The sequence below is a fragment of the Pseudomonas sp. ES1 genome (assembly GCF_050586605.1).
Lineage (GTDB): Bacteria > Pseudomonadota > Gammaproteobacteria > Pseudomonadales > Pseudomonadaceae > Aquipseudomonas > Aquipseudomonas sichuanensis.
In genome coordinates, this window is sequence record NZ_JBOBDM010000007.1 from 55973 (window position 1) to 112335 (window position 56363).

The following is a 56363-nucleotide window of genomic DNA, read 5'->3' on the forward strand; positions in this document are numbered from 1 at the left end:
ATGCCACCCCTGCCAGCGATGCCTTGCAAGCGCTGATGGCCCAGGATTGGGTGTCCCGCAGCGTTTCGCTCAAGGACCTGGGCATCACCAACCCAGTGGTGCTCGACCAGGCCGACAACCGCCAGGCGTTCTTCCTGCCGGTGCCCAAGGGCGTGGCGATCAGCGATGCGCAGATCGAACTCAAGGGCCAGTTCATCAAGGGTGAAGAACAGCCCGCCACCCTGCGCCTGGCCGTCGATGGCCAGCCCCGCGTGGCCGAACGCGTCAACCGCGCCGAAGGCGACCTCAGCCGCACCCTGGCAGTGGACAGCGGCAAACACACCAGTGGCTTCGTCAATTTCAGCCTGGACTGGAGCTCACCGGTTTCGGAGGACTTCTGCGCCCCGCCACGGGCCACCGCCAACGTGCTGACCCTGTCGCCGCAGACGCGCCTGAGCTACCGCTATTCGATGTCGGCCCTGGGCAGCCTGGCTGAAGCCTGGAGCAGCCTGCCGGGTGAGCCGGTGATTCTGGTCGCGGCCGGCGCGCTCGAGCGCAACAGTTTCGACAGCGCCTGGCGTCTGGGCGTGGCCCTGGAACGCAGCGCCCGCCGCGCCCAGGTACGTGCCTTGCCGCAAGTCGGCGACAGCGTGTCGCTGGCCGGCATCGAAGTGCCGGCGGCCCTGGCTAAAGTCCCGGCCTTCGCCGCCCTGGCCGGCCAGGCCAGCCACACCCTGGCCAGCCCGGCCGAGCTGGGTGCCCTGCTGCTGCTCGATGCCCCGGCGATCCGCGCCGACCTGGCCATCGCCGACAGCGCGCTGGTGGCACAGCTCAACACTGCCCTGGACGCCCTGGCGCAACAGCTGCAGGACGACCAGGCCGCCCTCGCCGCCCTGGCGCAATGGCGCAAACAAAAGGCCAGCCTGGCCGCAGGCGCCCTGCCCAGCCAGCAACTGCAACTGCTTAGCCTCGGCCGCCAGGCACTGGTGGCCGTGGCTGCCGACGCCGGCGCCAAGGCCGCCGGCGTGTTCGACGCGAGCTGGCGCAATGTGCTGGTGTCGCGCGAGGCGCAGGTCAAGGAGGTGGGTGACGCGCTGCGCAACGATCACGGCCATCTGCGCCTGAGCGCCCTGGGTGGCAACTTCGGCACTTTCGATGTGGTCAGCCGTGGCGAGTGGACCGCCACCTTCCCGCTCAGCGCCGTGTCGAACAACGGCCGCATGCCGGGGGAACTCAACCTCGACCTCGCCGCCGCGCCGGGCGCCTCGCCTACCCCGCCGGTCGCCTCGGTGATCTGGAACAACGTGCTGCTCAACGCCGCGCAACTGGATGCCGATGGCAGCCCCGAGCGATTGAAGGCGCGCATCCCGGGCTACGCCCTGGGCGTCACCAATACCGTGCAGGTGCGCTTCCAGCGCCAGCCAAGCTCGCCAAACTGCGCCGAGATCCCTCAGGCCTACCCGGTCAACGTGCTGCCCAGCAGTTACCTGAGCTCGGCTGACGCCGAACCCGACGGGACCTTCATCGGCCTGCTGCCGCTGCTGGCCGGCAAACCCCAGGTGATCGTCGACCAGGCCGTCCTGCAAACGCCGGTGGCCAACCTGGGCAAACTGATCCGCCTGGCCAGCGCCGCCTCGCTGTCGCCGGTCAACGCCGAGCTGGTGCTGGCCGACGGCAAGGCAAACGTCGCGCCGTCGCGGCCGTTCCTGGCCGTGGATGTGCAGTTGCCCGGCGCCAAGCCGCTGCTGGGCGTCGCCGAGCTGCAGCGCCTGCAGGCCCAGGGCAACCAGCAACTGGCCCTCGACCTGCAGGGGCCGCAAGGCCTGGGCACTTTGTCGGTGGTCGATTCCAGCGGCCAGCACGGCGTGCTCTGGAACAGCCTGGGCAACCCGGCCATGGTGCCGCAGGTGCCGTTCCTGCTGACCCAGGGCAATGCCGTGGTGATTGGCGAGCAAGGCCCGTTGACCTGGGTCGACACCACCGACCCGGAACTCAACCTGGCCGGCACGCCGTTCCACCAGTGGCGCAAGCAACTGGTGTGGGCGTTGCCCACCCTGTCCGGCATTGTCCTGCTGCTGGTGCTGCTGGGTGTAGTCGCCCGCCGGCTGCGTCTGAAGCACAAAGGCAAGTAAGCCGGAGTAAGCGCGCATGTTCTCACTCTATTGGCCGTACCTGCTGGCGGAGTATTACCGGGGGCTGGAGATCGTCACCGCCGTCGTCGGTGTGCTGATCCTGCTGTCCAGCCTCGATGACCTGTTCATCGATGCCTGGTACTGGGTGCGCCAGACGTACCGCAAGCTGCTGATCCGCCGCAAGCGCTACCAGGCGCTGACGGTGGAGCAACTGCGCGCCAAGCCCGAGCAGCCGCTGGCGATCATGATCCCGGCGTGGCTGGAGTACGACGTGATCGCGCCGATGCTGGAGAACATGGTCGGCTCGCTGGACTACAAGAACTACTACATCTTCGTCGGCACCTACTGCAACGACCAGCGCACCATCGACGAGGTGGAGCGCATGCGCCGGCGCTACAAGCAGTTGATCCGCGTCGAAGTGCCCCATGACGGCCCGACCTGCAAGGCCGACTGCCTGAACTGGATCATCCAGGCGATCTTCGCCCAGGACGCGCGCATGCCCGAGCCCTTCGCCGGGATGATCCTGCACGACAGCGAAGACGTGCTGCACCGCCTGGAGCTGCACTACTTCAACTATCTGCTGCCACGCATCGACTTCATCCAGCTGCCGGTCACCTCCCTGGAGCGTGACTGGTACGAACTGGTGGCCGGCACCTACATGGATGAGTTCGCCGAATGGCACACCAAGGACCTGGTGGTGCGCGAGAGCATGTCGCGCATGGTGCCGTCGGCCGGTGTCGGCACCTGCTTCTCGCGCAAGGCACTGCTGGAGCTGTCGGCCGAGACCAACAACCAACCGTTCAACACCGACACCCTCACCGAGGACTACGATATCGGCGCACGCCTGGCGCGGCGCGGCATGAAGCAGATCTTCGGCAAGTTCCCGGTGGACTACGTGGCCAAGCGCACCACCTGGTTCGGCAACGGCAAGGAAAAGATGGTGGCCGTACACATGCCCCTGGGCGTGCGTGAGTACTTCCCCGACACCTTCCGCACCGCCTACCGGCAAAAGGCCCGCTGGACCCTGGGCATCGGCCTGCAAGGCTGGAGCCAGGTGGGCTGGGAAGGCTCGCTGGCGACCAAGTACCTGCTGTTCCGCGACCGCAAGGGCCTGATCACCTCGTTCGTCGCCATCCTCGCCTACGTGTTGCTGTTCCAGCACCTGATCTTCCTGGGGATCAGCGCCACCGGCCACTGGAAGGTGTTCTTCCCGTCGGTGTTCTCGCCCAACAGCCTGCTGCTCGACCTGATGTGGGCCAACACCCTGGCCCTGAGCCTGCGTATCCTGCAGCGCGCGTACTTCGTCGGCCGCCTGTATGGCTGGGAGCACGCCCTGCTGTCGGGGCCGCGGATGATCATCGGCAACTTCATCAATGCCATGGCCGCGGCACGCGCCTGGCGCCTGTACCTGGGCTACCTGTTCCTGGGCAAGAAGCTGGTCTGGGACAAGACCATGCATGACTTCCCCTCGGCCGACCAGTTGCACCAGCAGCGCCTGCGCCTTGGCGAACTGCTGCTGTCGTGGCGCGCCATCGACGACGACATCCTGGCCCAGGCCCTCAAGGCCCAGGCCGAAGAACACAAGCCACTGGGGCAGATCCTGCTCGAGCACGGCTACCTGGATGCGGACACGCTCAACGAAGCCATCCTGTTCCAGCAGGAAAACGGCGAGCCCGCAGCGTCCTTCCCCGAAACCAAGCCCGCTACGGCGGCGAACAAGACCCAGGCTGCCGCACTGACATGACCCCTGCTCGCCCCGCCATCCTGTTGTTCGGTGCCTGGCTTGCCTGCGCCAACCTGCCCACCACCCTGGCCGCCGAGGTGCCGCTTGAAGGCGTGGCCTGGGAACAGGCCGACCAGGCCTACCGTAGCTACCAGTCGGGGCGCTACCGCGATGCCCTGCAACAGGTGGATGCTGCCCTCAAGCTGCGCCCGGACGTGGCTCGGCTGAACCTGCTCAAGGTCTACACCCTGCAGAAGCTCGGCCGCCGTAACGAAGCCCGCCAGGCCGCGCAAAGCGCGCTCAAGCGCGGCGTGCGCGACCCCGGCCTGCAGGCGGCAGTGACCAACCTGCAACAAAATGCCCCGGCCGCCAGCGGCCCGGCCCCCTCGGCGGCTTACCAGCGTGGCTTCCCGCTGGCGACCAAGGCCTACGCGGCCTACAACGCCGGTGACATGGCCGCCGCCGAGCGCGATGGCGAGCGGGCGTTCCGCACCGACCCAAGCCAAGGTGCCTGGGCCCTGCTCTGGCTCGACAGCCTGGAGGCGCAGCAACGCTGGGCCGAGGCCGCCACCGCCGCCGGCACCGCGATCAGCCTGGGCGCCCCCAACACCAGCGACCTGGAAGCCCGCCGCCAGACCCTGAACCGGCGCATGGCCGTGCGCCCGGCCGAGCAGGCCTATCAGGCGCTGATCGCCAACCGCCCCGGCGATGCCGTGCCGCTGGCCCGCGAAGCCGTGCGCCTGGCGCCGGACATCGCCAGCCACCGCCTGCTGCTGGTGACCGTGCTGCTGCTGGACAACCAGCCCGCCGCCGCCGAGCAAGCCGCCAACCAAGCGCTCGAAGCCGATGACGAAAGCACCGTGATGCTGGTGATGCGCGGTTACCTGCGCCAGTACCAGGGCAACGCCCAGGCGGCCGGCAGCGACTTCGACAGCGCCCTGGCCCAGGACTGGCTCGACGAGGAACAACTGCGCAACGTGCGCCTGATCGCCATCGACGCGGCCTTGGCCGGCGGCGACAAAGCCCGCGCCACGGCCCTGCTTGCGCCCATGGACGCAAGCGACGAAGCCGTGGGCAAACGCCAGCAGGCCCTGGCCGACGCGCGCACCCCGGCCACCGCGCTGAACCTGAGCAACTACCCGGCGCCGCGCCAGTCGTGCCAGGACACCCCCTACGGCACCCAGTGCGAACTGCTGCCCGCCGATGCCGGCGGTGCCGCCGGCCCGGCCTCCGAGGCCTATGCCGCCTACGCCCGCCAGGATTACCAGGAAGCGATCGCCCAGGCGCGCAAGGCGGTCGAACAGGACCCGGACAACCTCGAGTTCCAGCGCCTGCTCACCACCGCCCTGGCCGCCGGCAACCCGCAGCAGGCCGCCGAAGCCGAGCAGCGCCTGAGCGACGCCATCGCCCGTACCCCAAGCGATGCCGATCTGCTGATGCAGCGCGGCTACCTGCGCATGCGTACCGCCCAGCCCGCCCGCGCCCGTGAGGACTTCCGCGCCGCCCGCGACACTGGCAAGGCACCGAAGACCGTGGTACTCGACGAGGCCTACGCGCTGTCGGCCATGGGCGAAAAACCGGCCGCCGTTCGCCAGCTCAAGCACGCCATCGACATGGATGATGCCGGCACCCTGCAGCTGGATGAACAGCAGCGCCACAACACCCGCAGCGCCATCACCGCCTATGACCGCGAATGGGGTGCCACCGTGACCGCCAGCTACCGCGGCGCGCGCCCGAGCACCACCATCGCCAACGCCGGGCAAAGCTCGGCCGGCGACTCGATCTTCAGCACCGCCGAGCTGTACTGGCGGCCCAGCCAGTTCAATGACCAGAACGGCGTGCTGGAGGTGTACGGGCGGTTGAGCAATACCCTGTGGGATGAAGGTGGCAAGTTCCGCTCCAACGGCGCGGTCGATCCCTGCACCAAGCAGGCTCTGGATGCCGGTGGAGTCAGCGATTCGCAGTCGGTGACCGGTTTCCCCAGCACCATCGGTGCCCTGGGCGTGCGCTACACCCTGTCCGACACCGGCTTCACCTTCGGCATCGAGCGGCGCTTCCTGCTGGGCAGCGCCACCCGTGAAGGCACTGCCAACCCGGGCAAGAACACCGATCGCTGCGATTTCCAGACAGCCAGCCAGGCCTCCGGCATGAACGGCGCGCTGCTGCGCTACAAACTCAAGGACAGCGCCGGCGGCTGGCTCACCTACGCCACCTATGGCTTCTACCGCGGCACCGAACTGCGTTTCGACGAGAGCAGCTGGTGGACCGTGGATGCCTATTCGCAACTGGGCTATTCGCTGGAGGACAACCCGGCCAAGTGGACGGTCTATGACGTCGATACCCGGGGCTCGCGTACCGAAGCACAGGCCCAGGCCGACGGCCGCCTGAAGCGCGAGCAGCTGTTCCTCAGCAACGAAATCCGCCTGGGCCGCAGCTACAAGCTGCTGCCAGACGTCGTGCTGTTCCCCCATGTGGTCGGGGCCGCCGACTGGATCTGGCAGAAAGACCAGGCCACCGGGCTACACGGTGCCACAGGCAGCAACGAGATCATGGCGGCGCAGCTGGAGGGCCAGAGTTTCTCCCTGACCCGCGACCAGGGCTCCTGGTCCATGGCCGCCGGCCCTGGCGTCGCCCTGCGCTACTACTTCCGCGAAGACCATTACCATACGCCCCGCTCCTACCTGGACTGGACGGCCCAATACCGCTTCGCCATTGGCGGCGGTGCCTCCGACCGGGCCGAGGGCCTGTTCATGAACCTGACTCTGTCGTATTGAGGACCCCCGCCATGCTGCCGTCTTCTGTGCTCACCCGCTCTTTCAAAGGCCTCGCCGCCAGCCTGCTGGCCGCAAGCATCGGCTTTGCCATGCCCGCCGCCCAGGCCGATGACTCGTCGATCGTGCTGCGTGGCAACGACGGCTGGCTGTTCCCTGGCTGGGGCAGCCTCACCGAGGTCGACAGCCGCGGCATCGAAGCCTCCACCGCGCTGATCAAGGACGCCCAGCAGGCCCTGGCCGCGCGCGGTGTGCAGTTGCAGGTGCTGGTGCTGCCCGACAAGACCCGCTTCTACCAGGACAAGCTGCCCGCCGGCAAAGCCCTGAGCCCTGCCGTGCAGCAGCGCTACCAGACCATCCTGGCCAGCCTGCGCAAGGCCGGCATCAGCGCCATCGACGACGAGGCCGTGCTGCGCCAGCTCAAGGACGGCGGCAAGGACGTGTTCTACCGCACCGACCAGCACTGGACCCAGGCCGCCGCCGATGCCACGGCGCAAGCCACCGCCGAGCAGGCCCGCCGCGATGTACCGGCGCTCAAGGGCAATGCCGGCAGTGGCATGCAGCTGGGCAGCGAGTTCAAGGAGCGCCGCTACGGCGACCTGGCCGAGCGCTTCCTCACCCCCGAGCAGCGCAAGCAGACCGGCCGCGAAACCTTCACCGTGCGCCGTCAGGCCGCGGCCAACGGCCTGCTCGACGACGCCCCGGCGCCGCTGCACGTGACCGGCCACAGCATGGTGCAGCCGTACTTCGGTTTCCCGCAAAAACTGTCCAACAGCATCGACCGCCCGGTGTCGGTGAACTGGAAGCCCGGCAACGTCGGCCAGTGGATCATGCTGCTGGAGTACCTGGAGTCGGCCGACTTCAAGCGCAACCCGCCGCAAGTGCTGGTGTGGCAGATGTTCGAGCCCACCTACGCCCAGGGCCCCCAGGCCAGCGGCCTGTGGGACAACGCCTCGATCATGAGCGCCGACAGCTGGCGCCAGCGCCTGCGCGCCGCTGCCGGAAAGTGAGCCATGGCTGAACAGGCGAGCCCCGTCACCCCTTCGCACCGTGGCTACACCGCCGCGGTGATCGGCCTGTTGCTGCTGGCCCAGGCCTGTGGCCTGTGGCTGCTGTTCAACAGCAAGCTCGATGCTGCGCAGCTGCAGCCGGCAGCCTGGTTCGACGGCGAGGCCGGCAAGGCCCTGGGTGATGCGTTGCAACCCGAACTGCAGAAGAACGCCGACACCCTGAGCGCGGCGGTGCGCTATCGCCTGCTCGGCGACTTGGGCGACCAGGTGGTACAGGGTTGCCCCGGCTGGCTGTTCTACCGCGACGGCCTGCGCGCCCAGGCCGGTGTAAAAGGCGCCTATGAAGCGCGCCTGCGGTTGATGCAGCACTGGGTCGGGCAACTGCGCAGCCAGGGCCTGCAGGTGCTGCTGGTGGCCGTGCCGGACAAATCCCGTATCGAAAGCCAGGCCCTCTGCGGCCTGCAGCAGTCGCCGCAACTGCAGGCGCGCCTGGGCCAGTGGCAAGCCAGCCTGGCCAGCCAGGGCGTGCCCTATGCCGACCTCGGTGCGGCCTTGGCCCACGGCCCGCAAACCCCGCCGCAGTTCTTCCGCACCGATGTGCACCTCAATGCCGACGGCGCCCAGCGCGCCGCCGATGCCGTGGCCGCCAGCGCCCTGACGCTGCTCGATGGCAAGCGCGACCAGCTGTTCACCAGCTCCCAGGTTGGCGCCGCGCAACCGCGCATGGGCGACCTGATCGTGCTGGCGGGCCTTGAGCACGCCGCCAGCGCCTGGCGCCCGGCCGTGGAAGACGAACACCCGCAGCAGATCCAGGTGCAGCGCGGTGGCGGCCTGCTCGACGACACCCCGCCGGTGCAGGTGCTGCTGGCGGGCAGTTCCAACGGCCGGCGCAGCGCCTTTGCCGAACGCCTGGGCCGCAACCTTGGCCAGCAGGTGTGGAACCAGAGCCTGGACGGCGGCCAGTTCAGCGGTGCGCTGCTGGCCGCGCTGGGCAAGCGTGAGCGCTGGCCGGCCAGCCTCAAGCTGGTGATCTGGGAATTCTCCGAAAGCGCCCTGTCGCTGCCATTGACCGCCGACGAGCGCGCCGTGCTGGCAACGCTACCTGAACCGCAGGCCGACCATGCTCTTTAACTCCTACCTGTTCCTGCTGCTGTTCCTGCCGCTGACCCTGGCCGCCCACTACCTGATCGCCGCCCGCAGCCTGCGCGGCGCCGCGCTGTGGCTGTGCGTGACCTCGATCGTGTTCTACGGCTGGTGGAACCCGCAGTTCGTGCTGCTGCTGATCGGCTCGATCGCCTTCAACTACCTGGTCAGCCTGGCCATCCTCGGCACGGCCGGGCGCTCGCGCCTGCAACTGCTGATCACCACGGCCGGGGTCGGCGCCGACATTGCGCTGCTGTTCCACTACAAGTACTTCGTCACCCTGGTGAACTTCGCCCAGGACTGGGGCCTGGCCGGCACCCGCCTGGACGACATCATCCTGCCCCTGGGCATTTCGTTCTTCACCTTCACCCAGATCGGCTTCCTGCTCGACTGCCGCGCCGGCATCGTCAAGGAACGCAGCCTGCTCAGCTATGTGCTGTTCGTGACCTTCTTCCCGCACCTGATCGCCGGGCCGATCCTGCACCACAAGGAAATGATGCCGCAGTTCGCCCAGCCGGATAACTACCGGTTCCGCGCCGAGAACCTGAGCGTTGGCGGCATGCTGTTCGTCATCGGCCTGGCCAAGAAGGTGCTGCTGGCCGACCCGATCGCGCCCTATGCCGACGCCGGCTTCGCCGACCCTGGCAGCCTCGGGTTCTGGGCGGCGTGGGGCACCGGCATCGCCTACGCACTGCAGCTGTACTTCGACTTCTCCGGCTATTCGGACATGGCCCTGGGCCTGGCCAAGATGTTCGGCATTCGCTTCCCGCTGAACTTCAACTCGCCGTACAAGGCCAGCAACATCATCGATTTCTGGGCCCGCTGGCACATGACCCTGACCCGCTACCTGACCGCCTACCTGTATTACCCGGTGGCCATGGCAGTGTCGGAATGGCGCGGCAAGCGCGGGCTGCCGGTCGGCACCCAGGGCGCGGCAACGCCGGGCGGCTTCGCCGCGGCGATCATCCTGCCGACCACCTTCACCATGGGCCTGGCGGGCATCTGGCACGGCGCCGGCCTGCAATTCTTGATCTTCGGCCTGCTGCATGCCGCCTATCTGTCGATCAACCATGCCTGGCGCATCTTCGTGGTCGGGCGCAACAGCAAGGCCACGCAGCACCCGCTGAAAGTGGCGGGCTACGTGCTGCTGACCTTCGCTGCGGTGATCATTGCCCAGGCTTTCTTCCGCGCCGAGTCCACCCATGATGCGGTGTTGCTGATCGAGGGCATGTTCGGCCTGCGTGGCCTGGGCAGCCTGCCCGAGGTACTGTACCCGGCCGGTATCGCCTGGGGTGACGCCTGGCGCCTGCTGGTGGGCCGCCACCTGGAGGCGCTGCACGTACTGGCAGTGCTGGCCGTGGCCTGGTTCCTGCCCAACTCGCAACAGATCATGGGCGGCTTCTCGCCGTCCCTGGCCCGCGCGCAGCTCGACGGCCCGGCCGCGCTGCGCTGGGCGCCGACCCTCAAATGGCTGCTGATCATGGCGCTGCTGCTGGCGCTGTGCCTGATGAACCTGCACAAGGAAGCACGCTTCCTGTACTTCCAATTCTGAATCCATGGAGTGATTGACATGAGCGAACAAGCCCTCAAGCAACAACTGGCCGAAATCATCGAAAACGTGGTCGGCACCCCGGTGGCCCACGACGACCTGCTGATCGAGTCCGGCCTGGTCGATTCGATGACCGCGGTGGACATCGTCATGGCGGTGAAGAATGCGTTCGGCGTCAAAGTGCCGGCCACCGAGATCGACGAGCACCTGGAGTCGCTCGACGCCCTCGCCGCCTTCGTTCAGAACAACCGCTGAGCCTGCACAGGCCACCGCCCAGGAGAGTGCCGGATGCACTTCGATTTCGACCGCTGTGAGTTCGCCGACTGCCACCAGGGCGCCGACGCCCCTGCCCTGCGCGACGCCCATCGGGTAATGGACTGGGCCAGCCTGCAGCTGGCCGTCGAGGCCTGGACCCTGCGTGCCCGCGCGCAGGGCGTACTGCCCGGCACCGCGCTGGTACTCAGCGGCCACAAGCAGATCGAATTCGTCGTGGCCATGCTCGGCTGCCTGCGCCTGGGCGTGACCTATGTGCCGCTGGACAGCATCAACCCGCCGCAACGCCTGCAGCGCATCATCGAGCTGGTGGGCGCCGGGTATTGCTACGACGCCGAACAGGACCAGTTCCGCGCAGGCCGGGACTGCGCCGCACCACTGGCCGAGGCGGGCCTGGCCTACGTCATGTTCACCTCCGGCAGCACCGGCGACCCGAAAGGCGTGCAGATCGGCCGCGACAGCCTGGCGCTGTTCGCCGGCTGGATCCGCGACTGCCTGGCCCTGGGCGAACGGCCACGGTTCATGAACCAGATGCTGTTCAGCTTCGACTTCTCGCTGTTCGACCTGTGCGGGGCGTTGGCCCTGGGTGGCCAGTGCGTGCTGTGCCCGCGCGAGGTGATCGGCGACCCCGAGGGTTTTGTCGACTACCTGGCCGACAGCCAGGTACAGGTATGGGCCTCGACGCCGTCCTTCGTTCGTCAGCAGTTGCTCAACGACGCCTTCGACGCCCAGCACCTGCCTGCCTTGCGGGTGTTCGTGTTCGGTGCCGAGTCGCTGACCCCGACTTTGGCCAACCAGCTGTGGGAGCGCTTCCCCGAGGCGCGGATCATCAACTCCTACGGGCCGACCGAAGCCACCTGCTCAACCACCTGGATCGAAATCCTGCCGCCGCTGGAGAACGCTGGCCAGCCGCTGTCCATCGGCCGGGCCAAGCCCTATGCCGAGCTGTTCCTCGACGACGGCGAGCTGTGCATTGCCGGTGACCACGTGATGCGTGGCTACCTCAATCGCCCGGACCTCAGCGAGGCCGTGCTGTTCCAGCACAACGGCAAGCGCGCCTACCGCAGCGGCGACCTGGCCGAGATCGACGCGCAAGGCCGGGTGTTCTTCCATGGTCGGCGCGACGACCAGATCAAGCTCAATGGCTACCGCATCGAGCTGGGCGAAGTGGACGCCGGGCTGGCCAGCCTGCCAGGGGTCGACAGCGCCGCCACCATTGCCCTGCGCCGCCCCGACGGTGCACTGGTGCGCATGGTCGGTTTCATCGAAACCCCCGGGCACCTGCCGGCGGCCACCCTGGGCCCGTTGCCCGAGGCCCTGGCCGACTGGAAACAACGGCTGGCTGGCAGCCTGCCGTCCTATATGATCCCGTCCGAACTGCTGGCCTGCGGCCGCTTCCCCGGCACCCTGTCCGACAAGGTCGACCGCAAGCGCCTGGCCGAGCTGTACCAGCAAGCCCGGGTAAAACGCCCCAAGGAGACTGTATGAAAGCCCTCGCCCTGCTCACAGGCGCCCTGCTGCTGTGCAGCGCACTGCCCACCGTCGCCCAGGCCGAGGGCAAGCTGGCGCAGCTGTATGCGCCGCGTCCACCGGCTGGCTCGGCGTTCGTTCGCGTGCTGCAGCCAGCAGCGGGCGGCGCGCAGGTGCAAGTCGGGCATAACCCGGCGCAGCAGCTGGCGGCCGGCCAGCTGGCCAGCAGCTACAACGTGGTCAAAGGCGGCGAGCCGTTCACCGTGCTGATTGCCGGCAAGAGCGCCGGCACCCTCAGCGTGGCCGCCGACAGCTACCAGAGCCTGGTGCTGCACGATGGCAAGCTGCTGGTGCTGGACGACAGCGCCGCCAGCGACGACGCCTTGAAGGCCGAGTTGCGGTTCTACAACCTGGCCAGTGACTGCCCCGCCGGCCAGTTGCAGGTACAGGCCGGCCCGACCCTGTTCGCCGACGTGCCCCCGCAGACCAGCCAGGCGCGGGCGATCAACCCGGTGAGCGCCACCTTGACCGCCGGCTGCGGCGCGGCCCAGGCCAAGCCACTGCCCTTGCCACAGCTGCAACCGGGCGACCACTACGCGCTGTTCCTCACTGGCAGTGCCGAACAACCGGTGCTGCGCGGCGAGCTCAGCAGCACTGCACCCTACACCCGGTAAACCGCCATGCGCCCATTCTTTCGTGACGATCACCTGCTGTTTCGCGACCAGGTCCGGCGGTTTGTCGAAGAACGCATCCTGCCCCACTACGCCGACTGGGAACGTGAGGGCATAACGCCCACCGCGCTCTGGCGCGATGCCGGTGCCCAAGGCCTGCTGTGCCCGGCGCTGCCCGACCCCTATGGCGCCGGTGGTGACTTCGGCCATGCCGTGGTGGTGATCGAGGAGCTGGCCCGGGCCAACTGCCTGGGCATCGGCTTTTCGATCCATTCCGACATGGTCGCGCCCTACCTGTACAACCTCGGCACCCCGGCACAGCAAGACCGCTGGTTGCCGGCCATGGCCGCCGGCGAACTGATCGGCGCCATCGCCATGACCGAACCCGGCGCCGGCAGCGACCTCAAGGCCATACGCTGTCGTGCCCGGCGTGACGGCGAGCACTATGTGCTCAATGGCCAGAAGACCTTCATCACCAACGGCGTCAACGCCGGCCTGATCATCGTGGTCGCCAGCACCGAGCCCGACCTGGGCGCCCGCGGCCTGTCGCTGTTCTGTGTCGAAGCGGGCCTGGCGGGCCTGAGCAAGGGCCCGGCCATGGCCAAGATCGGCCAGCATGCCCAGGACACCTGCGAGCTGTTCTTCGACGAGCTGCGAGTGCCCGCCGACTGCCTCTTGGGCGAGGAAAACGCAGGCTTCGAATACCTGGGTCGCGAGCTTGCCCGCGAGCGCCTGGCCATCGCCCTGCGCGCCGCCGCCCATGCCGAGGGCATGCTCGAGCAGACCCTGGCCTATACCCGCGAACGCAAGGTATTCGGCAAGCGGGTCAGCGACCACCAGCACAACCGCTTCATTCTGGCCGATGCCCGTTCGCGGCTGACCATGCTGCGGGTGTTCCTCGACGACTGCGCACGGCAGCTGATCGAGGGCAGCCTGGACCCGGTGGTAGCGGCCATGGCCAAGCTCAATGCCAGCGAAATCCAGGGCCAGATCCTCGACCAGCTGCTGCAGCTGCACGGTGGTTATGGCTACAGCAGCGAGTACGGCATCGGCCGCGCCTGGGCCGATGCCCGGGCGCTGCGTATCTTCGGTGGCACCAGCGAGATCATGCGCGAGATCATCGGGCGCAGCCTCTGATTCAGCCGCGCAGCCAATCCTCACGCAGCCTGCGGGCGCGCGGGTCATCCCCCAGCGCCCACGGGTCGAGGGCAAACGCCACGACCTGCTCGGCGCCCGTGGTGCGGGCCCACTCCAACTGCCGCTGTACCCGGGCGTAATCCGCCGAGCGGGCCTTGAAGTCGGTGCCGTCGTTTTTTTCCGACGGCAACTGCTCGAACAACTCCACGACCACATCGAATGGCACCTTGCGCCGGCGCAGCTCCAGCAGCAGTGGTTCGATGGCCTGCAGGTTGGCCCAGCCGGCCACACCGACGCCATCCTGCACCACTGGCCGCAGCGCGGTGGTGTCGAGCAGCGTGCGCCATAGCTGCAGCAGCGAACCCTCGGTGGGCAGCACGCTGTGGTAGGTGGAAATCGACGGGATACGGTCGCTGTGCTGCCGGGTGCTGTCAGACATCGCCGCCAACCAGCCGGCCAGGCGCTGCTGGCTGTCGGCGCTGGCCCAGTGGTACTGCTCCAGTTCGTAGGGGATGTACCAGCCGGCAAAGGCGCGGTGCTGCGGCCAGGGCGCAGCAGCCATGTAGCCCTGCGCCTCGCCCAGGGCCTTGGCGAAGAACTGCGCCTGCCCCTGCGCGTCTGCCGACAGCGCCTGCCACCAGGCGTTGTCGAACGGCAGCCCGACTTGTACCTGCATGCCCTCGTCATGGGCGATGTCGAAGACGTTGCGCAGCATGTCCTCGGGGATCATCCACGGCGATTGCCCGCCGATCAGCCCGACCCACTGCAGCGTCACCGTGCGGCAGCCCATGTCGGCCATGGCCGCCAGGCGCTGGCGCCATTGCTGCGGGTTGAGGTCGGCGTGGCTCTTCCACAGTTGCAGGAAGCTGCCCTGCAGGCCGCTGGAGCGTGTGCAGCCCGGCAGGCTGGCGAGGATGGGTGCGGTGGCCAGCAGGCACAGCAGGCTGCGGCGGCTGAGGGTGGGAGCGGAAATGGTGAGGTCCTTTTCTGACGTGGTGCTGGAACGCAGCAGCCTACCTTAAATCGTCACCGCTGGCTGGCGCTGTGATGCGGGTCAAGACGTCTGTGCGCTTGTAATTTTTCCGTGATTGAACAGCCACGCAGTGGCGTCATCCCGTGTGGAGCACATTTGTACTCCCTGCGCGTGAGCAGTCGTCGAGTTCGCCCAACTGCCAATACCCAGGACTGCTGCGTTAGCACATATATATATTAACTACCTGAACGAAACCTGAAGCATTTTAAACTTAAACAAAATTACATGTTCATTCATGAAACCTTACGATCTTTCACACTTATTAAAATTGTTTCACACAAACACCTACACCTCTCCCATTTGCGTGATTGAAAAGTCAAACCTTGGCGTGGACAATAGCCGCTAGCGCGCTGCACGCCATGCCCTGCAAGCCTTTCGGCGGCGCACGCATTTATTCGACGATTATTCTGACTCGCTTTTAAAGTTGCCTATACACCCTGCCATGCTGGCGCACCAACTTATTACCTACACCGTATTCACATTACGTTGACATTGCATCACTTCAAATGCGCGTCACCCTATCCCCCGAGGTAAACCATGAACGCAATTAACCACGGTGAAGTTTTCACCGCCGCCGATTCGAGCGAGCACATCCTGTTGACCGGCGCCACGGGTTTCCTCGGTGGGTCGGTCGCCGCCCAGCTGATTGCCGACGGCCAGGGCCCCACCCTCGCCTTCCTGGTACGCGGTGACACGCCCGCGCAAGGCCTCGAACGCCTGCGCGCCAACCTGCGCCAACATGGCGTCAGCCAGGCCGACTGCCTGGCACTGGAAGAATCGCAGATTCTCTGCGGCGATCTGCTCGACACCTCCTGGCTGGCCGGGCAAACCCCGCGCCTGATGCAGTTCGACCGGGTGATCAACTGCGCCGCCGTGGCCTCGTTCTCGAAGAACCCGACCATCTGGCCAGTCAATGTCGAGGGCACCTACGCCTTCGCCGACGTGCTCAGCCGCTCCGCGCGCCTGAAGCGCTTCCTGCATGTCGGCACGGCGATGAGCTGCGGCCCGCAGCGCGAGTCGCCGATCAGCGAGTCGTGGGAGTTCCCCGAGGCCGAGCAGCAACTGGTGGACTACACCGCCTCGAAGGCCGAAATCGAGCGGCGCATGCGCGAAGAACTGCCAGGCCTGCCGCTGGTGGTGGCGCGCCCGTCCATCGTGGTCGGCCACAGCAGCCTGGGCTGCCAGGCGTCGGGCAGCATCTTCTGGGTGTTCCGCATGGGCTTTGCCCTGGAGAGTTTCACCTGCGGGCTCGACGAGCAGATCGACGTGGTCCCGGTGGACTACTGCGCCGAGGCGCTGATCGGCCTGGCACGCAAGCCCCAGCTCAACCACGACCTGTACCACATCTCCGCCGGCCACAGCTCGGCCTGCACCTTCGCCGAGATCGACCAGGCGTTTGCCCAGGCCAACGGTGCCGAGCCGGTTGGCGAGCGTTATCGCAAGGTCGATGTGGACGACCTCAAGTCCCTGGCTGGCAGCTTCGCCACGCGCATCGGCCCGGCCAACCCGCGCCTGGTACTGCGCGCGCTGCGCTTGTACAGCGGTTTTGCTGATCTGAACTACCTGTTCGACAACAGCCGGTTGCTGGAAGAAGGCATCGCTGTGCCGCCGCGCTTCACTGATTACCTGGACGTGTGCGTCAGGTCGTCCAATGGGGTGAGCATTGCCACCCAGATGCAGGCGGATTTCAAGTAGCTATGTGTTCGCCTTCAGGCGTTCTGCGCCTGTGAGATCGAGCGCCGCCCGCGCGGCGCATCGCTGGCAAGCCAGCTCCCACATCTGTTTCGGGCCAGTTACTCCTGCAGGTTCATCACTGTCCGCCTTGTTGGTACGACGCGGTTTCAGTGTGGGCGTTGCCGCCGCCCCACATGACTCAAGGCATGCGCCAAGGCAGGCGCCGGTACTTTCACAGGAATAATTGGCCCGAAACAAACTGTGGGAGCTGGCTTGCCAGCGATGCGCCGCGCGGGCGGCGCTCGATCTCAAGAGCGCTGCAGCAATACCGGCGAGCACATGGTGTGCCTTACCCCAATCTCCAGTCCGCCACCCTCTAGTCATATCTCGCATTTTTTTCACATCCGCCTCACCGTCTCCCAACATTCGCCTGCTTAAAGTGCCGCCACTCGCGATGCCTGTGGCCCAGTGCCGCTGCATCCAACATTGCTCACCCTCGGAGTGACTGCATGCTGCAAGGCACCCTCGTCAAACCCTCCTCCCTGAAGCCACCCCGGCGCCTTCGGCTCTCCCCCAGGGCATTGCTTGCCGGCCTGTGCGTGGCGTTAGCCCTGACTGCGGGCGTGTCTTTTGCCTCACGCACTCAGGTACGCGACCTCGGCAGCGAGCGACAAATGAGCCGCAGCGGTACCTATGCAGCCTGGGCCAAGGGCTCGGCCATCGTCCTGGTGCGTCACGCCGAACGCTGCGACCGCTCCCATGCCGCCTGCCTGAGCGACCCCGCCGGCATCACCGAGGACGGCAGCCGCGCCGCTGTCGGTGTGGGCCTTGGGCTCGAGCGCCTGGGGCTGCAGGACAGCGATATCCTGGCCAGCCCCGAGGTGCGTACGCGGCAGACGGCAGGTTTCATGTTCGGCAAGAACATCACCACCCAGGACTGGCTGGCTCGTTGCGATGCGACCTTCGCCAGCGCGGTGTTCGACCACAAGCGGCCCGGCCATAACCTGGTGCTGGTGACCCACAGTGGCTGCATCGACCAGCTCGAGCGGCAACTGGGCGTAGCCGGCGGCGAACGCAGCAGCGGTTATGCAAGTGCCTTGTTCCTGTCGCTCGACAGTGCCGGCAAACCACAGCTTCTTGGCCAGATGAACGCCACCCAGTGGCGCAACCTGGCCCCTGGCAAAGGGGTGTGACCATGCAGCTTTCCACGCGCACGCGCTTCTACCTCAACAACCTGGCCTTCCCCCTGTTGCTGGCGGTACTGGTGTTCGTGCTGTTCGACCTGACCGAGCTGGACCGCTGGATCAGCAACCTGCTGCTGGATGCCAACGGGCAGTTCGTGTTCGCGCACAACGCGCTGTTCGAGAAACTCACCCACAAGTGGCCGCGAATCCTGCCGGACTGGACGGGTGAACTGGCGGTGATCGGGGTGCTGCTGTCGCTGCTGTGGCCGCTGGCCTCGCGCTCGGCCCGTGCCACCGGCTTGCTGGAGGCGGTGCGCATCGCCCCGGTGATGCGCTGGAGCACCCGCTATCGCCGCGACCTGTGGTTCGTGGTGGTCGCGTTCGGCCTGTGCACCATGGTCATCCACTACCTCAAGAGCCACACCGGGGTGTACTGCCCGGTGGAAACCACGCTGTATGGCGGCACCGAGGCGCGCTACGAATGGTTCGACCAGTTCAACGGGCTGGACCGCGCCGGCCCCGGCCGTTGCTGGCCCGGCGGCCACGCCTCCAGCGGTTTCACCCTGCTGGCCCTGTACTTCATCGCCCTGCGCCACCGCTGGTTGCATGCGCGCAAGTTGCTGGTGGCGATCCTGCTGGTGGGCATGTTCTACGGCACCACCCGCGTGCTGCAGGGCTGGCACTACATGTCACATACCTTCTGGGCCGGCATTTTCGTCTGGCTGACCAGTTGGAGCACCGCGCTGCTGTTCTATGGTCGCCCGGCCTTGCAGGCAGCGCCGCAGGCAAGGCTCAGTAATCGCCCCGCTTGCGAAACGCCCAGCGCCCTGCAATCAACGTAAAGGTCACCACCAGCGCCACCAGTACCCAGAAGCCGTGGGGGTCGTCCGACAGCGGCACGCCCCCGACGTTCATGCCGAAAAAGCCGGCGATGATATTGATCGGCAGTGCCAGCACGGTGACCACGGTGAGGGTGAACAGGGTGCGGTTGTTCTCTTCGGTGAGCTTGGCGGCAATCTCTTCCTGCAGCAGCTTGATCCGCTCGACCAGGCTGGTGAGGTCGCTGATGATCACCGAAAACTCTTCAGTAGAGGCCCGCAACTGGCGGATGTCCTCTTCGTGCAACCACTCGGGCGGGCGGTTCAGCAGCCGCAGCAGCGAGCCCGGCTCCAGTGCCAGCAGGCGCTGCAGGCGTACCAGCACGCGGCGCAGGCTGCCCAGCTCGGCGCGGTTGTCGCTCAGGCGCAGCGACAGCAACTGGTCCTCGATGCGGTCGATCTTCAAGGTGGTTTCGCGCAGCACCCGGGTCAGCAGGTCGCCCTGATCGCGCACCAGGTGCACCAGCAACTCCACCGTCGAACCGAAACCCTCGCCGCGCTTTACCGATGAGCGCAGCTCGTCCACCGAGTGCAGCGGCTGCAAGCGTGCGCTCACCAGCAAGCGGCTGCGGGCACAGGCCCACAGGGTGGAAACGTCGGACGACATCACGCCATAGCTGAACACCAGGTCGTTGACCACCGCCAGCAAGGCACTGTCGGTGTGTTCGATACGCGTGGAGCGCGACCCTTCGCGCAGGGTTTCGAAAAAGGTTTCGGGCAGGTCCAGGTGGCTCTTCATCCAGCGCTCGCAGGCGGCGTGGGCAAGGTTCAGGTGCAGCCAGAGGAACTGCTCGTCGGCTGGCGCCTGCAAATGTGCCAGGGCCTGTGCCGAGTCAAGCTCGCGGCCGGGCTGGCCCGGGCGGAACAGATACGCATAGAGCAAGCCGTGCAGGTCGGTTTCGGGGTTTTGCGAATTGGCGGGGAGCATGCGGCGGAGCGACCTCGGCGAGTCCCGGGTAAGAGAGGGTCATATTAGGTAACGTCACATGACAGTCGCGTGACGTTTTCGCTCAAGGCCTCGCCCGCTGTAGCCGGCTGCCATGGAACTGGCACGCCCGTCACAACTGGCATGCGGTATGCCAAAAATTCTGGTAATGGGAATTGTTACCAGATAATATCGCGACGCTTTAACACCCTCTCCCGTGCCCCCTCTCCAGGACCTGAACCCATGCGTTACAGGATTGTGTCGCTGTGCCTGCTCCACGCCGCTCCGATGTTTAGCTGGGCCGCGCCAGCGCCGCTCGAAACCAGCACCGGCATTCAGCTTGAAGCCGTGAACATCAATGCCGATGCCGCCGACTACGAGCGGGCCGACGGCCCGGTCGAAGGTTACCGCGCCACCCGTTCGGCCAGCGCCACCCGCACCGACACTGCCGTGCACGAAACCCCACAGTCGGTCAGCGTGGTGCCCAAGGATGTGCTGGAAGACACCGGCGCCACCCGCCTGCAGGACGCCCTCGACTACGCCGGCGGCATTGGCCGGGCCAACAACTTCGGCGGCCAGGGCCTGACCACCTTCACCGTGCGCGGCTTCACCACGGGAGAGTTCTACCGCAACGGCTTCCCAATCAACCGCGGCTACCCCAACGCCCCGGACGCCAACACCGTGGAACGCCTGGAGGTGCTGCGCGGCCCCGCTACCGCCCTGTACGGCCGTGGCGATCCCGGTGGCACCTTCAACGTGGTCAGCAAACAACCCTTGCCCGAATCCAAGGTCACCCTGGGCAGCCAGCTCGACGACCAAGGCATGCACCGCGCAACCCTCGACGCCACCGGCCCGCTGAGCCAGGACGGCAGCCTGGCCTACCGCCTCAATGTGCTTGGCGAGGGCGGCGAGAGCTTCCGTGACGACGTCCAGAGCGAGCGTTACGACGTGGCCCCGGTACTCAGCTGGCAGGTCAACGACAGCACCAAAATCGTCTTCGAAGGCGATTTCATGCGTAACAACCACCCCCTCGACCGTGGCCTGACCCGCTACGGCACCCAGACCGGCAGCGCCTCGCGCGACACCTACATCTGGGAAAAAGGCAGCGACAACCTGCTGCACAACGACAACAACATGGCCCAGCTGCGCTTCGAGCACCTGCTCAACGACAACTGGACCCTGGCCGGCGGCATGCAGTGGCTCGACGGCACCCTGCAGGGCAACGCCGTGGAAGCCAACAAGGCACCGGCCGACGGCCACACCCTGCAGCGCAACTTCAACTACCGCAAGCTGGAGTGGACCGACCGCGACTACCAGCTCAACCTCACCGGCCACTTCGACACCGGCGCGTTCAGCCACACCCTGCTGACCGGCATCGAGTACGAAGACTATGACTATCGCTCGATCATCCAGCGCTCGTCGGCCGACGACGGCACTTACCCGATCGATATCTACCACCCGGTGCTGGGCCAGCCGCGCCCTGCCCTGACCCGCACCACCACTCACGATCAGGAAAACCTCAAGACCTGGGCCTGGTTCGTCCAGGACCAGGTGGCCCTGACCGAGCGCCTGAAGGCACTGGCGGGTGTGCGCCTGGAGCGATTCGAGCATGACTACGACAACTACCTGCCTGGCGCCAAGGGCTGGCAGGCGGCCGACAATGCCGTCACCCCGCGTTTCGGCCTGCTCTACGACCTGACCGACACGGTTGCCGTCTACGCCAACACAGCGCGCTCGTTCAAGCCCAATACCGGTTCCAGCCGCCAGGGCGACGGCTTCGATCCGGAAAAAGGCAAGTCGTACGAACTGGGGATGAAGTGGGAGGCATTGGAGCGCCAGTTGAGCGTCGACGCGGCGATCTACCACATCGTCAAGGAAAACGTGCTGACCCGCGACCCGGCCGACCCCAACTACAGCCTGGCCGCCGGCGAAGTGCGCAGCCGCGGCCTGGACCTCAACGTGGCCGGCAACATCACCCCTGAGTGGCGGGTGATCGGCGGTTATGCCTACGTCGATGCCGAAGTGACCAAGGACAACCGCCTGCCCAGCGGCACGCGCCTGGCCAACATCCCGCGCAACAGTTTCAGCCTGCTCAATACCTATGAATTCCAGGATGGTCTGGCCAAAGGACTAGGGCTTGGTGTGGGGCTCAAGTATGTGGATGACCGCAATGGCCAGACCGAGGCGGTGACTTACACCATGGAGCAGTACAGCGTGGTTGACCTGCTCAGCTACTACAAGGTCAACGAGCATGTGCGCCTGAATTTGGATGTGAAGAACGTGTTCAACAAGGGGTATGACGAAGGGGCGTTCAATACCTATGCGTATCCTGGTGCGCCGCGCACGGTGCAGGCTGGGGTTGCGTACACCTTCTAAAGGCTTGCGGTTGGGCTTGCAGGTGTCCGCCGCAAGAGTTGCAGCGCCTATCAGATCGAGCGCCGCCCGCGCGGCGCATCGCTGGCAAGCCAGCTCCCACATCTGTTTCGGGCCAGTCACTCCTGTGATTTCACCACTGTCCGCCTTGTTGGTTCGACTCGGTATTGAAGTGGGCACCACTGGCGCCTCGCCCGGCTTGAGACATGCACCAAGGCGGGCAGCGGTACCCTCACAGGCATAATTGGCCCGAAACAAATGTGGGAGCTGGCTTGCCAGCGATGCGCCGCGCGGGCGGCGCTCGATCTTGAGAGCGCTGCAAAGCTGTCGCCAAGCACCTGCTGGCCCCCACTCGGTATCAGTCAGAAACCCTCGAAACACCGCCCCTGACAACCGGTACTTGTAACTGCGTATTACAAACTAAGCTCAACTATCAAAGCGGCAATAGCCGCGCCACGGGCCATCGGCCTTCGAAGGATCGTGCTCCAGGACCCTGCCAGAAGACTGGCGAGCCGCCACTCCGGCGGCCGAGGTCCACCGGCTGTGGCCTTCCCTGCAAGCAAACGCAGGCAACGCTGAGCGGAGATCACTATGCAGTTGAAAAAAATCGTGTGGATGCTGGCCATCGGCGGCGTGCTCTCGGCATCGTCCGTGCTGCTGCCGGACAACCTGGGCGCATTTTCAAGCGCCATGGCGAAGGACGGTGGTGGCGGAGGTGGAGGTGGAGGCCATGGAGGTGGCGGTGGAGGCCATGGAGGTGGCGGTGGCGGTGGCGGCCATGGTGGAGGGGGTAGTGGCGGCGGTGGGCATGGCGGCAGTGGCGGCGGCCACGGCAGCGGTAGTGGCGGTGGCAGCGGTGGCTCAGGCCATGGCGGCTCGGCAGGCGGCCATGGCGCCGACGATGGTGGTAACCATGACGCCGGTGGCCTGCACGGTGTCGGCCATGGCGCCGATGACGGTGCCAACCATGACGCCGGCGAAGCCCATGGTGTCGGCCACGGCGCGGACGACGGGGCCAACCATGATGCCGGCGAAGCCCACGGCGTCGGCCACGGTGCCGACGACGGCGCCAATCACGATGTAGGTGACGACCGCGGCGGCACCTGACGCCTGGCACTCCTCGCACAGGTGTCTGTACGGCACCTGTGCGGCTTCTCCCGCCACGCCTGGCATGCTAGCCTCCCCGCGCCCCGCGCCTGCGGGGCAGGATAGCCGTCATGTCAAGGAGTCAGGCAATGGACCTGCAGTTTCTGGGCACCTCCTCCGGTGTGCCCACCAAGGCCCGCAACGTCAGCGCCACCGCTGTCATCGAATCCACCGGCCACGGCTGGTACCTGGTCGATTGCGGCGAGGGTACCCAGCACCAGCTGCTGCACAGCCCGCTTTCCATGCGAGACCTGCGCGGGATCTTCATCACCCACGTGCATGGCGACCACTGCTTCGGCCTGCCCGGCCTGTTGGCCAGCGCCGGCATGAGCGGGCGCCAGGAGCCGTTGCCGCTGGTCCTGCCCGACGCCCTGCTTGGCTGGGTGCGCCAGAGCCTGGCGGTGAGCGAGACCTTCCTGCCGTTCGAATTGCAGCTGCAGGCGCTGGAAACCTTCAAAGGTTTCAGCGCCGGCAATGTCGAGGTGAGCACGATCGAGCTGTCGCACCGCGTGCCCTCCTGGGGCTACGTGTTCGATGAGCGCGACCCCGCACCGCGGCTGGATACCGCCCGCCTTAAGGCCGACGGTATCCCGGCCGGGCCGCTATGGGGGCAACTGGCCCATGGCCTGGCCGTCACCCATGAGGGCCGCACCCTCGAGCCCCGTGATTACCTGCAACCCACGCGCCCCCCGCAACGGATCATCGTCTGCGGTGACAACGACCGCCCCGAGCTGCTTGCCGAACTGGCCCAGGGCGTCGATGTGCTGGTACACGAAGCCACCTTCACCCAGCCGGTGGTCGAGCGCAGCCAGACCAGCTTCGGCCACAGCACGGCAGCGCAGGTGGCGCGTTTTGCCGAGGCTGCGGGTGTGAAGAACCTGGTGCTGACCCACTTCAGTGCCCGCTACCAGCCCACGGCCAACGGCCGTGGCAACTCGATCGCCGAAGTGCGCGAGGAAGCAATGGCGCACTACAGCGGCCACCTGACCCTGGCGCAGGACCTGCAGCGCTACCACCTGGGGCGTGACGGGCGCCTTGAAGCGCTGGACAGGGCCTGAGGCCAGCCCAGGCCCCTGCTTCAGTAGCGCTCGCCGACCATCTTGAACGGGTACGGCTGCGACTTGTACTTGCCGATCTTGCCGCGCTTGGGCAGCTCGATCTTCTGCTTGTGGCTGAGGTCCTTGTACGGGACCTGCTGCAGCAGGTGACTGATGATGTTCAGCCGCGCCTTGCGCTTGTCCTCGGAGCGGGCCATGAACCACGGTGCCCAGGACGAGTCGGAGGCGGCGAACATGTCGTCGCGGGCGCGGGTGTAGTCGTCCCAACGGTTGTACGACTTCAGGTCCATGGGCGACAGCTTCCACAGCTTGCGGCCGTCGTCGATGCGGTCCTGCAGGCGGCGGGTCTGCTCTTCGGCGCTGACCTCCAGCCAGTACTTGAGCAGGATGATCCCCGACTCGACCATCATCCGCTCGAACATCGGCACCACGGTCAGAAACTTGTGTGACTGCTCATCCGTGCAAAAGCCCATTACCCGCTCGACACCGGCGCGGTTGTACCAGCTGCGATCGAAGATCACCACTTCACCGGCGGCCGGCAAATGGGTGAGGTAACGCTGGGCGTAGATCTGGGTCTTCTCGCGTTCGGTCGGCGCTGGCAGCGCCACTACGCGGAACACCCGAGGGCTGACGCGCTCGGTGATGGCCTTGATGGTGCCGCCCTTGCCGGCGCCATCGCGGCCTTCGAAGATGATGCACACCTTGAGGCCCTTCTCCACCACCCACTGCTGCAGTTTGACCAGCTCCACGTGCAGCTTCTTCAGTTCGCTCTCATAGTCTTTGCGCCCGAGTTTTCCGGCGTCATTACCTTTGTTTTTCTTGCCCACAACCTTGGCCATCGTCTGCTCCCCTGTGCCAACCGCTGAATGCCGCGGCGCTGCCGTGGCGGATCAGAGCAGTATGGATGAGCCTCGGCGATTTGCCGGGCGGGCTGCCGGCATGTCCACTTGCCACGATTGCGGCCGCTCTGGCCTGCGGGTTTTAATCCTGTCGCCGCCGGCCCGGGCCGGCGCTCGACCTGCATTTTGGCAATTCAAGGAAGCCCTACGATGGACAGGAAGCTCTTACCGCTGGCCCTGCTGGCGACCCTGCTCGGTTGCTCGGACGACCGGCAAGCCACCGAGGCCGGCCTGCGTCAGGCCGCGCAAACCTGGCTCGACAGCCAGTACCCGCATTGTTTCGTGATCAGCAGCTTCCCTACCCGCACCCGCGATTTCGACGTCGACGGCAACAACCAGGCGTTGCATGCCCTGGCCCAGGTCGGTGTGGTCAGCGAGAAAGAGATTGCCCGCACTGAAGTGCCTGCCCGCCTGTGGCAACCGGCACGCACCGACATCTATTACGCCTACGCGCTAACCGATGAAGGCCGCAAGTACTACAAGGCCGACGCAGGTGACAGCAAGGTCGGCGGGTTGTGCTTCGGCAAGGCCCAGGTCACCGCCATCGAGCAGTTCACTGCGCCGATCGAACAGGCTGGCAGGACGGTATCGAAGGTGACCTACCGCTACAGGGTCAGCGAGCTTCCCGCATGGGCTGGCGATGCGTCAGTGCAAGCCAGCGTGAAAGGCCTGGGCCAGGCGTTCGACAGCAGTCGCCAGCCGCTTGAGGCAACTGCCAGCATGGCTTTGACCGAGCAAGGCTGGGTGCAACAGCAGTTGCCCAATTGAGGGCCGCGCACTTGAGCCTTGTGTTAATCCTGGGAAAATCCACAGTCGCCATCCTTGCCCCGCCCCGGCCGCTGCGCGGCCGGTTTTCCGGTTCAACGATGGAGTCACACCATGAAATCCCTGTATTTCGCCCTCGCCCTGCTGGCCGCAACCTCGGCCACTTCAGCCTTCGCCGAAGGCGGCGCCGAGCGTCTGCAAGCGCGCAACGAGCAGTTGGCGCAACAACGTCAGCAGCAGGCCGAGGCAGTCGCCAAGCGCGATGCCCATGTCCAGTCGCAGGCGCAAGCGCCGCGCCAGGGCGATGCACTCAATAGCAAGCCTTGCAGCTGATGCCCGCGAGGGCCGGCAATGCCCGGCCCTCACAACCACCAGGCCAGCACTGCCGGCAACCACACGAACGACAACAGCGTCGAGCACATCACCAGGTTGGCCACCTGCTCGGGTTCGCGATTGGCCCGCACTGCCAGCAGGTAGTTGAACACCGCCACCGGCATCGACGACTGCACCACCAGTACCGCCCGCTCCAGGCTCCCCAGCCCCAGCGCGGTACCCACCGCCCAGCCCACTGCCGCCCCCAGCACGATACGCAACCCACCCAGCACCAGGCCGCTGCCGATGTGCTGCGGGCGAATGCTGGCCAGCGAAACGCCAAGGGTCAGCAGCATCAACGGGATGGTCATGCCGCCCAGCAGGTCGGCGGTGTTGGCCAGCCAGCGCGGCAGTTCGACGTCGAGGAAGATCAGCGGCATGGCGCCGGCCAGGCTGATCACGATGGGGTTGCGCAGCAGCGCCTTGAACGAGGCGGCGCCACCGGCAATGGCGATACCCAGGGTGAACTGGAAGATCGACAAGGTGAGGAAGAATGCCACCGCCAGTGCCAGGCCGTGTTCGCCGAAGGCGTACAGGCTGATCGGCAGGCCCATGTTGCCGGTGTTGGGGAACATGAAAGCCGGCATCAGCACGCGCCAGTGCCGGCCACTGAGGCGACATACCAGGTAGCCGGTCAGCGCCATGCCCAGCATGCACAGCACGCAGGCCAAGGCCATGCTGGTGAAAGCGGCGGGATCGAGTTGGGTGCGGTTGAGCGTGGACAGCACCAACGCGGGCGTGCCAACGGTCATGACCACCCGCGCAATGAACTCGGTCGGGTAGTCCAGGCCACGGCGGGCCCAGGTGTAGCCGATACCGGCGACGATGAACACGGGGGCCAGGACGGCGAACAACGAGGCCAGCATTGTGTAGGATCTCCCTGAAAAACCTGCCGCGCATTATGCGCACTAATGCCTCCAGGTGTGCATCGCCATGCGCCAAGGCTGGCAACCTTGGCCTGACAGGTTCATGTGGGAGCAGCTGTCTTATGTTGTCAGTGCTGGCCTCATCGCTGGCAAGCCAGCTCCCACAGGTACGATGCTTGCCTGGAGGTTAGCGCGGTCCATGTGGGAGCGGCGGTTCGCCGCTGCGATTTACCCGCGAGGCGCCGCGGGCGGCGCTCGATCTCATGGTCGCTGCAGCCCTGCCGGCGTACGCCTCGGGGTCCACCGGAGATCGCATCAGCACCTCCTGGTGCTCGCCTTAATTTCATCGTCGGGGCGAAAATGAGCGTGATTATCAATAGTTAAAGTAAATTCTAGAATAACTATTTGTTTAGATTCATATAGTTAGCAATGATTGTTAATGCTAGCTGTCCGATATGTTTTTTGATGCAGACGCGCACTGAGCACATACTCGTGGCCCTGCGGCCTCTCGTCGCAGCCAACGCCCTCTTGGCAAATCCGCCACAGCCCGTAAAATCCCGCCTCCTTTTCGCCCGTCGCCCACCCGGTGGCAACCGCCCGCAAGGACAGCGTCCGCGCCTCTCGCCACATCGCGCATGTGCCACAGGCTCAACCGCCCCCGCCCGGCCTCCCCTTGAGGTCCAGCGGTTGACCCTTGCCCAGGTCGCATGCCGTGCACGCAGCGCAAAAGGCGCAGCTTGGCTTATTCCAACCTTGAGGTACGTATGTCTCCGCGTTTGCTGGCGATGGCGCTGGCACCCCTGCTCGGCCTGTTCATCATTGCCCTGGGCAATGGCTTCATGTCTTCCCTGACCACCCTGCGCCTGGACGCCGCCGGCGAATCGGCGACCACCATTGGCGTGGTGTCCTCGGCCTACTTCATCGGCCTGACCCTCGGCGCAATCGTCAACGACCGGTTGATCCTGCGCATCGGCCATATCCGCGCCTACAGCAGCTTCGCCGCGCTGATCGGCGCGACCATCCTGCTGCAGGGCCTGTTCTACGACACCACCTGGTGGTCGATCCTGCGCCTGCTCAACGGCTGGGCGGCGGTGGGGGTATTCCTGGTGATCGAAAGCTGGCTGCTGCTGGCCGGCGACGCCAAGATCCGTGGCCGCCTGCTGGCGCTGTACATGATCGCCTTCTATGGCGCCGGGGTGATCGCCCAGGCGGCCCTGGGCGAGATCACCAGTTGGGGCGACACCGCGCCGTTCATGCTGGCCGGCATGCTCGCCACCCTGTCGGTGCTGCCGATCGTGATCCTGCCGCGGGTGTCGCCGCTGCTCGACCAGGTCGAGCCGCTCAAGCCACGCCAGCTGCTGGGCGTGGCGCCTACCGGGTTGGTCGGTTGCTTCGGCTCCGGCGTGGCGATTGCCGGGATCTATGCCCTGCTGCCGCTTTACCTGCAGCGGGTCGGGCTGGACGTGGGCGAGGTCGGCGAAATGATGGCCTGGGTGATTCTCGGCGCCATGTTGCTGCAATACCCGGTGGGGCGCTGGTCCGACCGCAAGGACCGCCAGGATGTGCTGATCGCCCTGGCGGCGATGTGCACCGTGCTGTCGCTGCTGATCGTGGTGCTGCCGGTAGACACCGTGCTGTTGCCCGCCCTGCTGTTCCTGCTCGGTGGCGGGGTGTTCGCGCTGTACCCGGTGGCGGTCAGCAGCGCTGCCGACCGCGCGCCGGCCGATGCCCTGGTGCCGATGATCCAGGGCCTGCTGCTGATCAACTCGCTGGGCTCGGCCATGGCGCCGCTGACCATTTCGCCGATGATGACCTCGTACGGTGAAGTCGGGCTGTTCTGGGCATTCGCCGTGATCAACCTGGCGATGGTCGGCTTCTTCCTCTGGCGCCGCGGCAAGCGCCCGAAACCCGAGCACCCGGCGCCGTTCACGGCGGCCACCACCTTCTCGCCGACCGGCGCCGAACTGCGGGTAACCGAGGACCTGATGCATGCCGCCCAGGAGCACCCGACGCTGGACGCGCTCAACAGCGCGGCTGCGCCGCACCAGGCACGCAGCGAAAGCCACTGATGCAACCGGGGCCGCCTGCGGCCCCTCGGTTTGCCGCCCGTCGCCCGGCGGGCACCCCGGCTGCGTTTGGGCGGCCGAATCCATGACAGTTCATCCGACAGGAGACTCACCATGGATCGCTTAAGCCCGCTCGCCCTGCTTCTCGCCGTTGCGCTGGGCATCGCATCGACCTGCAGCTATGCAGCGTCCGACCCTTACTCCAGCCAGCCGCAGACCAACGAAAGCGCCAAAGGTGATCAGCCCAGAGGCTCCACCGCCGGTGACGGCAGCAGTGTCAACAACCCCGGTGGCGGCAAGGGCAACGACAGCAGCGACACCGGTACCAACGCCGATGCGGCCGACGGTGCTGCCGGTGGTTCGAACAGTACCGGCGAGGCTACCGGCAGCGGTGCCGGGCACACCGGCGGCACCGCCGAGGACCAGGACAGCCATTGACGGGCCTTGGCTACACTGCTGAACGACGCCCCTGCCCTGGAGACCTGGCATGAACCTCAGGTACTGGTTGCTGCTTGCCTTGCTGCCCACAGGCGCATTCGCCGCCTCGGTCAACTACAGCCCAGCCCTGGACATCAGTTCGGCGTCGTTCACCGACGGTGGCGTGATCGCGCTGCAGCAGGTGGGCGCGGACCCTGCCTGCGGCAGTGGCGAGGAAAAGTCACCGCAGGTGAGCTGGACCAACCTGCCGCAGGGCACCCGCTCGCTGGTACTGGTGATGTTCGACCCCGATGGTGGCAAGGGGCTGGGGGTGGTGCACTGGCTGGCCTACAACATCGACCCGGCCTCCGGTGGCCTGGAGGAAGGTGCTGGCGGCCAGAGCAGCCCGGTGGCTGCACTGGGCCTCAACTCCCGTGGTGCCATGGCCTATCGCGGGCCTTGCCCACCGGCGGGCGACAATCCGCATCACTATGTGCTGACCCTGATCGCCACTGATCTTGCCCCTGGCAGCCTGCCTGGGGAGCTGAACCATCGAGGGTTGCTGAAGGCGCTGCAAGGCCATGCGCTGGGGGCGCAGAGCCTGGTGGGGCGTTATGGGCATTGAGCCAATGGGCTCAAACGCTCGTTGTAGGAGGTGTGCCACTACCGCCAATACTGCGCCTCATCCACCACCCGCTGGTGCTCGGCGAACAGCAACGGCAGTTGCTCCTTGAGGTAATCGATCCAGGTCCGCACCTTGGCATCCAGGTAATGCCGCGACGGGTAGATCGCATAGATCTCACGCTGGCGCAGCCGATACGGCGCCAGCAACCGGCACAGGCGCCCTTCCTGCATGGCCTGGCTGGCCGAGTAGTACGGCAGCAACCCCACCCCCATGCCCAGCTCGGTGGCCTTGACCATCGCGTCGGCGACATTGGTGAGGAAGGTATCCTGGGGCGCGATGACGCAGCTTTCCGGTGCCTTGCCGAAGGTCCAGTCCTCTTCGAACAGCGGATCGACGGTGCGCAGGCAGGTGTGCGCGTGCAAGTCCTGCGGCTGTTTGGGCACGCCGTGCCGGGCCAGGTAATCCGGCGAGGCGCAGAGAATGCTGTGGATGCTGCCCAGCGGGATGGCGATCAGCTGCGAATCGGGCAAGCCCTGGCCAATGGCGATCACCACATCGTGCCCCTCGGCCAGCGGGTCGGGGTTGCGCTGCGACAAGGTCAACTCCATCACCACTTCCGGGCAGGAGGCGTTGTAGCGCGCCACCAGCGGCATCATCAGCAGGCCCAGGCCATGGGTGCAGTGCAAGCGCAGCCGGCCGCGGGGCGTGAGGTGGGCGCCGCGGGCCTCGTCCATGGCTTCTTCGGTGAGCAACATGATCTGCCGCGAGCGCTCGAGAAAACGCTCGCCCGCCTCGCTCATGCGCAGGCGCCGGGTGGTGCGGTGCAGCAGGCGGGTCTGCAGCTGGTTTTCCAGCTCCGCGACGATCCGCGACACCTGCGCCGCCGAGATGTCCAGGGCGTTGGCGGCGGCTGCGAAACTGCCGCACTCCACTACCCGGGCAAAGGTGCGCATCGCATGCAGCATGTCCATGAGGTGGGCTCTCATTCATACATGAAAGGCAGGAATCTATCACGGCTTAGCCCATTTATTGTGAAACACCAATGAATGGATCATGGACACATCCCGCAAACGAGGAGCCTGTCATGAAACGTTCGATCGCTGTTGTCGCCTTGTCCGCCACCCTCGCCTCGTTCGGCGCCTTCGCCGACAGCGCCACCCAACAGCCCGTGAGCAGCAGCTACGAATACGGCATGCCGATGGACGTGGCCAAGGTCATCTCGATCACCCCGGCCAGCAACGCCGCCGATTGCCAGGTGGGCACCGCGCACATGGTCTACCTCGACCACCAGGGCCAGACCCACCAGGTCGACTACCGCGAAATGGGCAACTGCTCGCAGCAGTGACGCCTGCGCAAACGGCCGGGAAAAATACCAGCCGTCTTGCCCAAAGTGCATTTGCCCACCTGCCTTGCCGCCCCATGATCGTCCGGAACAACTACAAGAACGTTCCGGAAGCCGATCATGATCGATACCGCTGCTGCCCTGCCCGCCCATTCGCCGGCCGCCACCCATGCACGCATCACCTGGCGGCTGATGCCGCTGCTGCTGGTGTGCTACCTGTTCGCCCACCTGGACCGCATCAACATCGGCTTCGCCAAGATGCAGATGAGCGCCGACCTGGGCTTTTCCGACACGGTGTACGGCCTGGGCGCCGGCCTGTTCTTCGTGGCCTACGCGCTGTTCGGCGTGCCCAGCAACCTGGCCCTGGACCGGGTTGGCCCACGGCGCTGGATCGCCACGCTGATGGTGGTCTGGGGCCTGCTGTCCACCGGCATGCTATGGGTGCAGGACGCAGCCGGCTTCTATACCTTGCGCTTTTTGCTCGGCGTGGCCGAAGCGGGCTTCTTCCCCGGCATCCTGGTGGTGCTCAACCGCTGGTACCCGGCCAGGCGCCGGGCCCAGGTGACCGCGCTGTTCGCCATCGCCGTGCCCTTGGCCGGGGTGGTCGGCGGGCCGCTGTCCGGCGGCATCCTGCAAGCCTTCCATGACCACGGCGGCCTGCGCGGCTGGCAGTGGATGTTCCTGATCGAAGGTTTACCCGTGGTGCTGCTGGGGCTGGTGGTGCTCAAGTGGCTGCCGGACAGCTTCGAGCAGGTCAGCTGGCTCAGCGCCGAACAGAAACGCGCCCTGCGCGCGGAACTGGACGGCGAAGAACAGCGCAAGCCGGTCAGTTCGCTGACGGGCCTGCTGGGCAACGCCCAGGTGTGGCTGCTGGTGGCGGTGTACTTTGCGGTGATGCTGGCGGTGAACACTCTGGCGTTCTGGATGCCTAGCCTGATCCATGGCGCCGGGATCGGCAGCGATGGCCAGGTCGGCCTGCTCAGCGCCGTGCCCTACCTGGCCGGCTGTCTGTTCATGCTCGGCTGCGGGCGCTCGTCGGACCGCCACCGGGAGCGCCGCTGGCACCTGTGCGTGCCGCTGCTGATGGCCGCCGCCGGTATCGCCGTGGCCGGGCTGGCACCGGGCAATGCGTTGCTGGTGATGAGCGGCCTGGTCGTGGCTGGCATGGGCGCCAGTGCCGCGCTGCCGATGTTCTGGCAACTGCCCCCGGCGTTCCTGGCGGGCAACACCCAAGCGGCGGGGATCGCCATGATCAGTTCGTTCGGCAGCATCGCCTCGTTCCTCGCGCCCTACCTGATCGGCTGGATGCGCGACACCGCCAACAGCCCTGGCCTGGCGCTGCAAGTGCTGGCGGTGGCCATTGTGCTCGGGGGCCTGCTGGTGCTTAAAGTGCCGGCCAGCGTGGCCAACCCGCGTTAGGCGGCGGCGAGCATCTCGCTGATCCAGCGGGCCTGACGGGCGATGTCCTGCACCTTGTCCTCGGGCACCGGCTGGCGGGCACGCTCGAAATTGTCAAGCGTCTGCTGCTTCTGGCGCAGCATGCGCTGCCACTTGAACAGGAACGCCGGGCTGCGCTGCTCCATCAGCAGCGGGCCGAAGTACAGCTGTTCGGCGCTGTAGACGACCGCCTCGCAGCGCTCGGCAACGATGATTTCGTAGTCGAAGCGGTTCTCGCGCAACACTTCTTCGCAGTGGATGCGGTAGTCGTTGTCCATCAGCCACTGGCGCAGCGGCTGCTCGCCGCCGTTGGGTTGCAGCACCAGGCGTTCCTTGCCGCTCAAGCGTTGCTTGCCGGCCTCGAGGATGTCGCGGATGGTCTCGCCGCCCATGCCGCAGATGCTCACGGCAGTAATCCCATCTTGCGGTTCGATGGCCGCCAGGCCGCTGGCGAGGCGCACGGTGGCCTGTGCCTCCAGGCCGTTCTCGCGCACGGTGCGCTGCGCGGCCAGGAATGGCGTCAGCGCCACTTCACCGGCCACTGCCGCGGCAATCGCGCCACGGCGCAGCAGCGCCACCGGCAGGTAGCCATGGTCCGAGCCGATGTCAGCCAGCCGTGCCCCGGCCGGGATATGCGCCGCCACCCGCTCAAGGCGCGTGGACAAAGTGTGTTGGTTCAACGGTTGCCTCTTTGATCACCCAGGGCCCGGCGCCTGCGGCCGGGTCGGGGCGCGATTCTGCCGTGGGCCGCCGCGCTAATCAAATCCGTGCGACCACGGCCACGGCTCGACCCGCCCTTGGCGCTCGCGTAGGCTTGCGGGCTTTCCTCCCGTGCAAGGCAGAACATTCCATGGCAAACGACGGCATCATCTTTACCCCGGACCCGGACGCCGACTCCATCTCGTCCGACGTGGCCGAGTACAACGGCGTGCTGGTCAGCACCCAGATCCCTACCCGCGCCGACGGCAGCCTTGAGCTGGGCGACATCACCACTCAAAGCGAATGCACCCTGCAGGCGCTGAAAGTGGCCCTGGAGCGCGCCGGCAGCTCGATGGACCGGGTGTTGCACCTGACCATCTACCTCACCGACATGGCCGACCGCCCGGCGTTCAACGAGGTGTACCAGCGCTTCTTCAGCAAGCCGTGGCCGGTGCGTGCGGCGGTTGGCGTGGCCTCGCTGGCCGTGGAAGGCATGAAAGTCGAAGTGACGGCGATGGCGGCCAAGGGCTGACCCCTGTCGCACGCCCCTTGTAGGAGCGGCCTTGTGTCGCGAAAGGGCTGCGAAGCGGCCCCAGGATCTGAGTGACACCTCAAGATTGCCGGGGCTGCTGTGCAGCCCGTTCGCGACACAAGGCCGCTCCTACAACGGACGTGCAGACCCAGCGAGCGAGAGGCTGCGCAGCCACCCTTCCCGCCCCATCCAGCAGCCCGGGGATGCCACCACCCCATTTCACCGCTACAATGCCCGCCTTACCGTGACAGCCCGAACCTATAACGACATGTCCCTTCCAAAGCACCACCTGGAACTGCTCAGCCCTGCCCGTGACGTGAGCATCGCCCGCGAGGCGATCCTGCACGGCGCTGACGCCATCTATATCGGCGGCCCGAGCTTCGGCGCGCGCCACAACGCCTGCAACGAAGTCAGCGAGATCGCCGAGCTGGTGGAGTTCGCCCGGCGCTACCACGCGCGGGTGTTCACCACCATCAACACCATCCTCCACGACAACGAGCTGGAGCCGGCGCGCAAGCTGATCCACCAGCTGTATGACGCCGGGGTCGATGCGCTGATCGTGCAGGACCTGGGGGTGATGGAGCTGGATATCCCGCCGATCGAGCTGCACGCCAGCACCCAGACCGACATCCGCACCCTGGCCCGGGCCAAGTTCCTCGACCAGGCCGGTTTCTCGCAGCTGGTACTGGCCCGTGAGCTGAACCTGCAGGAAATCCGCGCCATCGCCGCCGAAACCGACGCGGCCATCGAGTTCTTCATCCACGGCGCGCTGTGCGTGGCCTTCTCCGGCCAGTGCAACATCTCCCACGCCCAGACCGGGCGCAGCGCCAACCGTGGCGACTGCTCCCAGGCCTGCCGCCTGCCGTACACCCTCAAGGACGACCAGGGCCGTGTGGTCGCCTTCGAGAAACACCTGCTGTCGATGAAGGACAACAACCAGACCGCCAACCTGGCTGACCTGGTGGATGCCGGCGTGCGCTCGTTCAAGATCGAGGGCCGCTACAAGGACGTGGGCTATGTGAAGAACATCACCGCCCACTACCGCAAAGAGCTGGACGCCATCCTCGAAGGCCGCCCACAGCTGGCCCGCGCCTCCAGCGGCCGCACCGAGCACTTCTTCGTGCCCGACCCGGACAAGACCTTCCACCGTGGCAGCACCGACTACTTCGTCAGCGACCGCAAGATCGACATCGGCGCCTTCGACTCGCCGACCTTCACCGGCCTGCCGGTGGGCGTGGTGGAGAAAGTCGGCAAGCGCGACCTGCAGGTAGTGACCGAGGTCCCCCTGAGCAACGGCGACGGCCTCAATGTGCTGGTCAAGCGTGAGGTGGTGGGTTTCCGCGCCAACATCGCCGAACTCAAGAGCGAGTCCGAAGACGACGGCCAGAAGCGCTACCGCTACCGCGTCGAGCCCAACGAGATGCCCGAGGGCCTGTACAAGCTGCGCCCCAACCACCCGCTGTCGCGCAACCTCGACCACAACTGGCAGCAAGCTCTGCAGCGCACCTCGGCCGAGCGCCGGGTGGGCGTCGAGTGGCACGCGGTGCTACGCGAGCAGCGCCTGATGCTGACCCTCAGCAGCGAGGAGGGCGTGAGCGTGCAAGTCGCCCTGGATGGCCCGTTCGGCGCCGCCAACAAGCCGCAACAGGCGCTTGACCAGTTGCACGACCTGCTCGGCCAGCTCGGCACCACCATGTACCACGCCAACGCCATCGAGCTGGACGCGCCGCAGGCGTACTTCATCCCCAACTCGCAGCTCAAGGCCCTGCGCCGCGAAGCCATCGAGGCGCTGACCGAGGCGCGGGTCAAGGCCCACCCCCGTGGCGCTCGCAAGGCCGAGACCACGCCAGCGCCGGTGTACCCCGAGTCGCACCTGTCGTTCCTGGCCAACGTCTACAACCAGAAGGCCCGCGACTTCTACCACCGCCATGGCGTGCAACTGATCGACGCCGCCTACGAGGCCCATGAAGAGCACGGCGAAGTGCCGGTGATGATCACCAAGCACTGCCTGCGCTTCTCCTTCAACCTGTGCCCCAAGCAGGCCAAGGGCGTCACCGGCGTGCGTACCAAGGTCGCACCGATGCAGCTGATTCAGGGCGATGAAGTACTCACCCTGAAGTTCGACTGCAAGCCGTGCGAGATGCATGTGATCGGCAAGATGAAGAGCCATATCATCGACCTGCCCACCCCAGGCAGCGCCGTGGCCCAGGTGGTCGGGCACATCAGCCCGGAAGACCTGCTCAAGACCATCCCGCGCGCACCGCACTGATCGTTCTGCGCTGCGACCACTTCGCGGGTTTCTCCGCGAAGTGGTCGCAAAGATCCATAAAAGTCTCAAAAGAGACCTTTATTCTTGATCCTTCTTTTGTTTTCTGCACAATGCCAAGCATGCGAACCACGCGAGGCAACCCGATGCAACCCACCCCTCACGACGAACGCCTGCTCAAGGCCTTGGCCAACGCCATGGTGGTCCACCCCCGGGCGACCCTGAAAGAGCTGGCCGAAACCGCCGGCGTCAGCAAGGCCACCCTGCACCGCTTCTGCGGCACCCGCGACAACCTGATCGAGATGCTGGAGAACCATGGCGAGCAGGTGCTCAACCAGGTTATCCGCGACGCCGACCTCACGCAGGTCGAGCCGCTGCCTGGGCTGCGCCACCTGATCGCCGAGCACCTCAAGCACCGCGAGATGCTCGCCTTCCTGATGTTCCAGTACCGCCCCGATACCTTGCTGGGCGACAGCGAAGATCGTCGCTGGCATGCCTATACCCAGGCCATGGACGCGTTCTTCCTGCGCGCCCAGCAATTGGGGGCGCTGCGCATCGATATCAGCGCGGCGGTGTTCACCGAGATGTTCCTGAGCATGATCTTCAGCATGGTCGACGCCGAGCGCCGCGGCCGGGCGGCCAGTGCCACCTCGGCGCTGACCCTGGAGCAGTTGTTCATCCACGGGGCCCAGGCGCCGGCCTGAAGACCGCAACGCCGCCGCTGTAGGAGCGGCTTCAGCCGCGAACACCGGCAGAGCCGGTGCCATCCACAGCAAAGCCTGCTTCGCGGCTAAAGCCGCTCCCACAGGTTGCGCGCTGGCCGCTCTGTCTCCAACTGAAAAAAAGGCCCCTGGGCACGGGTCCCAGGGGCCGGAGGGTTGGATAACCCAACCAAAGGAGTCGTTGCCTAGCCCTTCATCGGCCACCCGCCACCCAGGGCGCGGAACAGGTCGACCAGGGCCAACTGGCGCTGGGTGCTGGCCTGGATATAGGTAGCCTCGTTGACGAAGTTGTTACGCTGCGCGTCCAAGTAGCGCAGATGGTTATCCACCCCACCCTCATAACGCGCCTTGGCCAATGCCTCGGTCGCCCGGCTGGTATCGACCAGCGCCCGACGTGCGGCTTCCTCGCGGCGTAGCGTGTCGGTGGCGGCCAGTGCATCGGCCACCTCGCGGAAGGCGGTCTGGATCGTGCCCTCGTAGGCCGCCACCGCCGAATCCTTGCGCGCCTCGGCCAGGCTCAGGCCGGCGCGGTTGCGGCCGGCATCGAACAAGGGCAGCGACAGCTGCGGCATGAAGCTCCAGCTGCGCGAACCGCCGTCGAACAACCCGGACATCTGCGCGCTGGAGGTGCCGAAGCTGCCGGTCAGGCTGATGCGCGGGAAGAACGCCGCCCGCGCCGCCCCGATATCGGCGTTGCGTGAACGCAAGCGGTGCTCGGCGGCGAGGATGTCTGGGCGGCGCTCGATCAGCGCCGACGGCAGGCCAGGGGTGATGTCCTGCAGCACCATCGGCTGGTCCGGGCGCTCACCCGGGATCAGCTTGGCCGCCTGCGCGTCGCCCAGCAGCAGCACCAGGGCGTTATAGGCCTGGCGTTGCTGGCGCAGCGTGGCTTCGAGGTCGGCCCGGGACTGCTCGACCAGCCCCAACGCCTCCTGATGGTCCAGCGCGGTGGCGGTGCCGGCGGCGCGCCGCTGGCCGACCAGGGCCAGCGAATCCTCGCGGCTGGCGAGGGTCTGGCGGGTCAGCGCCAGGCTGCGCTCGGCGCCATCCAGGGTCAGGTAGGCCTGGCTGACTTCGGCGATCAAGGCAATGTGCGCGGCACGGCCGACTTCCTCGCTGGCCAGGTACTGCTCCAGCACCGCATCGCTCAGGCTCTTGACCCGGCCGAACAGGTCCAGCTCGTACTCCGGCAGCGCCAGCCCCACCTGATAGGTGCTGCTGACGCCCTCACGGCCATTGCTCGACAGCGCCGCCGGCAGATGCTGGCGATTGCCCGATGCAGCGGCATTCAACCCAGGCACCCGGTCGGCGCGCTGGATGCGGTATTGCGCGCGGGCCTGCTCGATGTCGAGCAGGGTCTGACGCAACGAACGGTTGTTGCCCAACGCGGCGCCCACCAGCTGACGCAGCACCGGGTCGACGATGAATGCCTGCCAGTCAAGCTGATCCACCACCGGGCCTTGATGCCCGGCAGCGTCGCCCCACTGCGCCGGCACCGGCGCCTCGGGGCGCTCATAGGTCGGCGCCAGGGAGCAGCCCGTCAGGGTCAAGGCCAGGACCAAGGGAAGAACACGAGTACCCATGAACATCACTTGGCCACCTCGACAGCCTGTGGCGCTGGCTTGCGCTTGAGCAACGACAGCACCCAGACGAAACAGATCGGCACGAACACCACCCCCAGCAGCGTCGCACTGAGCATGCCGCCGATCACCCCGGTGCCAATGGCCCGCTGGCTGGCCGCACCGGCACCGGTGGCGATGGCCAGCGGCACCACGCCGAGGATGAAGGCCATGGAAGTCATCACGATCGGGCGGAAACGCAGGCGCGCAGCCTCGATGGCGGCGTCGCGCAGGCTATAGCCCTTCTCCCACAGCTCCTTGGCGAACTCGACGATGAGGATGGCGTTCTTCGCCGCCAGGCCAATGATGGTGATCAGGCCGACCTTGAAGTACACGTCGTTGGGCATGCCGGTGACCATCACCGCCAGCACCGCACCGAGGGCGCCGATCGGCACGATCAGCATCACCGTCAGCGGAATCGCCCAGCTTTCATACAGCGCCACCAGCAGCAGGAACACCACCAGGATGGCCAGGGCGAACAGGCTGCCGGCCTGGCCGCTGGAGACTTTTTCCTGGTACGAAAGCCCCGTCCAGGCATAGCCGATGCCGGGCGGCAGCTCACTGACCAAGCGCTCCATCTCAGCCATGGCCTGGCCGGTGCTGTGGCCCGGCGCCGCGTCACCGGCGATGCGGATCGACGGGTAGCCGTTGTAGCGCACCAGTTGCACCGGTCCTTCTTCCCAGCGCGTGGTGACGAAGGCGCTGAACGGCACCTGCTCGCCACTGGCGTTGGGTGCATACAGGCGCAGCACGCTTTGCGGGGTCATGCGCTCGCCTTGTTCGGCCTGCACCACCACGCGCTGCTGGCGCCCGGCATTGGTGAAGTCGTTGATCACCGCCGAACCGAAGGCGGTGGCCAGGGTACTGTTGATGGTCTCGAAGCTCACGCCCAGGGCGCGGGCCTGCTCACGGTCGATCTGCACCCGCAGCTGCGGCGACTCCGCCAGGCCTTCCATCATCGCGTACAGAATCACCGGGTTGCCGTTGGCACCGGCCAGCAGCTGGTCGCGGGCGGCCAGCAACGCTTCGCGGCCCAGGCCGCCCCGGTCCATCAGGCGCAGGGCGAAGCCACCGGCATTGCCCAGGCCGTCGATCGGCGGTGGGTTCACGGCGGTGAGGGTGCCGTCGCCATGGGCAGCGAAGCGCGCGTTGATGGCGTCGATCTCGGCCGCCGCGGACTGGTCCGCGCCGCGCAACGACCAGTCCTTGAAGGTCGGGAAGGCCAGGGCGGCATTGTCCCCCATGCCCGAAAAGCTGAAACCGCTGACCACGAACGCCGAGGCCACCGCCTCGCGGGACATCAGGAATTGCTCCAGGGCCTGGCCGGTGGCATCCGTACGTACCCGGCTGGCGCCCGGCGGCAGTTGCACGTCGACGATGGCGTAGCCTTGGTCTTCGACTGGCACGAAGGACTCCGGCAAGCGCAGGTAGAAATAACCGAGCATCGCCAGGATGCCGGCGTACACCAGCATGTAGCGCCCGGCCCGCTGGACCAGCGCGCTGTTCAGCGCCGAGTAGCGATCGGTAAGACGCGCAAAGCTGCGGTTGAAGGCGCCGAAGAAGCCGCGCTTTTCATGGTGGCCCTGGGGCACCGGCTTGAGCAGCGTGGCGCACAGCGCCGGGGTGAAGGTCAGGGCCAGGAAGCCCGAGAACAGGATCGACACCGCCAGCGACAGCGAGAACTGCTGGTAGATCACCCCCACCGAGCCGGACATGAACGCCAGCGGCATGAACACTGCCGACAGCACCAGGGTGATACCGATGATCGCACCGGACACCTGCCCCATGGCCTTGATGGTCGCCTGCACGGGCGACAGACCCTCTTCGGCCATCAACCGCTCGACGTTCTCCACCACCACGATGGCGTCGTCCACCAGGATGCCGATGGCCAGCACCATGCCGAACATGGTCATCATGTTCACCGAGAAACCGAGCAACTTCATCACCATCAGCGTGCCCAGCAGGCACACGGGCACCACGATCGAGGGGATCAGCGTATAGCGGATGTTCTGCAGGAACAGGAACATCACCAGGAACACCAGCACCATGGCTTCGATCAGGGTATGGATGACTTTTTCGATGGCCACGTCGACGAACCGCGAGGTGTCGTAAGGCACCGAGTACTCGACCCCTTCAGGGAAGAACGCGGACAGTTCGGCCAGGCGCGCCTTGACCAGCTCGGCGGTTTTCAGGGCGTTGGCGCCCGGCGCCAGCTGCACCGCGCCGGCCACTGCCGGCTTGCCGTCCAGGCGCGAACCGAAGTTGTAGCTTTCCATGCCGACTTCCAGGCGCGCCACGTCGGCCAGGCGCACCAGCGAGCCGTCCGGGTTGGCGCGCAGCACCACCTGGCCGAACGCCTCGGGGTCGTCCAAGGTGCCTTGCACGGCCAGGGTCGCGGTCAGTTCCTGCTCGCTGGCGCCTGGCGCGCTGCCGAAGCTGCCGGCCGGCACCTGCACGTTCTGGCCACGGATGGCGTTGCCGACATCGTCGATGCTCAGGCCGTAGCCCACCAGCTTCTGTGGGTCGACCCAGACGCGCATGGCCGCTTCCGAGGAGAAGAACTGCAGTTTGCCCACGCCCGGCACCCGGCGCAGTTCGTTGTTGATGTTGCGTGCGGCGTAATCGCCCAGGGCGGTGGTGTCGGCCTTTTCGAAGCCTTGCTTGTAGTTGAGCGCATAGATCAGCAGAAAGCCCGCGCTGCTCTGCTCCACCTGCAGCCCTTGGGTCAGCACGGCCTGGGGCATACGTGCCTCGGCCTTCTTCAGGCGGTTCTGCACATCGACCTGGGCCAGCTCGGGATTGGTCCCAGGCTCGAAGGTCACCACCACCTCGGCCACGCCGTTGGAGTTGTTGGTGGACTCGAAGTACAACAGGTTCTTGGCACCGTTGAGGGACTCTTCGATGACGCTGGTCACCGACTCCACCAGCACCTTGGCCGATGCGCCCGGATAGGTGGCGGTGACCGTGATCTGCGGCGGGGCGACGTTGGGGTACTGGGCCACCGGCAGCAGCGGGATCACCAGCAGCCCGGCCAGGGAGATGAACAGCGCCACGACCCAGGCGAAGTTCGGCCGATTGATGAAGAACTTGGACATTTCGCTACCCTCGCCTCAATGCGCTGCGGCTTGCTGTGCCTGGGCCGGGCTGACCGGCATGCCAGGGGCCAGGCCTGCCGGGCTGCCGACGATCACCTGGTCGCCTTCGCGCAACCCTTCGGTGATCTGCCAACGTGCGCCCTGCATCACCCCGGTGCGCACGGCGCGGGCCTCGGCCAGGTTGCCGGTGCCCACCACCATCACCCGTGCTTCGCCGTCGCTGCCGCGCTGCACGGCGCGTTGCGGCACCAGGATGGCCTGCCGGTCGGTGCCCTGCGGGGTGCGCACGCGCACGTACATGCCTGGCAGGAGCGTCCCGTCGGCGTTATCGAAGCGCCCGCGCAGGGTGACCTGGCCAGTGCCCCGGTCGACCTCGACGTCGGTGAACATCAGGGTGCCCTGGCGCTGGTAGTCGGTGCCTTCTACCTGGGCCATAAGCGCCGTGTCGTCGCCACCGGCCAGCGCGCCGTCCTGCAGTGCCTGGCGCAGGCGCAGGGCGTCGGCGGCGGACTGGGTGAAGTCGACGTAGATCGGGTCGAGCTGCTGGATCCGCGCCATCAGCGTGGCGTCGCCCTGCCCCACCAGCGCACCTTCGGTGACCAGGGCGCGACCGATACGGCCGGAGATCGGCGCCGTGACCGTGGCATAGCCGAGGTTCAGCCGCGCCGTCTGGACATCTGCCTGGGCTGAACGCACCGCGGCTTGGGCGCTGCGCAACGTGGCGTTGGCGCTGTCGAAGTCCTGGCGGCTGACGGCTTCGATCTTCACCAGCGGCTCATAGCGCTTGACCCGTGCCTGGGCTTCCTGCTGCACCGCCTGGGCCCGCGCCAGGTCGCCATTGGCGCGAGCCAGGGCAGCCTGGAACGGCGCCGGGTCGATCTGGAACAGCACATCGCCGGCCTTGACGTCGGCACCCTCTTCGAATCGCTTGTGCAGCACGATACCGGCCACCCGGGCCCGTACTTGCGCCACCCGCATCGGTTCGACCCGGCCCGGCAGGGTCGAAGCCAGGTTCAGCGGCTCGCTGGCCACGGTCACCAGTTCCACCGGGAATGCTGCCGGCGCAGCGGCCTGCGGTTCGCCCGTCGCGTCACACCCGGCCAGCGCCACGGCCACCGCCAGCCAACTGGCCACCCCAATTGCACGCAAGTTGCTCATCACATCACCCGAGCTTTTAATTGAAAACGGCGCGAATGGTACTCATGCACCCTGAATGAGTCAATTTAGTCTCATTTGATATTTGTGTGAACAATTGTAAGCACCTGCCCGGTCGTCGGCTTGCCGCATACCCCACCCAGGCAAGGCGTCAAATGAATACCAAGCCCTGCGGAGAACGCCCATGCCCCTGCACCCCGTGGCCACCCTCGCCCAACTCGATCAACAGCGCCCCCTGCGCGTTCAGGCCGGGGCCGAAGAGGTGATCCTGGTTCGCCATGGCGATCAGGTGTGCGCCTACCAGGGCAACTGCCCCCATGAAGGCGCGCCGCTCGATGAAGGCGTGGTATGCGGCGGCCTGCTGGTTTGCCCCTGGCACAAGGCTGCATTCGCCGTGGATGAAGGCGCGGTGTGCGAACCGCCCGCACTGACCGGCCTGCGCCGCTACCCCGTGCAGATCAAGGGCGAGCAGGTCTGGGTCGATGATCAAGCCCTGCCCCTGGCGGCAACGCCCCGCCACAGCGATGCACGGGTGTTCGTGGTGGTCGGTGCCGGCGCTGCCGGTTCGGCGGCCGTGGCCACCCTGCTCGACCACGGTTTCGGCGGGCGCCTGGTCTGGGTCGATCAGGAACAGCCCAACGCCTACGATCGCACCGCCCTGAGCAAATTCGTCATCGCCGGGCAGATGCCGCCGGACGAGGTGCCGACGCTGCTGGAGCCCGACGTGCTGCGCCAGAAGCAATTGCAGCGCCTGCACGCCAAGGTACGCAGCCTGAACGTGGCCAGCCGTGAAATCGTCCTCGCCGATGGCCAGCGCCTGAAGTACGACGCGGCCCTGCTGGCCACTGGCGGCAAGCCCAAGCGCCCCGAACTGCCCGGCGTGCAATTGCCCGGCATCTGCGTGCTGCGCTCACGCGAGGACGCCGCGCGTCTGCTCGACCTGGCCGAACCCGGCCAGCCGGTGGTGATCGTCGGCGATGGCTTCATCGGCCTGGAGGCGGCTTCGGCACTGCGCAAGTACGGCCTGCAGGTGCACGTGGTGACCCGCCATGCGGTACCGCTGGCGAAACAGCTGGGCGAGCGCATCGGCCTCAGCCTGCGCGAGCTGCACGAGCGCAAGGGGGTGGTGTTCCATGGCCCCACCGAAGTGGCCGCTTTCGAAGGTGGTGAGCGGGTCGAGGCAGTGGTCCTCGCCAACGGCGAGCGCCTGGCCACACCCTTGGTACTGCTGGGCACCGGCGTCACCCCGGCTACCGGGTGCCTGCAGGGCCTGCAACTGGGCGAAGACCGCTCGGTGCAGGTCGACGCCCATCTGCAGGCCGCCGAAGGCCTGTGGGCGGCCGGCGATATCGCCACCTTCCCCCTGGCCGGGCGCCCGGTGCGCATCGAGCACTGGCGCCTGGCCCAGCAACAGGGGGTGATCGCTGCCGCCAACATGCTCGGCGAGCGGCGCCGCTACGATGATGTGCCGTTCTTCTGGACCTACCAGCATGGGCGCACCCTCGAAGTGCTCGGGCATGGGCGCCAGTGGAACCGCATCGAGTATGTCGGTGAGCCCGAGCACGGCGATTTCATCGCCCTGCAATGTATCGACGACCAGGTCGAGGCGGTGATCGCCAACGGCCATGCGCGGGCCATGGCGGTGCTGTCGCAACGGATGAAGCGGCCGTTGTCCAGCCGCGAGGCGCGGGAGCTGATCGATGCCTGGCCAGACTGACTCAGCCCAGCGCGCCGTGCAGCACCTCGCATCAGGGCAAGGCTGGCACCTGCACCTTTCAAAGTGCCCGGGTTCTGTGTAAAAACACCTGACCCTCATCGCACGCAAAGGATTCCCGGCAATGATCTACCGCCCCCTCGGCCACAGTGGCCTGCAAGTTTCGGCCCTCACCCTCGGCAGCATGATGTTCGGTGAACAGACCAGCACCGAAGACGCCCTGCGCATCATCGACAAGGCCTGGGACCAAGGCATCAACTTCGTCGACACCGCCGATGTGTACAACGGCGGGCGTTCCGAGGAGATCGTCGGCGAGGCAGTGGCGCGCAACCGCCAGGAGTGGATCGTCGCCTCCAAGGCCGGCTACGGCCCGGTGGATGGCCTGCCCAACCGCAGCGGGCTGTCGCGCAAGCACCTGTTCAACGCCATCGAAGCCACGCTCACGCGCATGGGCACCGACTACCTGGACATCTACTACCTGCACCGCGAAGACCACAGCGTGCCACTGGAAGAGACCGTGCGCGCCATCGGCGACCTGCTGGCGCAGGGCAAGATCCGCTACTGGGGCGTGTCGAATTTCCGCGGCTGGCGCATCGCCGAGATCTGCAACGTCGCCGACCAGCTCGGCGTGGCCAAGCCGGTGGTCAGCCAGCCGCTGTACAACATCGTCAACCGCCAGGCCGAGCCTGAGCAGCTGACCGCAGCGGCCTACCATGGCCTGGGCGTGGTGCCGTTCAGCCCGCTGGCCCGTGGCGTGCTCAGCGGCAAGTATGCCCCAGGCTCGGTGCCGGACGCCGGCAGCCGTGCCGGGCGCCAGGACAAGCGGATCATGGAAGTGGAATGGCGCCAGGAGTCGCTGAGCATCGCCCAGAAGATCCACGCCTACACCGAGGCCAAGGGCGTGGGCATCGTCGAGTTCGCGATTGCCTGGGTGCTGAACAACCGCCTGGTCAGCTCGGCCATCGTCGGCCCGCGCACCGAGGCGCAGTGGGACACCTACGCCGGTGCCCTGGAGGTGAAGGTCACCGCCGAAGACGAAGCCTTCATCGATTCGCTGGTAACCCCGGGCCATGCCTCCACGCCCGGCTTCAACGATGTGGCGCACTTTGTCAGCGGGCGCCTGCCGCGCGCTTGAGTGCTGCCCGGGTGGTGCGGCTCAGCGCCGCGCCACCTGCCACAGCCGTGCAACGTCCCCTGCCCGTGCCTTGAGCAGATTGCCCGCGTCGGCACAGGCCTGCTCCAGGCTCATCGGCCCGCTGGCCAGGGCAAACGCGGCGTCGATGCCGTGCCCATACAGCTGCTCATAGCCCGTGCCCAAGGTGCCAGCCAGCACCACAACGGGCACGCCGTGGCGTTTGGCGACCCGCGCGACCCCCATGGGGGTCTTGCCGCGCAGGGTCTGCGCATCGAAACGCCCCTCGCCGGTGATCACCAGGTCGGCGCCCTGCACCAGCGTATCCAGCTGTGCCAACTCAGCCACCACCTCGACCCCAGGGCGGAACTGCGCGCCCATGAAGGCCTTGGCCGCGAAGCCCATGCCACCGGCCGCGCCGCTGCCCGGCTGATCGCGTACATCCTTGCCCAGCAACTGCGCGCAATGGTCGGCGAAATGGCCCAGTGCCTGGTCCAGCGCCTGCACCTGCTCGGGGCTGGCGCCCTTCTGCGGGCCGAAGATCGCCGAAGCGCCATTGGCGCCGCACAGCGGGTTGTCGACATCGGCGGCCACCTCCACCTGCACTTGCGCCAGGCGCGGGTCGAGGCCGCTGGCGTCGATGCGGGCCAGTTGTGCCAGGGCCAGGCCGCCTTCGGCCAGCGGTTGGCCTTGTGCATCCAGCAGGCGCAGGCCAAGGGCGCGCAGCATGCCACTGCCGCCGTCGTTGGTGGCGCTGCCGCCGATGGCCAGGACAATGCGCCGGGCGCCGGCCGCCAAGGCAGCGGCGACCAGCTCGCCAGTGCCCCAGGTGCTGCTGCGGCAGGCATCGCGCTGGGCGCTGGGGATCAGCTGGATGCCGCTGGCCTGGGCCATCTCGATCACCGCAGTGCGGCTTTCAGGCAGCCAGCCCCAGGCAGCTTCCACGCTCGCACCCAGTGGCCCACGCACCTGCTGGCGGCGCTGTTCGCCCTGGCTGGCGGCGACGATGGCCTCCATGGTGCCTTCGCCGCCATCCGCCATTGGGCACTCGACCAGGTTAGCCTGCGGCCACACCTGGGCCAGGCCGCTGGCGATGGCGCGGGCGACACCGGCAGCGTCGAGGCTGTCCTTGAACGAATCGGGGGCGATGACGACTTTCATGGGGCTACTCCTGTGCTGATGCCTCGCATGCTGACAGTTGTGTGATGGGGTGGCCTCTGTCGGATGCACAAAAGTGGGGGGTGGGTGTTTGGGCGGATGACTGGTCAAGCAGGATTGGGTGATGGCCACCAGGTGCATGGCGATGGTTTTGCAGCGCCGGTGAGATCGAGCGCCGCCCGCGCGGCGCATCGCTGGCAAGCCAGCTCCCACATTTGTTTCGGGCCAATTACTCCTGTGAAGGTACCGCTGCACGCCTTGGTGCATGTCTCAAGTCGGGTGAAGCGCCAGTGGTGCCCACCTCAATACCGCGTCGTACCAACAAGGCGGACAGCGATGAAGCCACAGGAGTGACTGGCCCGAAACAGATGTGGGAGCTGGCTTGCCAGCGATGCGCCGCGCGGGCGGCGCTCGATCTGATAGGCGCTGCACATCCATCGACATGCACCTGGCCGCCCTCGAGCTCAGAACAACTGCCAGGTGTACACCAGGATCAACCGGTTCTCATCGATATCACTGCGATAATTGGACCGCGCCATGGCATTGCGCACCCTAATCCCCAACCCCTTGAGCACCCCGCTCTGCACCGCATACCCCAGGTCGATGTCCCGCTCGCGGTCGCGCCCTTCGACCCCCTTGCCGGTGTCGACGTTGTCGCCGGTGATGTAGCGCACCGTGGCCGTCAACCCTGGGATACCCATGGCCGCGAAGTTGTAGTCGTAGCGCAGCTGATACGAGCGCTCGTCGGTATAGGCGAACTCATAGGTCGGCACTTCGTTGCCCAGCGGGCTGATGTTGGCGAACACCCGCGGGAACGGGCTGTCGCCGTACATGGCCTGGTAACCGGCGCCGAAGCTATGCCCCCCACGCTTGGCGGTGAACATCGAGAAGAATGCCTGGTTGTCGATATCCCCCAGCAGCGCATCGCCATCCTCGCGGGCAGTGAAGTAGCCCAGGTTGGCACTGAGCACCCAGTCCCCCACCGGTTTGCTGTGCTTGAAGCCGACGAAACTCTGCTGGTAGATATCTTCCAGCTGCCCGTGCCACAGGCTCAGGCTGCTCAGGTTGGCATTGAACGCGTAGTCGCCGCCGACATAATTGAACGCATCGCTCTCGGCCTGGCGCATAGGCACATGGCCGAGCATGGCGTTGAGCTTGCCGTCGCCGGCTTCATTGCGCAGGTGGGTGGAGCTGAGGTGGCCGGCCTGCACGGTCAACCCGTCGATTTCACTGGAGCTCAGGCTCACGCCCTGGTAGGTCGGCGGCAGCAGGCGGATATCGCTGAAGGTCAGCACCGGCAGGTTGGGCTGCAGCTCGCCTGCACGCAGTTCGGTCTTGGACAGCCGCGCCTTGAACGTCGGGGCGATGCGGCTGTATTCACTGGCGGCGCGACCATCGCCGTGTACCGGCAACAGGCCAGTGTTGACCCGGTCGGGGCTGCTGTCCAGGCGGATGCCGAGCAGGCCCAGGGCATCCACGCCAAAACCGACGGGGCCCGGCGTATAGCCGGACTTGAAATCGAGGATGAAGCCTTGGGCCCACTCCTCGGCCCTGGACTGCGGGTTGGCGCCGACGATGTCCGAGTAATCACGGCTGAAGTAATAGTTGCGGGCGCTGAGGCTGGCCTTGGCGTCCTCGAAAAAGCCGCCGTCGGCAGCCCACAGTGGTTGGCTGAGCAGGCTCAGGCCGATGGCGACGCAAGGGGTGTGGTTCATTCCGAAGCTCTCTGATCTTGTTGTTATGTGATAAAGCGCAGAACCAGAACGTGATGGGTGGCTCAGGACTCCTGTTCAGCAGTGGCGGCGCGCAGCCGTGGCCGGCGCAGGCTGACCAGCGCGTGGGCGAGCAGGCCGAACAGCAGCCCCCAGAACGCCGCCGACAGCCCAAGGAAAGTCACGCCCGAAGCGCTGACCAGGAAGGTGAACAGCCCGGCATCGCGCTCGCCGGGCTCGGCCAGGCTGCGCGCCAGGGCCTCGCTGATCGCGCCGTACAGGGCCAGGCCTGCAAGCACGGCGATCAACGCGGCGGGAAACGCAGCGAACAGCGACATCAAGGTGGCCCCGGCAATACCCAGCAGCAGGTACAGCGCACTGCCCGCCACAGCCGCCACGTAGCGTCTGCGCGGGTCTTCGTGGGCCTCGCGGCCGGTGCACAGGCTGGCGGTGACCGCCGCCAGGTTCAGCCCGTGGCAACCGAACGGCGCCAACAGCAGGCCGCCCAGGGCACTGGCACTGATCAGTGGGCTGGCCTCTGTGCGGTAGCCGGCATTGCGCAGCACCGCCATGCCCGGCATGAACTGCCCGGTCAGCGCCACCAGCACCAGCGGCAACGCCAGGCTGAAGGTCGCGGCCAGGCTGAATTGCGGCGTGGTCCATTGCGGCGTGGCCAGGGCCAGCACCAGTTCGCTGCCGCGAAATTCGCCGCTGGCCACGGTTACCAGGGCGCCCACGGTCAAGACCGCCGCCACCGCATAGCGCGGCTGCACCCGGCGCATCAGCACGTAGCTGACGAACATCGCCAGCAGCAATACCGGCTGCACCGGCAAGGCGCGGAACACCTCGATGCCGAAGCTGAACAGGATCCCGGCCTGCATGCCGGCGGCGATGGAACCGGGCAGCCGGGCGATCAGGCGGTCGAAGGCGCCACTGATGCCGATCAGCAGCAGCACCGTATTGGCCACCAGGTAGGCGCCGATCGCCTGCTCCAGGCCAATGTGCGGCAAGGCGGTGACCAGCAACGCCGAGCCCGGTATCGACCAGGCGATCACCACCGGCACCCGGTAGCGCAGGCTCAGCAGCCCCCCCAGAACAGCGCTGCCCATGGACACCGCCCACACCCACGAGGACAACTGGCCGTGGGACAGGCCAGCGGCTTCGGCGGCGTGGAAAATGATTACCAGCGGGCCGGCATAGGAAATCAGCGTGGCGATGCAGCCGGCCACGACGGCGGACAGGGAGCAATCCTTGAACAGGGTTTTCATGACACCTCTCGCATCGGCAACGGATGGCAAGGGCTTCGCCCTTGATCGCTGGCAAGCCAGCTCCCACAGAGATCAGCGCCCCCTGTGGGAGCCGGCTTGCCGGCGATTGGCCCTCAGCCCTCTTGCAACGCCCGCGGCCGCCCGCTGCGCTGTTCGGCGTCGCTGTCATGGGCCTTCTGCAGCTGGAAATCGAACTGCATCTCGGCATAACGCCCCGTCACCCCCCGCGCCCCGCCCTCGCGGAAGGTGATCTCCCCCACCAACCCATCCCGGGTGGCATAGGCGAAGTCGTCCCACAGGTACTTGTCGCCGGCCAGGTTGATCTGCGTGGTCAGGTGCCGGTGCCCAGGCGCCGAGATGAAGAAGTGGATGTGCGCCGGGCGCTGGCCGTGGCGGCCGAGCAGGTCCAGGCACTCCTGGGTCGGCCCCTGGGGGTCGCAGCCATAGCCGGACGGCACGATGGAGCGCGCGCGGTAGCGGCCTTCGGCGTCGGTGACGATGCGCCGGCGCAGGTTGTACTCGGACTGGCTCTGGTCGAAGAACGAATAGGTGCCGCGGGTGTTGGCATGCCACAGGTCCACCGTGGCCCCGGCCAGCGGCTGGCCATCGGGGCCGCGCACCTGGCCTTCGAGGTACATCACCGTGGCCTCGCCCTCCTCGCTGCCATCGTCCATGCGCACCTCGGCCTGGGCCAGCGGTGCACCGGCCACGTACAGCGGGCCTTCGATGGTGCGCGGGGTACCGCCGGTCAAGCCGACCTCGGCATCCTTGGCGTCCTGCAGCAGGTCGAGGAAGTGCTCGATGCCAAGCCCAGCCACCAGCAGCCCGGCTTCGCCGCGACCGCCCAGGCGGTTGAGGTAGTCGACGGCGAGCCAGAATTCGTCCTCGCTGACCTCCAGGTCCTCGATCAGCCGCGCGGTGTCCTGCAACACGCGCTGGACGATGCGCTTGAGGCGCGGGCTGCCCTCGTCGTTGCCAAAGCCTGCGGCTTGTTCGAAGAATTTCTGCACATCAGGGGTGTGGGCGATCTTCACGGTCATGCTCAGGTACCTCGTGTTGTTCTTGTCGTTGGGGGTTTCAGCGGTCGTCGCTGTGGACCGACGAGGGGTGGCGGCACAGGCCAGCAACCTCGATGTCCATGTAGGGGAACAGCGGCAGCTGCATCAGGGTGTCGTGCAGCGCCTCGACGCTGGGCACGTCGAACACGCTGTAGTTGGCGTAGTGCCCGGCGATGCGCCACAGGTGGCGCCAGGTGCCGTCGCGCTGCAGGCGCTGGGCCAGCTGCTTTTCGTCGGCCTTGAGTTGCGCGGCCTTGGCCGGGTCCATGTCGACCGGCAGCTTTACGGTCATCTTTACGTGGAACAGCATGGTGTTTTCTCCTTTCTCTGATCTGGCTCGGCCCTTGTGGGAGCGGCTTCAGCCGCGAACACCGGCAGAGCCGGTGCCATCCACCGCGTCGCCTGCTTCGCGGCTAAAGCCGCTCCCACAGGACTGGTTGTTTCTCTAACGGCGGGCGAAGCGCGCCAGCTGCGCCTCGTCCAGGGTCAGGCCCAGGCCAGGGGTGCTTGGCACGTGCAACTGGAAGTCGCGATACACCGGCGGCTGGTTGACGATCTCTTCGGTCAGCAGTAGCGGCCCGAACAACTCGGTGCCCCAGGTCAGCTGGCGAAGGGTCAGGAAGGCATGGGCCGAGGCCAGGGTGCCCACGCTGCCTTCGAGCATGGTCCCGCCATACAGGGCGATACCGGCCGCTTCGGCGATCTGCGCGGTGCGCAGCACGGCGCGCGGGCCGCCGTTCTTGGCGATTTTCAGGGCGAAGATGCTCGCCGCCCCGTCGGCGGCCAGGCTGAAGGCGTCCTCGACGCTTTCGATGGACTCGTCGGCCATGATCGGCGCCGGGCTGCGCTGGTTCAGGCGGATCTGCCCGCCACGGTTGATGCGCGAGATCGGCTGTTCGATCAGGTCGATGCCGTTGTCGCCCAGCACCTGGCAGGCGCGGATGGCCTGGGACTCGTCCCAGTACTGGTTGACGTCGACACGCACGCTGGCGCGCTCGCCCAGCTCGCGCTTGATCGCCACCACGTGCTTGAGGTCCTGGGCCAGCGGGTTGGCGCCGATCTTCAGCTTGAACACCCGGTGCCGGCGAATTTCCAGCATGTGCTCGGCCTCGGCGATATCGCGGGCGGTGTCGCCGCTGGCCAGGGTCCAGGCCACTTCCAGGCTGTCGCGCACGCGGCCACCGAGCAGCTCGCTGACCGGCAGGCCCAGGCGCTTGCCCTGGGCATCGAGCAAGGCGCTCTCGATGCCGGACTTGGCGAAGGTGTTGCCCTTGGCCAGCTTGTCGAGCTTGAGCATGGCCGCGTTGATGTTGTCGGCGGCCATGCCGACCAGCGCCGGCGCCAGGTAGGCGTCGATATTGGCCTTGATGCCTTCCGGGCTTTCGTAGCCGTAGGCCAGGCCACCGATGGTGGTGGCTTCGCCGATGCCTTGCACACCGTCGCTGCAGCGCAGGCGCAGGATCACCAGGGTCTGCTGCTGCAGGGTGTGCATGGCCAGCTTGTGCGGGCGGATGGTCGGCAGGTCGACGATGATCGCCTCCAGCCGGTCGATGGTCGGGCTTGTCATGCCAAGGCTCCAGTTCAGTCAGTAAAGGGTCAGGCCGTCGCCGCCAGGGCCTGGCGCCGGCCACTGGCCAGGTGCACGGCCATGGCCAGCGCGGCGATCGCGCCGGGGATGGCGAAGGCGATGAAATTGAGTTGCAGCGGCAGGTTGATGCCCATCAGCGCGCCACCGAGCAGCGGGCCGACGATGGCGCCGTTGCGCCCGATCCCGGAGGCCCAGCCCAGGCCGGTGGAACGCACCGACAGGCCGTACAGCTGGGCGGCGCCGGCGTACAGCAGGATCTGCGTGCCGATGGTGGTGGCGCCGGCGATGAAGATCAGCAGGTACAGCACCGGCATCGGGCTGTTGACCCCCAGCAGGCTGATCGACAGCGCGGCGGCGATGAAGAACGCCACCTTGACCTTGACCAGGTTGTAGCGGTCGCCCAGCCAGCCGCCGAGGATCGCCCCGGCCATGCCGCCGAAGTTCAGCACCAGCAGGAATGACAGGCTCGAACCCAGGCTGTAGCCGGCGTTGGCCATGAGTTTCGGCAGCCATGAGCTCAGTGCGTAGACCATCAGCAGGCAGCAGAAGAACGCCAGCCACAGGGCCAGGGTGCGGATGGCCAGGCCGTTGCGGAACAGTTCAAGCACCGAGGCGCCCTGCCCTTTCTTGTCCACGGCCTGCAGTTGGTCATCGGCTTGCACGTCGCAGTGCGGGTCAAGGCGTTTGAGCAGTTTGCGTGCTTCTGCCATGCGGCCCTGGCGCACCAGGAAGCCGATGGACTCGGGCAGGTAGTAGAGGATCACCGGCAGCAACAGCAGCGGCACGGCGGCGGCGAAGAACATCGACTCCCAACCGAAACGCGGCAACAGGAAGATGCCGACCCCGGCCGAGAGCATGCCACCCAGCGAGTAGCCGCTGAACATGATCGCCACCAGGGTGCTGCGCAGGCGCTTGGGGGCGTATTCGTTCATCAGCGCCACGGCGTTGGGCATCAGCCCGCCGCAGCCTAGCCCGGCAAAGAAGCGGTAGATGCCAAATTCGCTGGGGCTGCTGGCGAAACCGTTGAGGATGGTGGCCCCGGAGAACAGCGCGAAGCAGATGGCGATGCCCTTCTTGCGCCCGATGCGGTCGGCCAGGCTGCCGAACAGCAGGGCGCCGAACATCATGCCGAACAGCGCGTAGCTGCCCAGGGCGCCGGCCTGCAGCGGGGTCAGGCCCCACTCTTTCATGAGGGTCGGCAGGACCACGCCGTAGATGAACAGGTCGTAGCCGTCGAAGATCAGCAGCAGGCCGCACCAGGCCATGACCATCCAGTGGAAGGGGCTGAAGCGGGCGTTGTCGATGATCGGGTGCACGTCGAGTGTTCGCATGGCATCTGTCTCTTTTGTTTTTGTTGTGTGAAGAGAAAACCTTGCCGGGGCGGCCGTCAGCCGAGGTCGCCACCGCCCACCGGCAGGGTTACGCCGGTGATGTACGAGGCCTCGTCCGAGGCCAGGAAGAGGATTGCGCCGACCTGTTCGTCGAGGCTGCCGTAGCGCTTCATCAGGCTGCTGGAGACGGTCTGGTCGACGATCTGCTGGTACCAGCCTTTCTCCTGCGCGCTCTGCTCGGCCTGGTTGCGCGGGATGCGCCGGGGCGGTGCCTCGGTGCCGCCGGGGGCGGTGGCGTTGACGCGGATGCCGCGCTCGGCGGTTTCGAAGGCCAGGCACGCGGTGAGCGCGTTGACGCCGCCCTTGGCCGCGCCGTAGGGCACGCGGTTGACACCCCGGGTGGCGATGGACGAGACGTTGACGATGGCGCCGCTGCCGCGCTCGAGCATGTAGGGCAAGGCGGCGTGGCAGCACCACAGGGTGGGGAACAGCGAGCGCCGCACTTCGGCCTCGATCTGCTGCACGTCGTAGTGTTCGAAGGGCTTGGCCCAGATAGTGCCGCCGACATTGTTGATGAGGATGTCGAGGCGGCCGAAGGTTTCCACGGCGCGGGCCATGACCGTGGCGCAGTCGGCGTGTTGCTCGAGGTCAGCGGTGAGGGTCAGCATGCCCTCGCCGGCCAGCTCGTGGACCAGCTCGGAGCGGTCCACCGCCACCACCTGCGCGCCTTCGGCCTTGAGCCGCCAGCACACGGCGCGGCCGATGCCTTGGGCGGCGCCGGTGACCAGGGCGACCTTGTTGTGGAATCGGTTGTTCATGTCGATCTCCTTGTGGGAGCTGGCTTGCCAGCGATGAGGCCGGAACAGCCAGCCAAAATTGCTGGGCGAGGGCTTCGCCCTCGATCGCTGGCAAGCCAGCTCCCACATCGGTTCTGCCTGCCATCGCAATAAAAAGAGGCCACCCTCACCCGCACGATGCGGGCAGCCCCGTAAAAGCCTCAGGCTGCCGCGGCGAACTTCTCGTAGTAGAAGTTGGCCGGGGTAATGCCCTGTTCGCGGATGTACTGGCTGACTGCCTCGACCATCGGTGGCGGGCCGCACAGGTACACATCCACATCGCCTTCGTTGAGGTGGCGCGGCTCGATGTGCTGGGTCACGTAGCCCTTCTGCGGGTACTGGCTGTCGGGGTTGGCCACGCAGGCGCTGTAGGTGAAGTTGGGGATGCGCGCGGCCAGGGCCTGCAGGCGGTCCAGCTCGACCAGGTCGAAGTCGTTGGTCACGCCGTAGATCAGGTGCAGTGGGTGCTCGCTGCCCTGCTCGGCGATCTTCTCCAGCATGGCGGTGAATGGCGCGAGGCCCGTGCCGCCGGCCAGCAGCAGCAAGGGGCGCTGGATCGGCCGCAGGTAGAAACTGCCCAGCGGGCCGGCCAGGCTCATGCTGTCGCCAGCCTTGGCCAAACCGGTGAGGAAGCTGCTCATCAGCCCGCCCGGCACGTTGCGGATCAGGAAGCTGACTTCGCCGTCCTTGGGCAGCGAGCTGAACGAATAGGCGCGACTCTGCTCGCTGCCCGGCACCTTGAGGTTGACGTACTGCCCCGGCAGGAACGCCAGGCGGTTCAGTGCCTCGCCCTTGATCGACAAGGCGATGGTGCTGGCCGACAGTTGGCGCACAGCGCTGATGGCCGCCTCGAAGCTGGCCTGCTCGGTCTTGCACAGCTGCGACGAGGCCGGGATGCGCACCACGCAGTCGCTTTCGGCGCGCATCTGGCAGGTGAGCACGTAGCCCTGGGCGATTTCCTCCTCGCTCAGGGCGTCCTCGATGAAGTTGTCGCCCAGGTCGTAACGGCCCGATTCGGCCTTGCATTTACAGGTGCCGCAGGCGCCGTCACGGCAATCCAGCGGAATGTTGATGCCCTGGCGGTAGGCGGCATCGGCCACGGTCTCATGGCCGTCGGCCTCGATGAAGCGGGTGACCCCGTCTTCGAAATTCAGTGCGATGTGGTAGCTCATGGTGCACCTCACGGGCGAGCCTGGCCGCGGCGCGCCGTGGGGCACAGCGACAGGCTCGGCCTGGTGGATCAGATGTGGTAGATGTCGATGACCTGACGGACGTAATCGTTTTTCAGCACCACCTTCTTGTGCCTGATCAGCGGCTGCTCGCCGCGCAGGTCGAGGGTGTAGAAGCTGGTGCCGAAGTAGCTGTCGGTGGTCTTGTAGCGAAAGCTCAGGGTGTGCCAGTTGAAGCGCACCTGGCAGCTGCCCTCGCCCTGTTCGACGATCTCGATGTTGCTGATGTTGTGCGAGGTGCGGGTGTCCGGCACGGTGGCGCTGGAGCGCTCGGTCTTGATGCGGAATACCCGGTCCTCGAGGCCGCCACGGTTGCCGTACCAGATCAGCG

The 56363-nt window shown here is 66.5% G+C and carries 47 protein-coding genes and 1 pseudogene (2 of these 48 running past the window's edge); 27 read left to right on the plus strand and 21 right to left on the minus strand.

All coding sequences use genetic code 11. The features are described from left to right. The 10 genes and pseudogenes from ACQ4N9_RS04800 to ACQ4N9_RS04845 all read left to right on the plus strand — a co-directional run. A protein-coding gene (locus ACQ4N9_RS04800) for a hypothetical protein (protein WP_390970566.1) crosses the window boundary here: on the plus strand, positions 1-2111 show its 3' portion. It extends 70 nt beyond the left edge of the window; only the last 2111 of its 2181 coding nucleotides appear in the window; its start codon lies beyond the left edge, outside the window; its stop codon occupies positions 2109-2111. A 16-nt stretch (positions 2112-2127) separates the two neighbouring features. Further along, positions 2128-3774: pseudogene (locus ACQ4N9_RS04805) on the plus strand (glycosyl transferase family protein); the annotation flags it as partial. A 77-nt stretch (positions 3775-3851) separates the two neighbouring features. Beyond that, the gene (locus ACQ4N9_RS04810) at positions 3852-6608 is read left to right on the plus strand and encodes an NfrA family protein (RefSeq protein WP_390970568.1); all 2757 of its coding nucleotides are present in this window, start codon (positions 3852-3854) and stop codon (positions 6606-6608) included. 11 nt (positions 6609-6619) lie between these two features. After that, positions 6620-7615 (plus strand): alginate O-acetyltransferase AlgX-related protein, encoded by a 996-nt coding sequence (locus ACQ4N9_RS04815; RefSeq protein WP_390970570.1) that lies wholly within the window; start codon positions 6620-6622, stop codon positions 7613-7615. 3 nt (positions 7616-7618) lie between these two features. Further along, entirely contained in the window at positions 7619-8746 is a 1128-nt protein-coding gene (locus ACQ4N9_RS04820) for an alginate O-acetyltransferase AlgX-related protein (RefSeq protein ID WP_390970572.1), read from the plus strand. Continuing rightward, positions 8736-10310, plus strand: a complete 1575-nt coding sequence (locus ACQ4N9_RS04825) for an MBOAT family O-acyltransferase (RefSeq protein WP_390970574.1) — start codon at positions 8736-8738, stop codon at positions 10308-10310. Before ACQ4N9_RS04820 ends, ACQ4N9_RS04825 begins: the two co-directional genes overlap by 11 nt. 18 nt (positions 10311-10328) lie before the next feature. After that, positions 10329-10562, plus strand: coding sequence for an acyl carrier protein (locus tag ACQ4N9_RS04830; protein ID WP_125464092.1), 234 nt, complete (start codon positions 10329-10331; stop codon positions 10560-10562). Between the two features lie 33 nt (positions 10563-10595). Further along, complete coding sequence (locus tag ACQ4N9_RS04835) at positions 10596-12068, plus strand: AMP-binding protein (protein WP_390970576.1); 1473 nt, start codon at positions 10596-10598, stop codon at positions 12066-12068. Continuing rightward, a complete protein-coding gene (locus tag ACQ4N9_RS04840; RefSeq protein ID WP_390970578.1) occupies positions 12065-12724 on the plus strand; it encodes an alginate O-acetyltransferase AlgF in 660 nt (219 codons plus the stop codon). The genes ACQ4N9_RS04835 and ACQ4N9_RS04840 overlap by 4 nt, the downstream gene beginning before the upstream one ends. Before the next feature lie 6 nt (positions 12725-12730). Beyond that, positions 12731-13858, plus strand: coding sequence for an acyl-CoA dehydrogenase family protein (locus ACQ4N9_RS04845; RefSeq protein ID WP_390970580.1), 1128 nt, complete (start codon positions 12731-12733; stop codon positions 13856-13858). A 1-nt stretch (position 13859) separates the two neighbouring features. Here the strand turns inward: ACQ4N9_RS04845 and ACQ4N9_RS04850 are convergent, their stop codons facing one another. Beyond that, positions 13860-14870 (minus strand): DUF4434 domain-containing protein, encoded by a 1011-nt coding sequence (locus ACQ4N9_RS04850; protein WP_390970592.1) that lies wholly within the window; start codon positions 14868-14870, stop codon positions 13860-13862. A 558-nt stretch (positions 14871-15428) separates the two neighbouring features. On the opposite strand from ACQ4N9_RS04850, the gene cprA reads away from it, so the two are divergent. The 3 genes from cprA to ACQ4N9_RS04865 all read left to right on the plus strand — a co-directional run bounded on the left by cprA (position 15429) and on the right by ACQ4N9_RS04865 (position 18591). Continuing rightward, positions 15429-16586, plus strand: a complete 1158-nt coding sequence (gene cprA / locus ACQ4N9_RS04855; protein ID WP_390970582.1) for a cationic peptide resistance protein CprA — start codon at positions 15429-15431, stop codon at positions 16584-16586. A gap of 488 nt (positions 16587-17074) precedes the next feature. Continuing rightward, entirely contained in the window at positions 17075-17758 is a 684-nt protein-coding gene (locus ACQ4N9_RS04860) for a histidine phosphatase family protein (protein ID WP_390970584.1), read from the plus strand. Positions 17759-17760: 2 nt separating this feature from the next. Continuing rightward, complete coding sequence (locus ACQ4N9_RS04865) at positions 17761-18591, plus strand: phosphatase PAP2 family protein (RefSeq protein ID WP_390970586.1); 831 nt, start codon at positions 17761-17763, stop codon at positions 18589-18591. Here ACQ4N9_RS04865 and ACQ4N9_RS04870 read toward each other — a convergent pair. After that, entirely contained in the window at positions 18542-19555 is a 1014-nt protein-coding gene (locus ACQ4N9_RS04870) for a transporter (RefSeq protein WP_390970588.1), read from the minus strand. The genes ACQ4N9_RS04865 and ACQ4N9_RS04870 overlap by 50 nt on opposite strands. Positions 19556-19795: 240 nt before the next feature. On the opposite strand from ACQ4N9_RS04870, the gene ACQ4N9_RS04875 reads away from it, so the two are divergent. Next, on the plus strand, positions 19796-21928 hold the full coding sequence (locus ACQ4N9_RS04875) for a TonB-dependent siderophore receptor (protein WP_390970590.1): 2133 nt from the start codon (positions 19796-19798) through the stop codon (positions 21926-21928). Positions 21929-22606: 678 nt separating this feature from the next. Here the strand turns inward: ACQ4N9_RS04875 and ACQ4N9_RS04880 are convergent. Further along, complete coding sequence (locus ACQ4N9_RS04880) at positions 22607-22756, minus strand: hypothetical protein (protein ID WP_430932302.1); 150 nt, start codon at positions 22754-22756, stop codon at positions 22607-22609. Positions 22757-22786: 30 nt separating this feature from the next. Then, positions 22787-23068, minus strand: coding sequence for a hypothetical protein (locus tag ACQ4N9_RS04885; RefSeq protein ID WP_390971284.1), 282 nt, complete (start codon positions 23066-23068; stop codon positions 22787-22789). Positions 23069-23160: 92 nt separating this feature from the next. Between ACQ4N9_RS04885 and ACQ4N9_RS04890 the strand changes: the two genes are divergently transcribed. Beyond that, positions 23161-24129, plus strand: a complete 969-nt coding sequence (locus ACQ4N9_RS04890; protein WP_390971286.1) for a ribonuclease Z — start codon at positions 23161-23163, stop codon at positions 24127-24129. A 20-nt stretch (positions 24130-24149) separates the two neighbouring features. Here ACQ4N9_RS04890 and ppk2 read toward each other — a convergent pair whose 3' ends face one another. Next, positions 24150-24968 (minus strand): polyphosphate kinase 2, encoded by an 819-nt coding sequence (gene ppk2, locus ACQ4N9_RS04895; protein ID WP_390971288.1) that lies wholly within the window; start codon positions 24966-24968, stop codon positions 24150-24152. A 210-nt stretch (positions 24969-25178) separates the two neighbouring features. Between ppk2 and ACQ4N9_RS04900 the strand changes: the two genes are divergently transcribed. Both ACQ4N9_RS04900 and ACQ4N9_RS04905 read left to right on the plus strand, forming a co-directional pair. Continuing rightward, the gene (locus tag ACQ4N9_RS04900) at positions 25179-25796 is read left to right on the plus strand and encodes a hypothetical protein (protein WP_390971290.1); all 618 of its coding nucleotides are present in this window, start codon (positions 25179-25181) and stop codon (positions 25794-25796) included. A 111-nt stretch (positions 25797-25907) separates the two neighbouring features. Further along, positions 25908-26126 (plus strand): hypothetical protein, encoded by a 219-nt coding sequence (locus ACQ4N9_RS04905; protein WP_390971292.1) that lies wholly within the window; start codon positions 25908-25910, stop codon positions 26124-26126. Positions 26127-26155: 29 nt separating this feature from the next. On the opposite strand, the gene ACQ4N9_RS04910 is transcribed toward ACQ4N9_RS04905, so the two are convergent. After that, positions 26156-27031 (minus strand): AEC family transporter, encoded by an 876-nt coding sequence (locus ACQ4N9_RS04910; protein WP_390971294.1) that lies wholly within the window; start codon positions 27029-27031, stop codon positions 26156-26158. Between the two features lie 764 nt (positions 27032-27795). On the opposite strand from ACQ4N9_RS04910, the gene ACQ4N9_RS04915 reads away from it, so the two are divergent. The 3 genes from ACQ4N9_RS04915 (at position 27796) to ACQ4N9_RS04925 (ending at position 30139) form a co-directional block, all read left to right on the plus strand. Next, positions 27796-29100: an MFS transporter gene (locus ACQ4N9_RS04915; protein ID WP_232885488.1), complete on the plus strand. Its 1305-nt coding sequence runs from the start codon at positions 27796-27798 to the stop codon at positions 29098-29100. A 111-nt stretch (positions 29101-29211) separates the two neighbouring features. After that, positions 29212-29535, plus strand: a complete 324-nt coding sequence (locus tag ACQ4N9_RS04920) for a hypothetical protein (RefSeq protein ID WP_390971296.1) — start codon at positions 29212-29214, stop codon at positions 29533-29535. Positions 29536-29584: 49 nt separating this feature from the next. After that, the gene (locus ACQ4N9_RS04925; protein ID WP_125464114.1) at positions 29585-30139 is read left to right on the plus strand and encodes a YbhB/YbcL family Raf kinase inhibitor-like protein; all 555 of its coding nucleotides are present in this window, start codon (positions 29585-29587) and stop codon (positions 30137-30139) included. Between the two features lie 38 nt (positions 30140-30177). Here ACQ4N9_RS04925 and ACQ4N9_RS04930 read toward each other — a convergent pair whose 3' ends face one another. Beyond that, positions 30178-31110 carry a LysR family transcriptional regulator gene (locus ACQ4N9_RS04930; protein ID WP_125464115.1) on the minus strand — a complete coding sequence of 311 codons (933 nt, stop codon included), beginning with the start codon at positions 31108-31110 and terminating at the stop codon, positions 30178-30180. A 113-nt stretch (positions 31111-31223) separates the two neighbouring features. Between ACQ4N9_RS04930 and ACQ4N9_RS04935 the strand changes: the two genes are divergently transcribed. Both ACQ4N9_RS04935 and ACQ4N9_RS04940 read left to right on the plus strand, forming a co-directional pair. After that, complete coding sequence (locus ACQ4N9_RS04935) at positions 31224-31484, plus strand: DUF2790 domain-containing protein (protein WP_125858657.1); 261 nt, start codon at positions 31224-31226, stop codon at positions 31482-31484. Between the two features lie 117 nt (positions 31485-31601). After that, positions 31602-32900 (plus strand): MFS transporter, encoded by a 1299-nt coding sequence (locus tag ACQ4N9_RS04940; protein ID WP_390971298.1) that lies wholly within the window; start codon positions 31602-31604, stop codon positions 32898-32900. Here ACQ4N9_RS04940 and ACQ4N9_RS04945 read toward each other — a convergent pair. Then, on the minus strand, positions 32897-33598 hold the full coding sequence (locus tag ACQ4N9_RS04945) for a tRNA (adenine(22)-N(1))-methyltransferase (protein ID WP_390971300.1): 702 nt from the start codon (positions 33596-33598) through the stop codon (positions 32897-32899). The two genes, ACQ4N9_RS04940 and ACQ4N9_RS04945, sit on opposite strands and share 4 nt — an antisense overlap. 170 nt (positions 33599-33768) lie before the next feature. Here ACQ4N9_RS04945 and ACQ4N9_RS04950 point away from each other — a divergent pair, with 170 nt between their 5' ends. From ACQ4N9_RS04950 to ACQ4N9_RS04960, 3 genes are all read left to right on the plus strand, one after another. Continuing rightward, positions 33769-34149, plus strand: a complete 381-nt coding sequence (locus tag ACQ4N9_RS04950; RefSeq protein ID WP_110994982.1) for a RidA family protein — start codon at positions 33769-33771, stop codon at positions 34147-34149. A gap of 268 nt (positions 34150-34417) precedes the next feature. After that, the gene (locus ACQ4N9_RS04955) at positions 34418-36418 is read left to right on the plus strand and encodes a peptidase U32 family protein (protein ID WP_125858661.1); all 2001 of its coding nucleotides are present in this window, start codon (positions 34418-34420) and stop codon (positions 36416-36418) included. Positions 36419-36561: 143 nt separating this feature from the next. After that, positions 36562-37119: a TetR/AcrR family transcriptional regulator gene (locus ACQ4N9_RS04960; protein WP_125858662.1), complete on the plus strand. Its 558-nt coding sequence runs from the start codon at positions 36562-36564 to the stop codon at positions 37117-37119. Between the two features lie 203 nt (positions 37120-37322). On the opposite strand, the gene ACQ4N9_RS04965 is transcribed toward ACQ4N9_RS04960, so the two are convergent. Genes ACQ4N9_RS04965 through ACQ4N9_RS04975 form a run of 3 tightly spaced genes read right to left on the minus strand, consistent with a single transcriptional unit; the run spans position 37323 to position 43009 of the window. Further along, positions 37323-38726, minus strand: coding sequence for an efflux transporter outer membrane subunit (locus ACQ4N9_RS04965; RefSeq protein WP_390971303.1), 1404 nt, complete (start codon positions 38724-38726; stop codon positions 37323-37325). Further along, positions 38726-41851: a multidrug efflux RND transporter permease subunit gene (locus ACQ4N9_RS04970; protein WP_430932311.1), complete on the minus strand. Its 3126-nt coding sequence runs from the start codon at positions 41849-41851 to the stop codon at positions 38726-38728. The genes ACQ4N9_RS04965 and ACQ4N9_RS04970 overlap by 1 nt, the downstream gene beginning before the upstream one ends. Positions 41852-41866: 15 nt before the next feature. After that, positions 41867-43009 carry a MexC family multidrug efflux RND transporter periplasmic adaptor subunit gene (locus ACQ4N9_RS04975; protein WP_390971307.1) on the minus strand — a complete coding sequence of 381 codons (1143 nt, stop codon included), beginning with the start codon at positions 43007-43009 and terminating at the stop codon, positions 41867-41869. A 181-nt stretch (positions 43010-43190) separates the two neighbouring features. On the opposite strand from ACQ4N9_RS04975, the gene ACQ4N9_RS04980 reads away from it, so the two are divergent. After that, positions 43191-44723: an FAD-dependent oxidoreductase gene (locus ACQ4N9_RS04980; protein WP_390971309.1), complete on the plus strand. Its 1533-nt coding sequence runs from the start codon at positions 43191-43193 to the stop codon at positions 44721-44723. Positions 44724-44844: 121 nt separating this feature from the next. Continuing rightward, complete coding sequence (locus tag ACQ4N9_RS04985; RefSeq protein WP_390971310.1) at positions 44845-45855, plus strand: aldo/keto reductase; 1011 nt, start codon at positions 44845-44847, stop codon at positions 45853-45855. A 21-nt stretch (positions 45856-45876) separates the two neighbouring features. On the opposite strand, the gene ACQ4N9_RS04990 is transcribed toward ACQ4N9_RS04985, so the two are convergent. The 10 genes from ACQ4N9_RS04990 to benB all read right to left on the minus strand — a co-directional run. After that, positions 45877-47013, minus strand: a complete 1137-nt coding sequence (locus ACQ4N9_RS04990; protein ID WP_390971312.1) for a glycerate kinase — start codon at positions 47011-47013, stop codon at positions 45877-45879. 461 nt (positions 47014-47474) lie between these two features. After that, entirely contained in the window at positions 47475-48725 is a 1251-nt protein-coding gene (locus ACQ4N9_RS04995; protein ID WP_390970717.1) for an OprD family porin, read from the minus strand. 62 nt (positions 48726-48787) lie between these two features. Next, positions 48788-49990 (minus strand): benzoate/H(+) symporter BenE family transporter, encoded by a 1203-nt coding sequence (locus ACQ4N9_RS05000; RefSeq protein WP_390970719.1) that lies wholly within the window; start codon positions 49988-49990, stop codon positions 48788-48790. A 113-nt stretch (positions 49991-50103) separates the two neighbouring features. After that, on the minus strand, positions 50104-51030 hold the full coding sequence (catA, locus tag ACQ4N9_RS05005) for a catechol 1,2-dioxygenase (protein ID WP_390970721.1): 927 nt from the start codon (positions 51028-51030) through the stop codon (positions 50104-50106). Positions 51031-51067: 37 nt separating this feature from the next. Further along, on the minus strand, positions 51068-51358 hold the full coding sequence (gene catC, locus ACQ4N9_RS05010) for a muconolactone Delta-isomerase (protein WP_110994971.1): 291 nt from the start codon (positions 51356-51358) through the stop codon (positions 51068-51070). 135 nt (positions 51359-51493) lie between these two features. Beyond that, positions 51494-52615, minus strand: coding sequence for a muconate cycloisomerase family protein (locus ACQ4N9_RS05015; protein ID WP_390970723.1), 1122 nt, complete (start codon positions 52613-52615; stop codon positions 51494-51496). 29 nt (positions 52616-52644) lie between these two features. After that, positions 52645-53967: an MFS transporter gene (locus tag ACQ4N9_RS05020; RefSeq protein WP_390970725.1), complete on the minus strand. Its 1323-nt coding sequence runs from the start codon at positions 53965-53967 to the stop codon at positions 52645-52647. A 56-nt stretch (positions 53968-54023) separates the two neighbouring features. Next, positions 54024-54785: a 1,6-dihydroxycyclohexa-2,4-diene-1-carboxylate dehydrogenase gene (locus ACQ4N9_RS05025; RefSeq protein WP_390970727.1), complete on the minus strand. Its 762-nt coding sequence runs from the start codon at positions 54783-54785 to the stop codon at positions 54024-54026. A gap of 179 nt (positions 54786-54964) precedes the next feature. Further along, positions 54965-55975 (minus strand): benzoate 1,2-dioxygenase electron transfer component BenC, encoded by a 1011-nt coding sequence (gene benC, locus ACQ4N9_RS05030; RefSeq protein WP_390970729.1) that lies wholly within the window; start codon positions 55973-55975, stop codon positions 54965-54967. A 68-nt stretch (positions 55976-56043) separates the two neighbouring features. After that, on the minus strand, positions 56044-56363 hold the 3' portion of the coding sequence (gene benB, locus ACQ4N9_RS05035) for a benzoate 1,2-dioxygenase small subunit (protein ID WP_125464138.1). Its footprint extends 166 nt past the window's final position; 320 of the gene's 486 nt are visible here — the last part of the coding sequence; the start codon falls outside the window, past its right edge; its stop codon occupies positions 56044-56046.

Excerpts from the sequence above, each read along its gene's own strand:
- ACQ4N9_RS05015 (WP_390970723.1), bottom strand. The coding sequence starts at position 52,615 with ATGACAAGCCCGACCATCGACCGGCTGGAGGCGATCATCGTCGACCTG.
- ACQ4N9_RS04915 (WP_232885488.1), top strand. The coding sequence starts at position 27,796 with ATGTCTCCGCGTTTGCTGGCGATGGCGCTGGCACCCCTGCTCGGCCTG.
- ACQ4N9_RS04865 (WP_390970586.1), top strand. The coding sequence starts at position 17,761 with ATGCAGCTTTCCACGCGCACGCGCTTCTACCTCAACAACCTGGCCTTC.
- ACQ4N9_RS04815 (WP_390970570.1), top strand. The coding sequence starts at position 6,620 with ATGCTGCCGTCTTCTGTGCTCACCCGCTCTTTCAAAGGCCTCGCCGCC.
- ACQ4N9_RS04980 (WP_390971309.1), top strand. The coding sequence starts at position 43,191 with ATGCCCCTGCACCCCGTGGCCACCCTCGCCCAACTCGATCAACAGCGC.
- ACQ4N9_RS04845 (WP_390970580.1), top strand. The coding sequence starts at position 12,731 with ATGCGCCCATTCTTTCGTGACGATCACCTGCTGTTTCGCGACCAGGTC.
- ACQ4N9_RS04985 (WP_390971310.1), top strand. The coding sequence starts at position 44,845 with ATGATCTACCGCCCCCTCGGCCACAGTGGCCTGCAAGTTTCGGCCCTC.
- ACQ4N9_RS04950 (WP_110994982.1), top strand. The coding sequence starts at position 33,769 with ATGGCAAACGACGGCATCATCTTTACCCCGGACCCGGACGCCGACTCC.
- ACQ4N9_RS04935 (WP_125858657.1), top strand. The coding sequence starts at position 31,224 with ATGAAACGTTCGATCGCTGTTGTCGCCTTGTCCGCCACCCTCGCCTCG.
- ACQ4N9_RS04920 (WP_390971296.1), top strand. The coding sequence starts at position 29,212 with ATGGATCGCTTAAGCCCGCTCGCCCTGCTTCTCGCCGTTGCGCTGGGC.
- ACQ4N9_RS05025 (WP_390970727.1), bottom strand. The coding sequence starts at position 54,785 with ATGAACAACCGATTCCACAACAAGGTCGCCCTGGTCACCGGCGCCGCC.
- ACQ4N9_RS04810 (WP_390970568.1), top strand. The coding sequence starts at position 3,852 with ATGACCCCTGCTCGCCCCGCCATCCTGTTGTTCGGTGCCTGGCTTGCC.
- ACQ4N9_RS04940 (WP_390971298.1), top strand. The coding sequence starts at position 31,602 with ATGATCGATACCGCTGCTGCCCTGCCCGCCCATTCGCCGGCCGCCACC.
- ACQ4N9_RS05020 (WP_390970725.1), bottom strand. The coding sequence starts at position 53,967 with ATGCGAACACTCGACGTGCACCCGATCATCGACAACGCCCGCTTCAGC.
- ACQ4N9_RS04995 (WP_390970717.1), bottom strand. The coding sequence starts at position 48,725 with ATGAACCACACCCCTTGCGTCGCCATCGGCCTGAGCCTGCTCAGCCAA.
- ACQ4N9_RS04905 (WP_390971292.1), top strand. The coding sequence starts at position 25,908 with ATGAAATCCCTGTATTTCGCCCTCGCCCTGCTGGCCGCAACCTCGGCC.
- ACQ4N9_RS04825 (WP_390970574.1), top strand. The coding sequence starts at position 8,736 with ATGCTCTTTAACTCCTACCTGTTCCTGCTGCTGTTCCTGCCGCTGACC.
- ACQ4N9_RS04870 (WP_390970588.1), bottom strand. The coding sequence starts at position 19,555 with ATGCTCCCCGCCAATTCGCAAAACCCCGAAACCGACCTGCACGGCTTG.
- ACQ4N9_RS04820 (WP_390970572.1), top strand. The coding sequence starts at position 7,619 with ATGGCTGAACAGGCGAGCCCCGTCACCCCTTCGCACCGTGGCTACACC.
- ACQ4N9_RS04990 (WP_390971312.1), bottom strand. The coding sequence starts at position 47,013 with ATGAAAGTCGTCATCGCCCCCGATTCGTTCAAGGACAGCCTCGACGCT.
- ACQ4N9_RS04925 (WP_125464114.1), top strand. The coding sequence starts at position 29,585 with ATGAACCTCAGGTACTGGTTGCTGCTTGCCTTGCTGCCCACAGGCGCA.
- ACQ4N9_RS04890 (WP_390971286.1), top strand. The coding sequence starts at position 23,161 with ATGGACCTGCAGTTTCTGGGCACCTCCTCCGGTGTGCCCACCAAGGCC.
- ACQ4N9_RS05000 (WP_390970719.1), bottom strand. The coding sequence starts at position 49,990 with ATGAAAACCCTGTTCAAGGATTGCTCCCTGTCCGCCGTCGTGGCCGGC.
- ACQ4N9_RS04965 (WP_390971303.1), bottom strand. The coding sequence starts at position 38,726 with ATGTTCATGGGTACTCGTGTTCTTCCCTTGGTCCTGGCCTTGACCCTG.
- cprA (WP_390970582.1), top strand. The coding sequence starts at position 15,429 with ATGAACGCAATTAACCACGGTGAAGTTTTCACCGCCGCCGATTCGAGC.
- ACQ4N9_RS04840 (WP_390970578.1), top strand. The coding sequence starts at position 12,065 with ATGAAAGCCCTCGCCCTGCTCACAGGCGCCCTGCTGCTGTGCAGCGCA.
- benC (WP_390970729.1), bottom strand. The coding sequence starts at position 55,975 with ATGAGCTACCACATCGCACTGAATTTCGAAGACGGGGTCACCCGCTTC.
- ppk2 (WP_390971288.1), bottom strand. The coding sequence starts at position 24,968 with ATGGCCAAGGTTGTGGGCAAGAAAAACAAAGGTAATGACGCCGGAAAA.
- ACQ4N9_RS04930 (WP_125464115.1), bottom strand. The coding sequence starts at position 31,110 with ATGGACATGCTGCATGCGATGCGCACCTTTGCCCGGGTAGTGGAGTGC.
- ACQ4N9_RS04900 (WP_390971290.1), top strand. The coding sequence starts at position 25,179 with ATGGACAGGAAGCTCTTACCGCTGGCCCTGCTGGCGACCCTGCTCGGT.
- catA (WP_390970721.1), bottom strand. The coding sequence starts at position 51,030 with ATGACCGTGAAGATCGCCCACACCCCTGATGTGCAGAAATTCTTCGAA.
- ACQ4N9_RS04970 (WP_430932311.1), bottom strand. The coding sequence starts at position 41,851 with ATGTCCAAGTTCTTCATCAATCGGCCGAACTTCGCCTGGGTCGTGGCG.
- ACQ4N9_RS04830 (WP_125464092.1), top strand. The coding sequence starts at position 10,329 with ATGAGCGAACAAGCCCTCAAGCAACAACTGGCCGAAATCATCGAAAAC.
- ACQ4N9_RS04960 (WP_125858662.1), top strand. The coding sequence starts at position 36,562 with ATGCAACCCACCCCTCACGACGAACGCCTGCTCAAGGCCTTGGCCAAC.
- ACQ4N9_RS04910 (WP_390971294.1), bottom strand. The coding sequence starts at position 27,031 with ATGCTGGCCTCGTTGTTCGCCGTCCTGGCCCCCGTGTTCATCGTCGCC.
- ACQ4N9_RS04875 (WP_390970590.1), top strand. The coding sequence starts at position 19,796 with ATGCGTTACAGGATTGTGTCGCTGTGCCTGCTCCACGCCGCTCCGATG.
- ACQ4N9_RS04860 (WP_390970584.1), top strand. The coding sequence starts at position 17,075 with ATGCTGCAAGGCACCCTCGTCAAACCCTCCTCCCTGAAGCCACCCCGG.
- catC (WP_110994971.1), bottom strand. The coding sequence starts at position 51,358 with ATGCTGTTCCACGTAAAGATGACCGTAAAGCTGCCGGTCGACATGGAC.
- ACQ4N9_RS04975 (WP_390971307.1), bottom strand. The coding sequence starts at position 43,009 with ATGAGCAACTTGCGTGCAATTGGGGTGGCCAGTTGGCTGGCGGTGGCC.
- ACQ4N9_RS04835 (WP_390970576.1), top strand. The coding sequence starts at position 10,596 with ATGCACTTCGATTTCGACCGCTGTGAGTTCGCCGACTGCCACCAGGGC.
- ACQ4N9_RS04955 (WP_125858661.1), top strand. The coding sequence starts at position 34,418 with ATGTCCCTTCCAAAGCACCACCTGGAACTGCTCAGCCCTGCCCGTGAC.